Genomic DNA, 50,561 nt, shown 5'->3' with positions numbered 1-50,561 from the left:
TCACTTCCGAAGGCGAAATCATCGTCGTCGTCAAAGCGATGCGAAATCATCGGCGAGCTAGCAGCAGATTGACCATCAAGATCGCGCTCGGCGATGGCCTCGCTATCCACTGTCTGTGGGGCGGTGGTCTGTGCCTGCGCGACCAGCGGAGCCGGCGCAAAAAGATCCTGCGTAAACACCTGTTCGGGCACGCCGCGCATGGCGATGAGCCGCTGCCATTCGTCCGGCGTCATGCGTGCGATACCGAGATAATCCCCCAGCGCCTCGCCATAGACCTCGCAGTCAAGCAGGTGGTTTTCGTAACCGACGCGTGGGATCCACTTCTGGCGCGACCGGCCCTTGAACTTTTCGGTACCGAGATATTCGGACGTGATCTGCTTGAAGTAGACCTCGTCCATCCAATCGCCGAAGTGGCAGTATCCTGGCGGGTCGGCATCCTTGCCGGCGGCTCGACCTTCCTTCCGAAGGTTCGCGTAAAAGGCGCCTTTGATGGACCATGTGCCGACACCCCAAAGCATCACGCCGTTGCGTATGCGCTTGCCGTTGAAGTTGATATCCATCGGCTTTGGCTGCCCGATCGGCGGGCGAGACCATCCGTCGAGACCGTCGAGTGCGAACACACCGGCCTTGCCCCGGCACCAGGTATAGACGACGTGGCTGCGGTAACCCGTATCCACGCCGAAGGCATCAACCTTGCGGGTGCGGCCGAACGCGTCCGGCCACTCCTTGCTGCGCAACTCCTCAAGTTTGAGGAAGGCGCCGCCATGCGGATCGTCGGTCGCGCCCTCGATGTAACCGGCATCGACCCGCCAGCTCCGGCGATCCGGCCCCCATGCCTTGAATAGGTACCAGATCCCGTTCATCTGCACGTCGGCGGTACCGACAAACACGATGCCTTGCGCTGGGATATGCCCGCGCTTCAGGCCGGTTTCCCGCCGCTCCATCAGCCTGACATGATCGGGCGCGTCGCCCTTCATGTCGAAAGGCAGGCCGAGCGTCAGGTTGAAGAACGTCTTGAGCTTCTGCGGATCGCCGTTGCAGGCGACGAAGCGTTCCGCGATCTTCTCCCACGGAACGAATGGGGATGTCAGCGCATCGAAATGGTAGGACGGATATGCGCCCGGCCGGCTGGCCTCAGCGATCCACTTGCCTTTCCGATAGAGCGAAACCTTCTCATGGCTCTGGACGATCGAGCCGCAGCACGGTGTTGCGTAATACGGGTCGTGCGGAAACGCGTCGTTGAACTTGAAGTAGCGGCGATCGAACTCGAATTTGAAATGCTCGCCGCAGCCGGGGCACGGCATGTTCCAGTAACGCTGGTCGCCGGCCATGAACTTGTCGTCGATCTTCGACGAGCCCTTGACCGTGGGCGTGGAGACATAGGCTCGGAACCAGTCGCCTGACGCCAGGAAGGATTCCTGACGCGCTTCGATCATGCCGAACGGGTCGCCCTGCCCGTTAAGATCGTCGGGGTATTCGTCGATCTCGTCGCAATACGCTTTCTTGATCGTCGACGACCGAAGGTCTGCCGCCGAGTTGGCGATCGCCAGTTTCAGCGAGCCGCCCGGAAAGCGCTTCGCCAGCGCGGTCGAGCCTTCGCCCGAACGGCTAGTCTGATCGCGCACCAGCTTCCTCAGCGACTTCGACTGCTGCACCATGACGGTCAGCTTCTCGCGGTTGAATTCCGCAAGGGCGTTCGTCGTCGGCTGCACGATCATCATGCGGCAGGGGTCCTGCGCGATCGTGTAGGCAGCGGAGCATAGCAGCAACGTTGTGAAGCCGGTCTGCGCCGACTTCCTTACCGCGATCTCGTTATGCCCGCTCTCGACCATGGTCATGAGCAGCGGCTCGCGGATATGCGGCGTCAGACTGTCATCCCAGGTGTCGCCGCTGCGCGGTCCATCCGGCACAACCACGTTCTGGCGGGCATACTCGACAGCATCCAGCTTTTCCGGCGGCATGATGGCCGCCGCAAGAGTGGCGGCGAACAAGGCAACCGCCGAGCGCTTTAGCGCGATGTGCATCAATCGTCACCGTCGAAATGTATGTTGATGTCGATGCCCTGCGCTTCCGCCTTCGAAGCCTCACCGGACACCGCAAGCAGATGCTCGGCAACGACCTTGCGCTGTTCCGCGATCTTGGTGCGCATCAGCCTGCGAAGGTGCGGCTCGCCTTTCCGCGAAGCCTCCATGATCTCGTCGATCCACTGCATCGGCATGCCGAGGTCGCGAACGACCTGGTCGCAAACCTTGATCAATGCACCCTCGATACCGTGCTCGCCCTTGATCGGTATGAGCTGCCCGCTGCGTTCGGCGTAGTCCAGCGCCTTCAGCCGGGTCTCGTATTTGGCCTTTTCGGTCTGGGCGTCGCGCAACGCACCGCCGTTACTTGAGGCCTCGTCGACGGACTTCCTCGTGGCGGCGCCGATCTCGCGGGCTGCGTCACCGACCTGTCCGACGAGACGGTCGTAAGTGGCAAGCTCGACCATCCGCAGCCGGCCATTCTTGCGGGTCGACAACCGGCCTTCGCTTTCGAGCTTCGCCACCTTCTCGCTTGCGGTCTGCCTGCTGATCCCCTTCAGCTTCGCCAGGTCGGAGACGCTGACCCAATGACCTTCCGGCAACGCTTCCATCTGCTGGACAAGATCGCTCATGTCAGGTTGTCAGCCCCTTTGTCAGGGTTGTCAGGTCAGCTTTTTGGCCGCCGTCACTAGCGAAACTTCGGGGTCGCCCCGGCCCGCTTGGCGGGGGTGGCCGGGAAGGACCCAAAGGGGGGTGGGGGTGGCAGGGTCACCGAGGGAGGAGGCGACCGACCTCATGAAGAAAGCGAGGAGCGAGGTGCTCGGCCATCAGCTCGGCCATCACTTCGAGGTAGACGTCCGGGTTGTTGGTGACCGCATGTGCAGGGTTGGCGCCGAACAACTCACGGATCGGCAACCTCTTGTCACCGACCCTTCGCATGACGCCTCGGTGGCCGCTCTTGAAGCCAGCCAGAAAAGCTTGCTCGTAAGATCCGCGACCACGCACGGAAACGCCCTTGCGCGTTTGCCTTGCGCCAAGCCGATAGAGCGGTATCCATCCAGAATTGAGAACAACCTCGATCGAGTTGCCACCAGCGTTGTAATAGGCCCGCGTCAACTTGTTGACCATGTTGCGCGGCAAGGCCGTATGCTCAGAACTGCGATTTACAATTCGGGTTCTCGCCATCGCCCGCATGCGCGTCATTGCGCGCGCCATGGCCTTGACCTTGATCTGTTCGGGCAGTCGACGAATGGCGCGGGAGAGCGCCAATACTTCCGATGCGTCCAGTCTCAGCTCAGCCGTCATACTCTTAGAACACAAAAGGCGACCTTTCGGCCGCCTGTCATCTTCTCATAGCTGTAGCACTTGCCCTGAATCGATGTCTCGTCGGGAGACTGTCAAGGCTGGGGCTGACCGGCGTACCGACCTCGGGATTGCTCCCCGCTGTTTAGGCGTTTTCAGAGGCTCACTTCAGGATCATCAGCTAGTCCAGTGACCGAATGACTCTCACAACTTCCGAAGCAATGCAAGAGGCACCGTCACCGGCACTTCGCCGCCCATGAAGCGGATAGCCACGACGACGTCGCCCCGTCCTTTCCTGTTCGGCGTGACCACGATGGCTTGCTGATTGTTGAACGGGCCAGCCGTTATCCATACCGGCTCGCCAGCCCTTACGACCAAGTCAACAGGACGCTCCCAATCGTACGTTCCTCCAAGCGCCATCGCGTTGAATCGAGATACTTCCTTGTCGCTGATGCGCATCGGCCGCTCGCACCCACCGAGCACGTCAATGGCATGCTCGATGCCCTGCAGACCCGCGAGATATTCTGCCTGCGGTAACATTTGAACCAGCACGTATCCATGGATAACGGGCATCATTGTGCCCTCAACAACACGATGACGACGGCGGAGATCCGGCCCTTTTCGCATGGGAACAAGCGACCGAACGCCCATTGCATCCAACGCATTTTCCACCGACTTTTCACGACCCGTCCAGACTCGAAGCGCGAACCACGGCGTTTTGCCGCCGTTGATTCGGCAATTCATGGTCACCAACGCGCCCTCGTCGAGCAGTCCGTCTGTGATTCGGCGCATGCGATCTTCGAACCGCTCGCCTCTGTAGACAGCAATCGGAGCACCTTCGGACACGTTACGCTGCATGATCATCGCCCTTGCTCCTTGCTGCGAGATAATCGGAAATCTGTTCACGGTATCGGTCGACCGCTTCGGCTACAGCGCGGTCGAGATCCTCGCCGGCGTCGATCGCCGGGAAGTAGATCCAGTCAGGCAATCGCCCGTCGAAGAATGGCCATCCACGACGCTTGTGCTCGCGCCTCCATGCCTCCATGCGGTCGGAATCGCGGTGCACCTGCTCGAAGCCGTGCGCCGCCTCGTCGAGCACGCGCGGGCATAGCCAGCCCTGCCGGTCCCTCGCCCGTTCGTGCATCAGGTTCACTGTCGGCCACCCGCTGCGCATCCGCTTTTCGGCCATGACATCGGACAACGTGGTTTTGCCGTCGTTGATCTGGCGCTGCTCGAAGCCGGTCGGGCCGGCGACAACGCCGGTCGGCGGCAAGAGCAAATCTGCGATACGGGTGGAGTTCCAGAGCTTGCCGTAAGGCGGCGCAGGCACGTTCGCGGGCTTCGACGCCTCTTCCGCCGAAGGCACGGCCAACCAAAGCTTTTCGCCGAAGTAGGTCGACGGCGCCGGCACGTGGGATTTCTTCTGCGCCTTGAGGAGATCCAGCCAACGCGGGAAACGGTCAGCGGCTTCGCGCCGTTCGTCGGCGGTGAGCGAATACCAGGCGCGGCGGGCAGGCTCTTTCGGCATGCCAGCAAAGCCCGGCCAATCCTTGGCAAGAGCCCAGAAGGCCTTGTCGATTGCAGCTGAGCTTTCGGACTGGCTTTCCTGCCCTTCCGCCTCGCGCACGCCCTCTCTCAGATTCTTACAATCAGTATTTTCTGAATCTAAGTTATTACTATGTGCCGGTTTTACCGGCGCCGGCAAAACCGGCGACGGCAATGCCGGCGCCGGCATTTCAGTCTGCGGTAGAAATGCAACACTTCCGCCGGATGCCATGTTTTCCGGCATGTCGCGCGGCTCATCGAAGATGACCAGCATCGACGATCCGAACTTGCCGTCGTCCCGCTGCTGCTCGCGCTCGGCGTAGCCAAACTCGACCAGTTCGGCGATCATCTTGCGCGCCTTGTCACGCCCGCAGCTCCCCTTTTTGATGATGTCGCCAATGACGACAGTCCAGTTGTCCGGCTTGGAGAGCAGGTAGCCGAGCAGCCACCGAGCCTCCATCGAAAGCCTCGCGTCTTCAAAGACATGGTTCGGAATTGCCGCGTATCGCGCATTGCGCACGCCACGGCGGATGGTTGCCTCCTGGCTCACTCTGCCGCCTCCTGCATTGCATGGCCGCCCCACTGTGCCGCCATCGCACGTGCGAGGCCGGGATAGGTGGCTGATCTGAATTTCCAACGGTCGGGACCGGGTGGCGCCCGATGAACGTGCGACCATCGCTTATGCTCATCTGAGCCCGTGGCCGGCGGCGACAGGCGATCTGTCGCCGCAAGCTTCGGAAGTCCGCGAAGATAGAGCGACGTAGCCTTGAAGGCGGGATCGCCGAACCACCACGGCTGCACGGTCTGTGCCGGCGCCTGATAGTCGCGGATCCGTTCTTTCGCATACTTGTGCATCACCGGGTTTTCGACCGCGACACGCTCAATGGGCGCATTCCAGCAGTCAGAGAACAACGCGGCGCCGGCGTCGAGGTCCGCCCACATTTCCGCAAGCGTCCGCCCCTTCGGGGGCGCCTTGAGCCAGCGAACGCCGGAATTGCAGAGACGCGTGCACGGCGGGTGCATCACGGCGAGCAAATCCCAGCCGTCACCAAGCAGGTCTCGAATGTCGCACATGATGTGGCGATTGCTGCCGTCGTCTGCCGGCAATAGGTCACAGGACCACACATCGTGGCCCATGGCGGCAAAGGCGCGGCGGACAACGCCGGAAGTTTCGCAACCAACGAGAACCTTCACGGCTGGCCCTCCTGCCCGTCTGCCGGCAAACCGCAAACGATGCGGTGCATGCGTCCGCGCGCGACGATTACGGCCATGTGCTGGAATCCGGCGTCATCGATCGACCGCGGACTGCGAAGCTGCGCCATCTCCGCGTCGAGATAGGCCAGGCCCTCGCGGAAACCGGAGTGCATCAGGCGATTGCGGATCGTCGATTCACAGGTCATGAGCATGGAAAGCGGGCATTCGAGCAAGGCGCTCGCACGCTCCGCGTCATCGGTCGCATTCGCGAGCCGGGCGATTTCAGGGCGAAGCTCATTCATCGTCGCACCCCGGCCCGACCGCGCCAGCGTCACCCTTCGCCACGAAGTCCTTCCAGTGCTTCCAGCCTTTCGGGCAATGGAAGCCCCACTCGCGAATGCGCGGGCCGGTGATGAACAACGTCTTGCAGTACCAGTGGTCTCGGATCTCCAGCCGATGGGCGCTGGAGGCTTTGCGCAGGACAACATCGCCTTGGCGCAGCTGCCGCCTGATATCGCCGGGCAGAACCTCCAGCATGGAGCCGTCGAGCACAATCGACAGCGACCACCACGGATGATCGTGCAGCGCCCGATCGTCATCGGAACGCTTGATGTGATGGTGATAGACGTTGAAAAAGCGGTTGCGCGGGATGAGGAACCACCGAAGCATGTAGGGCCGCTCGGCGCCGCCGATGATGAAATCCGGCTCGCGCCTCAGGCGCGTCTCAAGCGCGCGGTTGATGAGCTTCGCGAGGATGATCGATTTCATCGGCCGATCTCCTTTTCCACCCGCTTCGCAAGCGCCGCCAGGTCGCGCGCCTTGGCGTCGAGATCGTCGAACCGGCGCCGCAACGCCGCCCCCTCCTCTACGAGCCGCTTCCGCAACTCGACCAACCCCTGATACTCGCGGTCGAATGCCGCCTTGGCTTTCAGAAAGTCGTCGAGCAGCGGGTTGGAGCCTTCCGCGCCGAAGAACTGGTCGCGGATCTCGCGCACCCATGCGAGCGGCACGTTGAGATCGTCGGCCACACGCTTGTCGGTCCAGCCCGCGCAATAGGCCTCGCCGGCATAGTGGTCCGAGATCTTGGCAAACACGATCTGTCGGTCGGCGCGGCTCATCTCCGGCGGCGGTTCTGCCTTGAGCGGCACCACGTTCACCGCCGGCCCTTTCTGGGGCGTCGTCATCGTCTCGGTCTCCTCTGGGGTTGGCGCCGCACGCTTCAGGCATTCCGGGCAACGGTCCTTCCGGCCCGTCGTGCCGACCTGCCAGCCAAAGCTGCGGAAATGTTGCGGTATGGATTCAGGCGTCCGGCGCTTCACGCCACGCTTGAGCGGGTAGAAACAAACGGCGCCACAGGTGCAGCGGATGCGATAGCCGTGCGCAGCGTTGCCGCTGTCGGTGGCTCCGATCCGCTCGATGGGGAATGTGCGCGCGCTCATGACGACCTCGCACGCATGTACAGGTCATAATCGCCGCGCATCTTCCGGAACCGCGCCGCACACGACGCGTCGTCGTCGAGCTGCTTTTTCGACTGGATGTTAAGCAGGAACTTAAGGCGGGTATCGGCTTCAGCCGTCGAGCGAACCTGCCCGCCCGCACCGCGCTCCTCTAGAAACCGCTGAAACGTCGCCTTGCCGCAGAGGATCGCCGCGACCTGGCTCAGCGGCCGGTTCGCCCGCGTTTGGCCCTCCAGCCGCCCGCGAAGATCGATCACCGCCTGCGCCGCGCGATCCTGCAAGGTCAGGAACAGCCTTAGAAGATCCAAGCTACTCGACAGCAGCTCAAGCTCAGGCGTCAGCGCGTCGTGATGCATAGCGCAGAGCCCGACAGATTCGCCTGTCGAGCGCTTCGCGATGATCCGCGTCACGGCGCCGTTGACGTCCAGCTCCCAATCGTCGCCCGTCAGACGGTCGGCGATATCGCGGAACCTTGCCAGTTGCGCCTTTTCGCGCGCTCTTTCCGGAGAATCAGCCATCGCTAGCTATCCTCCCCGAACGAAAAGCCCGGCTGCTCTGCCTTCAGAGCTGGAGCAGGCGCAACGAACATATCCGGCTGCGCATAGGCCTTACGAATGCGATCGCAAGCGATGCTGAAGTACCCCTCATCGATCTCGATGCCGATGAACGATCTACCGGTTTTGACGCATGCAACTCCGGTCGTACCGGAGCCCATAAATGGGTCAAACACGGACTGCCCGACCGATGTCGCCTCGGCGAGAACCCATTCCATTACTTGGATCGGCTTTTGAGTGGGGTGCACGCGCGGAATTCCCTTTTCGGAATCCCTCATCATCCCGTTCCAATAATGGCTGATGAGCCGCGCCACTCCCTTCATGTTCGTCCAAGCGATCTCGCAATCGGCGAAGTCGTTCCTGGTGAAGCCGCGCCGCTTGTCCCAGATCAGCCATTTGGAAGAGGCCGGGAGCTTGTCGGCAAAGTGGTTCGCACCGAAAAGAACGGACACCGGAGCGAAGTCGATGAACGGCCGAGGGTCAAAGGGCTTATCGTCGCCGTGGATGGCAACGCCGTTAAATTTTGACACGTAGCGCCCCCCCCCGATACCGTCACCACCAGAGCCGTGAGCGAACGCGATGCCGTATGGAGGGTCACTTACGACCGCATCGACTTTGCCGACGAGCGGCATTACTTCCATGCAATCGCCGAGATACAGCGTGCAGTCGCCGATCACCTCTTTCCGTTGCCAGGGCGCGCTCATATCGCCTCGCCTTCCGACTCGCCGGCCGGCTGATAGTCCGCCCAATCGACTCGCCTGATGACGGTCTCTGCTCCATAGGTGCCGTCTTCCTGCAGCTCCCAGACACACCACATGGTGTTCATCTGGCTCGATGCCTTGTTTCCCTCCCAGCCATCGCGGTGCATCATCGGCACGCGGCGCTTCATCACGTAGATCCGAGCCGGCGGGCATTCCTCCATGAAGAAATTCCGGTCACTATCCTCGAACCCGGCCAGCACATTGAGATTGAGCAGAAGGGCCATCTTCGCCGGCCGGTGAACGCGCAGCGCGTGCGCGATGCAGGCGTTCATCTGGTCGCCATAGGGTGGGTTCGAGACGATATCGAAGGCCGGCCCCGTGGTTTCGAGGAAGTCGACGACCTCCTGCACCTCACCGTCTTTTGTCGCCGTGCCATAGTCGACGAGATCGGAAAGCACGACCTCATAGCCCGCCGCCTCCAGAATGCGGCAGATCGCGCCGCGTCCGCAGAACGGTTCGTTTACGGTCGGCGTGAAGTCTTCCAGCGCAAGTATGGCGCGCGTTGCCTGCTCTGCAGTCTCGTAAAGATTGTTGCCGCGATCTTCCTTGGTCGCCGTTTTCGTGCCGATCGCGGCTTTCAGGTTCGACCGCGTCGGCGCGAGACCGGCGGCAACACGCGCAGCGATGGCACGCTCGGCGATACCCGGCATCTTTTCTTCCGCCGCCGCCAGCTTGCGCGCGTCGTGAATCTCCTGCCGGGTTAGGCCCGCTTCCGCCTGTTTGAAAATGTCGTCAGTTGCGACATTTTTCGGACGCCCCTTTTTCGCCGCCTGGCCGGCCTCTTGCGCGGCGTCGTAAGCCTTGGCGAGCTGGATTTTGCAGCGCGTCTCCATCAGCAGAGCGTCGCCCTGCAGCTGCCGGAACTTCGGCACCAGCTCGCGCGTCGCGGCATACTTCGCGGCGAACCGCGCTTCGGCCTGCGAGAGATCATAGGCGCCGTCGGCAATCACGCGTGCGCGCTGGATATCGCCTTCGTCGAAGAGCCGCGCCGCCGTCTCCAGCATTGTGACGATCTCCGGCACCTTCGCCGGCTTCGGCGTTTCGACCAGGCCGAACTCGACAGCAAGCGTTGCCGCCGGCGGGGCGGTTTGGGCTGGCGCAGCCTCCAGCAAGCCGAGATCGCGTGCCAACGTCATGCCGGCATCGGTCGGAAAGCACAGCATCATGTCCGTGTCATGCCGCCGCACGAGTCCGTGCTGATGCAGCCGCTGGATACGGCGCTTGCCGCCGCCATCGGGCGCGCGGTATTCGCCCGCGGCAACCGCGCGAAGGATGTCTTTCTGTTCGGGTGAGAGCATCGCGGTCATATCCATCAGTCTGCCCTCATCAACCGGTCGAGGTAGTATTCGCCCGCCGCCGCGATGGCGAAGCGATGCGGGTAGATGGAATGCCGGCGCGCATAACCGATCTGCGCCAGAGCGCAGCCGGCCAGCTTTTCGCGCAGACCGGACGCCAGCAGATACTGGCCGTCCACTTCGGAAAGCCGACGCAGAAAAGCCCGCTCGGCGGGCTTGAGAGGGGTAATGGTCAAGGGAGCGCCCATCGTCAGCCCTCCGCCGTCGCGGCCGCGACCAGTTCGAGAGCCCGGATCGCTTCGAGCGCCTCACGGTGGATCGTCCGCTTTTCGAGCGCGTCGTACTTGCCATCCGCGCCGGCATCGATGATCGCCTTGGAGACATCCATTGTCTGCGAAAGGACGCGGTGCGCATCGAGTTCGGTAAGAGGCTTGACCCCTTCCCGTCCTGCCGAGGGCACGAGATCGAAGCCCAGCATGTGCGCCGCTTCCGAAAGGATGATCGGCGACCCGGCGCGCATGTCCGCCTCGACGGCGATGTCGATCGGGATCATCGACTGGCCATGCTCATAGGAACCATCAGGCCGACGCTCGCCGAGCGTGGCATACTTGACGAGGCTGGAGACCGCGACGCGCGTCAGCATCGCGAACGAAGTGACACCACCGCCGAGACGGTAGCAGGCATCCGTCACGCCCTTCAGGGCAAGGATCTGTTGTTCGGAAATCAGGCGCACGAAATCACCCCACCAAAAGCAAGGAAAGAAAAACGGGAAAGGATTCAGTGAAGCGCGGTCGGCCCGCGCGTAGGCTCAGCCCATCAGATCAGGGAGGCCCACATGGATAGGCGGACGCAAAAACAGAGGCAGGGACGCGCAGGCCAGTGGCGCGCCCCTGCCAGGTGGCAAGGCCCATGGAGAGGAGGGAGGGCACTTGCGGGGAAACCTTCATTCCGCCGCCTCCGTCGCGATCCCGAACAGATCGGGCAGCAGATCACGCCGCGAAATGCCAGTGACACGCTCAATCTCGATCGCGCGCTTGGGATTCAACAGGCCGCGCTCCCAGCGCAATACGGTCGACTTATCGACGGGCGGCGTGAAGAGCTTTCCAAACTCCTCAAGCGTCATGCGATCTCGATCATCTCTGAATCTGGCGATGGCGGATGTGTTCTTCATGTCGCCAGTAGTTGCATAAGTTGCAACATTTGGCAAGCCAAGCGGTTGCACGATGCAGTAACGAAGTGCGGAACCCAAAAGAGTATGGTTGTTCAATGAGCAACATCAAGACGATTCACTCAGGCAAGACGCCGACAAGAATTCATTTCATCGTCGAGTGGGCCGACAAGCGCGGCCTCAGCCAGGCTGATATCGTTCGCGAGATTGGCGCCGACAAAGGACTGGTCTCGCGCTGGTTCGCCGGAAAGCTGCCTAAGGCTGACTATCTAGAGAAGCTCGCTGCACTATTCGGCACCGACGTACACGGATTATTCCGCGACCCTGAGGACGACTGGCTCGCCAAATTCTTCAGGGACAAGACCGAAGAGCAAAAAGAGAGAGCAATCGACATGCTCCGCATTCTTTTCAAGGACAACGATCGCACGGGCACAGCCGGCTGATCAAGGACGCGCGCCGCAGGTGAGACCGCGCGGCGCGCTTGACGGCTACTGCGTCGTTTCGAAGTACGCCAGGCCGGCACGAAGCATCGGGCCAACCAGCGGGTAATCTCCGTCTGCTTCCGCATCCACCGCAAGCCGAAGCGCGTCGAGCGCACCAACCTTGCTTACGGCGGGCAACTCCCAACACTCAAGGATGCACATCGGCGCGCGGTAGGAACGAGCCGCATAGGCATCCGCTCCAACATCGTCATCAGGTGCGTTTGCGCGAAAGTCCTCAAGCGCCACGCGAAACGCCGCGATTGCCGCAACGATCGGATCACCATCAAAGATCTTGCTGGCCGCGCCCCCACCCATCGCAACTTCACCACCACCACTAGGCCCTGCCTCATCCATAATGTTCCCTCTACGCAAAACATGAACTAGGAGGGACCGGACAGCCCACGGCTACTCCGCAGAATCGCCCGACCCCGATTGCAAGCGTTTCATTCTCTCCCTAATTGACCGTATCACCTCCGCATTCCGTGACGTGAAATTCTCCCTCGCCATCCGAGCGAGGAACTCGGCTACGTCAATCGGCAACCGCACGGACATTCTCACCTCAGCCATCGCACCCTCCAAAGCCGCGCCCTGCGCGCTGACATAGGTGTGGCATGCGTGTGGCATACCGGTCAAATGTGTTTTGTGTCATCTGTGCGCCATGGCTAGAGATGACCTCCACTTCCGTTTGCGCATTCCCGAGGGCCTAAAGGCCAAGATCGAGGATGCCGCTACCGAGAATCACCGGTCCATGACAGCCGAGATCATTTCCCGACTTGAAACCACGTTCGAAGACCCGGAGCGACTGCCATCCAAGCAGACGGAACTCCGCTCCCTGATCAGCACCGTGGTGCAAGAAGTACTCGATACACTGGGAACCGATCTCAAAGCCAAGCGCTAGCCGCACCTTTCGATTCGAACAGCCATCGCACTGTGAGCATGTCTTGCAACAAGAGTGTTGCAAGTTATGCAATTTTGCGCGTTGACGGAAGTTGCATGTTGTGCAACCTTACTCACGCCCTCCATGAGCGGCGGCGCGGAGAGAAGGTTTAGCGTCGCCGCGCCGTTCAGGAGGAATTGAACACCCACCCGAACATGAGGAAGCGGCCAATGCGCCCGAACATCGGCACCACCAAAGACGAAATCATCCATTCCATGTCCGACGCGATGCGCCGGATCGGCGAAGGCTGCACCGAGCGCGACCTGTTGCTGTTAGGCTTCACGCGCCAGCAGATCGAGCGCTATGGCGACGCCGCGCGCGAGATGGCTTTCGAGCGTTCGAATGTCAGCCTCCGCACCCGCGTTCTCGCCCGCCGCGCGGCCTAACCTCATGAAGCCGCAACCACGCCTCTCGGGAACGCGCCCGCACATGGTCCTTCCTGACGAATACCTCGATCAGCGTCGCCGCGAGATCGAGCACGCCGACCAGGCCAGCGACTTCCTTCGCGGCGTGGTCTGCGGCATCGCCTGCACCCTCCTCACTGTCGCCCTCTTCGCCCTCTGGCGCATCGTGGCCTGACCCCGAAAGGAACCCTCATGAAGAAGATCCGCGATTTCAGCCAGATCATCGGTCTGCTGGAAAACGGCCAGCTTAACCCTGCCCTGTCGGGCGAGGTCAGCGAAACCCTGAACAAGCTCTATGACATGTCGGAAGGCAGCCAGGGCGCGACGTTCAAGGGCTCCACCACCCTGAAACTCAGCTTCACCGTGAAGGACGGCATGGCGACGATCGCCGCCGACTTCTCCTCCGTCACACCGAAGCGCCCGCGCAAGAACTCCGTTTTCTGGGTCGTCGAGGACGGCGCCCTTTCGACCGAGCACCCGCGCCAGCACGACATGTTCACGCCGCGCGCGGTCTCCTCCGAAGAGCCCAACCGGCAGAGCCAGTAAGCCTCTCCAACCTCGAACGCCACGAAAGGAAACACCGTGGAACAACTGGATAAAGGCGCGGTCGAAGCCGTCGCCAAACTCGCCAAGCAGTCGGAGATGAAGGTGATCTCGATCACCCTGCCGGAGAAGATCAACGGGCTGCCCGCCGCTATCCCGGCGGTCGTGCATCCCGACAGCGGCCGCGTGATCGGCGTTCACGATATGCTGGCACCGTGGCGCACCCGCCCGGAGCGCAAGGTAGGCACCGCCCGCGTCGAGACGCTCGAATCCTTCATCGAGCTTATCGAGCGCCACAAGCAGGAAAACAGCGTCATCTTCGCTCAGACAGACTGGCAGAAACCTGCGCTGACGGCGGTGATCGACTACCACGACGCCAACGGGCCGGATAACGGCAAGCACCGCATCCACTATCAGTTCCCGCTGTCCGAGGAATGGAAGGCTTGGCTTGGCATCGACGGCAAAGGCATGAACCAGGCGGTGTTCGCCGAGTTCATCGAAGATCATATCGCGGACCTGTCTTCGCCGCACCACGACGAGAGCACCGATTTCGAGCGCATGTTCGGCGCCAAGGTTGGTTTCCCCAACGACATCGTGATGCTGTCGCGCGGGCTGCAGATCAACGCAGAGACCCGCGTCAAGCAGGCCGTGAAGCTCCAGACCGGCGAAAGCCAGATCATGTTCGAGGAAGACCACAAGAACGCCAGCGGCGAGCCGCTGACCGTTCCGGGCGTCTTCGTGCTGCAGATCTCGCCGTTCTTCATGGGCGAACCCACCCGCATTCCGGTGCGCTTGCGCTACCGCCTGCGCGACGGCGCGTTGACGTGGATTTGCCAGCTCTACCGCCCGGACCGCTACATCACCGACCAGGTGCGCTCTGACCTGAGCAAGGCTGCCGACGAAACCGGCCTGCCGAAGTTCGAGGGCGCGCCCGAGATGTCTGCCGGCTGATAGTCCGACAGCAAAAAGGGCGGCCATAGCCGCCCTCACCCACTTCTCACAATTGAACCTGACCGATTGAGGATAGAGCCATGTCCGCAAGCAGCAAAGCCGTGCCCGAACGCACGAGCACATTCCCCGCAAACCTGACGCCGACAGACGTTGACCGCATCCGCCGCATGGTGCTGGCTGGCAACTCGACCGCCGAGATCGCTGCAGCCTTCGACACGACAGAGCGGCGCGCAACCGTGTTCCTGGAAGTCCGCCGGCCGCGCTGGCTGCGCAACCGCAACGAGGGCCGCATCGAGTTTCTTGCCGCCAAGACGGTCATTTATCGCTGGCGCTCGCGTAAGGACGGCGGCGCCGACGTTCGTCCGTTTTCCGTCGCGGCCATCTCTATGCACCGGGCGGCGCTGGAGAAGCGGACATGACCACCAAACTCCAAATCGTGCAGGAGACGGTCTCCGACCACATGGATCAGATGCTGGCAAACTTCAAAGCCGGCGCGAAGATCACGGTTCTCATCCGGACGCCCGGCAAGAACGAAGCCGACTTCCTGATGACGAGCGACGACCTCGACGACGTCATTGATGCTGTCCGGCGCCGAAAGGCAGCTGCTGCAGCTACACCGACAGACGCCCCCAGCGTGCCCCAGGAAGTCCCCGGCAAACTCGAGTTTTTCGACGGCAAATTGATGCCGGTCATCGACGCCAGCCGCTACGGATGGCGGCGCTTCCACGAGCACTACGATCGTGACGGCTACTGCGACAATCCAGGCAGGGGCTACTGACATGGGCTGGAAAAACGTCAAAGAACGCTACCGGATCAGCCACATCGTGCAGGTTACCGAAGAAGGCATCTGCATCGGCTCACCCTACATCCACGCAATCATCGTCATCAGCATGACGGGCGAAATCGTCAAGCATGACGACCGGACCCTTAACGATGATCTCCATCGCTACCAGACGGAGATGAAGGCCGACCCGCAACAGCTGCGCCAAGCGGTACAATCGGAAGATACCTTCAAAACCTCCATCCCCGTCTTCACCTACCAGGGCGCAGAGATCGTCGAAAAGCTCTGCGAAGAGCCCGGCTGGCCCAACGTCACCCACGACGGCGCGATGATGTACGAGAACACGTTCTTCGCCGAACGGGAAAAAGCACTGGAGGCCGCCAGGCACAATTGCCAGGGCGCTATCATGCTTCGCAGTCTTGAGGTTTCGGACAAGCAGGAGGGGATCAACAAGTCGCTTGCCCGCCTCAAAGAGCTTCATGCCAACGCACGGAAGCTCGGCCTTTCCATTCCGGCCACTCCAGCGACGCGGACATTGCTGCCCTATCAGAAGCGCGTCCGCCACTGGTCGGACGCCTGCTTTGGCAATGACCCTGCCGATGTAGCCGAGCGTAATTTCCGCTTTCTGGAAGAAGCGCTTGAACTGGCACAGTCCTGCGGCGCTACGGCAGACGAAGCGCGAGCGCTCATCGACTATGTCTTCAGCCGCCCTGTCGGCGATGCTCGCCAGGAAGTCGGTGGCGTCGAGGTGACCTTGGCTGCGCTCTGCAATGCGCAGGGGATCGACCTCGACGAGGCCAGAGAGGCAGAGCTTACTCGCGTCTGGTCGAAGGTCGAGCAGATCCGCGCCAAGCACGAATCGAAGCCGAAGGGCGTCCGCTCGCCGCTTCCCGGAGGCGCACATGTCTGAGGCGAGCCCCACCCTTCCTCTATTCCGCGTCTTCTTTCATGGCGGGAAAACCATCGTGCTCACGGCCGGAAACTCGATGCTGGCCGAACAGAAAGCCCGCGTCGCCAACCCCGGCGGCTTCGTCAAAAAGATCAACCTTGTGAGGATGCCAGGAAATGAGTGCAGCCATGCTTGAAGCTATAGCCGTCCAGCTCGACTGGCAGGCACTCGTTACCGACCAGGGCGAACCGTTCGCCGCCTTCGTTCGCGGACACGTGAACCCCTTCACGCTTGCCGGCGACGCCGAGGAGGCGATTGTGAAAGCCTTCAACGATCTGTCGCCGGCATTCGCCGCCGACGCTCGCGAGATCATCGACGAAGCCGGCGGCGCTGTCCTCACTCAGTTCTGGCTGCGCCCGGTCGACGACGTCGAAGCCGGCGACCCGGAAGCCTTCTATCTCGTCGCGACCGCAGACCAGCGCCGCGCCTTCCCTGTGACCGGCGTGAGGTTCATGTGATGAGCGCGCCCCTGCACCCCTTCCGCATCCACTTCCACGATCCGGAACTGGCGCCGCTGGACATTGAGGCGGCCTGCGTTGCCGATGCCCGCAAGGTCGCAATTGAGCGTCGCAACGTCACCGAAGGCGCCATCCGCAAAGTCAAGATCATCAGGGAGAAGGCCAATGGTTGATGCCGCTATCCCCCAGTTCGCCCTCTCGATCCGTCAGCCGTGGGCATGGTGCATTCTGCACGCCGGCAAGGACATCGAGAATAGCTCCTGGCGCACGCGCTTTCGCGGGCCGATCGCGCTGCATGCCGCCAGCAGGCTCAGCCGTACTGAATACGAAGACTGCCTCGCCACCATTCATGCCATCGGCGAAACGCAGCCATTTCCAGCCTTTCCGGCCGGCTTTGCGTTGCCGACGTTGGAGGAGTTGCCGCTGGGCGGCATCGTTGGTGTGGTCGATATCGTCGACTGCGTCAGCCATTCTGAAAGCCCTTGGTTCTTCGGCACCTATGGCTTTCGGCTCGCCAACCCCCGCCCGGTAGAGTTCATCCCGGTCAACGGTGCGCTCAGCATGTTTGACTGGCGCAAGAACCTGAAAGGCGAGCGCCGATGATCGCCACAGCCATTGCCTACTTTTTCGCGCTCATGTTCTTCGCCGCCGGCATCCTCTCCATGTTCCAGATCGGCCGAGGCCAGATCGCGGCCAATGACAAGAACGCTCACATATGGGCAGCCGTCGCCTGCATCGTGATTTCATGGTGCGCCGCCTACGTTGGGGGCATCTGATGACCGATCAGACCCGCACCAACCGGCGCCGCCGAGAGAGATACCAGAAGGCTATCCACCGGGCCGGCTTCTTTCAGGCCCGCGTCAGGGCACACCTGCTCGCGCAATCGTTCGGCGCCGATCAGGCCCTGATCGACGCCCTGAATGCAATGGAACCCGTCGATCGTGACGCAAAATTGACGGTTGCGGTTTCCGGCATTGCCGAGCCCGTCCGACTTCAGCTTTCCAGAGCCAAGGGTTTTAATCTCCAGCGCCACAGCCTTGAGACCAACGGCCTGCCGGCCGCGATCGTCGCGCGCCCGTCCAAATACGGCAATCCCGTCACCGAACAGGACTTCACAGATCTGCAGTCGATATGGCGAGAGATGGGCCGCAAACCTATCGAGGGCACATGGCGGCAGCATGCCGTCCGCTGCTTTGACGCGTGGATCGGCGGCGAGATTGCTGAGATGGGCAAACCGCCAACAGCGGCGGAGATCCGGCGCGACCTGAAGGGCAGAAACCTCGCCTGCTGGTGCAAGCCCGGCGAACCATGCCACGCCGACGTCCTGCTCGAAATCGCCAACAGCCCTGCACGCGAGGAGGTGCAGCGGTGACCAGCCGCATCTCCCCCAAAGTGACCGAGGATGACCTGCGCGAGGCGATGGCCAATTGCGCGCTCATTATGGAGCAGGAAAGCTGGGGCGATAAGCTCTGGCCGATTTTCGAGCGGTTAGAGCGCGAGCTGGAGGCGATGCGCAGCAAGACTGACAGGCTGGCCGCTGCCCGCGCCTTCAGCCGAGGATCGAAGCATCAAACGGAAGCACGATCTTAAGCATCTGATCGCGGCGCCACGACAGCTCGCCGCCATCGCCGTAATCGGGCCGATCGGTATCGTGCCCCAGAATTCGCCGGCGGAATTCATCGTCGAAGCCAGCCTCCAGCATCCGCTTCTCATAGGCATGACGAACCGAGTAAACGCGGTGGTTTGGCGATGGCAAAAGTTCGTGGTCTCTCAGATAGTTCATAAGCGTCGCTGACAGATTGGTTTCCTTGTCGAAGTATCGCGGGAAACCGGATTTTGCACGCTTCATTGCCTCTAGAGAGACGCCAACCAGCGGCACATCCCGGACACTGTTTTCAGTCTTCACCTTCCGGTCGGCCCGGTAAATTATCTGCAGGTAAGGCACAGGCGCGTCGAGGTGGATTTGACCGGGCGTCAGATTGCAGATCTCCGATGGCCGGCAACCGGTCTCGATCATCGTCAGCAAGATCAGCCGGGCTTCACGGTTCAAGCTCTTGAGGCTTCCAGCCGCAAGGAAGCTTTTCTCCATGAAGGCCTGTGAAAAAGGCAGCACCTTCAACTTCAGGCTCTTAGGGTCGCTGAATGAAAGGTCGTCAAAGGGGTTCTTGATGTCGAGCGCGAGATAGCGAGTGTATTCGCGAAACAGCTTGCGGATATTGCCAAAGCTGCGATTGGCCGTGTTGCCCGAAAGCTTCTTTGGAGCCGTCGCAGCCTTTCCGCCCTTCTCTGATTCCAGCTGGGGCTTCGCGCCTTTCTTTCCGGCCGCAATCTTCTCTCGCCACCAGCGGTGATATTCGATCGCATCGACGCGGGTGAGATCCAGAAACGTCTTGTTGCCCATCGCTTCGATGAAGCGTTCGGCTGCGGCGAGTTTCACCTTCCGCCAGGACTTCAATTGCGCCGGGCTCATTCCGACCGTTTCCTCTAGGCCGATCTCGTCGACATAGAGCTTCATGACCTTGCGGACAGTGAGCTTTGGCTGCCCCTCGACACCAAGCACGGCCTCGCGGTCACGCGCTGGCGCCGCAGCTGCAACGGCGAGCCGCTGCACGACTTCAGCAATCGGTGCGCTGTCGGCGATATCGACAACACCTTTGTACTCGAAGCCCAACGCGACCGCCCTCGCCTTGGCGGCTTGGTATCGAGTATGCGTGTTGTCTTCCGGATGCTCGTGGCTGAGGCCCTGCCAGAACAGATCGTCGGCCCGCTCAAGAGCGTCGCGCCGCAGCTGCGCCACGTCCAGCGAAGAAGTTTTCAAGGAGGTTTGGATCAATCCCCGGCCGTCGATATGGGCGAAGTTCGCGGGCACGCGGCGGATGTAATGCCACTTCGAGCCTCGCGGCTTCAGATAGCGCATTGGGTCGCGTGCGATGACGACAGCTGACTTTTTACGATTGCCCACGGCGTTCCTTAGGGAGGCATTGTGGTGCAATCTGTAGTGCAGAAAAGGGGAAAACGTCAATTCCCCCCGAAGGGGAATGCCTATTTGTTTGGGAAAATCAAATAGATGACCCGAAGGTCAATGGTGCGGTCGAGAAGACTCGAACTTCCACGGGTTGCCCCACAGCGACCTCAACGCTGCGCGTCTACCAATTCCGCCACGACCGCATCGTGGTAGGCGCCGAATTGCTCCGGCGGGGCTGCATGTAGCAAAAGCCCCTGGGGTGCACAAGGGCATGACGACAGAAATTTGACGAGAAAAGAAACTATTTCAACAGCCTCCTCGCGAAACCCCGCAAACGCTGGACTCTTGTCGCGCGCCGTCCCATGTACAGGGCATCAAAATAGGAATGCAGACGGAAATGCAGCGCGAAAATCTGAGCCAGGACATGTTCGCCCCCCCGGAATCACCCCCGGTTCGCTGGCGGATTGCCCCTCACCTCGTCGATTATCCACAGGCAATCGAAACAATGGAGCGCGAAGCGACGGCCATAGCCGCCGGCACCGCGGACGAACTCGTCTGGCTGGTGGAACATCCGCCACTTTATACTGCAGGCACCAGCGCCGATGCGGCCGACCTCGTCATGCCCGACCGCTTCCCGGTGTTTGCGACGGGACGGGGCGGCGAATACACCTATCATGGGCCGGGCCAGCGGGTGGTTTACGTGATGCTCGACCTCAAGCGCCGTCGACAGGATGTACGCGCCTTCGTCGCCGCGCTCGAGAGCGTCATCATCTCCTCGCTCGATTCGATGAACGTGAGGGGTGAACGCCGCGAAGATCGCGTCGGCGTCTGGGTGCGCCGGCCGGAGAAGCCATCGCTTCCCGACGGGTCGATGGCAGAAGACAAGATCGCGGCGATCGGCATCCGCTTGCGCCGCTGGGTGAGTTTTCACGGCTTTTCGCTCAACGTCGATCCGGACCTCGACCATTTCGGCGGCATCGTGCCGTGCGGCATCCGCAGCTATGGCGTGACCAGCCTGGTCGACCTCGGCCTGCCGGTGATGATGCCGGATGTGGACATGCGTGTTCGCGAGGCGTTCGAGACGGTCTTCGGTCCGACCCGCAACGACGAATCCTGAAACTAGGCTTGCTGCAGGCCGGCCCCGTATCACGTTGCTTCGATGGATCGACCGCCGGCCTGGCGCTCGCGCCAGATCATGAACAACCCTGACACCACGATGATCGCGATGCCGAGCCATTTCGAGAGCGACGGGAAGTCGCCGAAGATGAGATAGCCAAGTGCGGTCGCTGTGACGATCTCGAAATAGGCAAACGGCGCCAGCAGGGAAACGGGTGCGGCCTGGAAGGCCTTGACCACCAGAAGGTGGCCATAGCCCGAAAGCGAGCCGAGGATGATGACGAGCACCCAGCCGAGCGACGTGTTCGGCAGGGACGGCTCGAAGTCGGCGACGCCCAAGCCGTCGCCTATCGCAATCACGCCCACCATGAACAGCGTTCCGCCGATACCGGCAATCGTCTGCATCGTCAGAGGACTGTCGGCCGTTCCGACCGCACGGTTCAAGAGAAGATAAAACGCAAAGACTGTGGCGCAGGCGACCGGTAGCAACGATGTTGCCCCGAACGCTGCGAAGCTCGGCTGGATGACGATCATCGCGCCGGCAAAACCGACGGCGATCGCCAACCACCGACGCCAGTCTACCCTCTCGCGCAGGATCAACGCCGACAGGCACGTCAGGATAAACGGCTCGACGAAATAGATCGCAAACACATCGGCGAGCGGCATGTACTTCACCGAAATGAAGAAGAACAGGGCTGCTGCCGCCAAGAGAATCCCGCGCAGCAGGTTGAGCCAGAGCCGTTTCGGTCGCAGCGCCCTCACGCCACCGATCGTCAGGAGCAAGGGCAGCGTCGCGACAAGCTGGAAAAAGAACCGATAGAAGGTCACCTGTGCCGGCGCCATGCCCTCGACCACAGCCATGTATTTGGCAATCACATCCATGCCCGGCAGGATGACCATGGCAAAGAGCATGATGGCGACGCCCTGCATCACGGTGTTCTGGGGAGTGGCTGCTGTCGATACCGGCGCGGTCATGGGCTTTTTCCGATTTGGTTGCGCCACCTTAGAACGTTAGCGGCGCTTTTCAACGCATGCGGGCGCGACACGAAAGAGCGCATTTCATAGCCCGGGCCGCTTTTGACCGTGTTTTTGCCGCTCCGGGGTGGTCCGCAACGGCCCGAATGCCTATAAGCTCACGTCATCTTCCGCCCCGGAGGAGAAGCTCTCCCACTTCTCCGATCAGAAACCGGGACCTTTGAACGTGACCGTGGCAAAGGAGATATCCATGCGCTTGTCCACCGAAACGATGATTGCCCGCCTGCGCGATCCCGGCGACGGAGATACGCTGGGCGGACGCATCTGGCGCGCACGTGACGCGGCCAATCTTTCGACCAAGGATCTCGCCGATCAGCTCGGCGTCCGGGTGGAAACAGTCGCCGCCTGGGAGCGCGACCGGGCGGAGCCACGCACCAACCGCCTGTTCATGCTCGCCGGCGTGCTTGGCGTCACGCCCGCCTGGCTGATCGCCGGCATGGGCCGCGCGCCTGATGACGAGACGAAGACCGCTTCTGGCGAAAGCCTTCGCGAGCAGCTTGCGCTCGTCAAGAAATTGCACGAACAGACCGGCAAGGCCATTGCCGCTCTTGAGATGGAACTCAATCGCGTCCAACAGACTATTCGTTAGTTCATTGCCGATTCCAACGGGCGACATTGGCCACTGCGCCGATGCCGCCCGAAGTCATTGTTAATCCAAGGAGAAAATAGATGGATGTACGCGCCGCCGTCGCCGTTCAGGCAGGCAAGCCGCTGGAAGTGATGACCGTTCAGCTCGAGGGTCCGCGGGCCGGAGAAGTGCTGATCGAAGTCAAGGCCACCGGCATCTGCCACACCGACGATTTCACGCTGTCGGGTGCTGATCCCGAAGGCCTGTTCCCGGCAATCCTCGGCCACGAGGGTGCCGGCATCGTCGTCGACGTCGGTCCGGGCGTCACCTCGGTGAAAAAGGGCGATCACGTCATTCCGCTCTACACGCCTGAGTGCCGCTCCTGCCCGTCGTGTCTGTCACGCAAGACCAACCTGTGCACCGCGATCCGCTCGACGCAAGGGCAAGGCCTGATGCCGGACGGCACCTCGCGCTTCTCGATCGGCAAGGACAAGATCCACCACTACATGGGTTGCTCGACGTTTGCCAACTACACGGTTCTGCCTGAAATCGCGGTTGCCAAGGTCAACCCCGACGCGCCGTTCGACAAGATCTGCTACATCGGCTGTGGTGTCACCACCGGCATCGGTGCCGTGATCAACACCGCAAAGGTCGAGATGGGCGCGACCGCGATCGTCTTCGGTCTCGGCGGTATCGGCCTCAATGTCATCCAGGGCCTGCGTCTCGCCGGTGCCGACATGATCATCGGTGTCGATCTCAACAACGACAAGAAGGCCTGGGGCGAGCGCTTCGGCATGACCCACTTCGTCAACCCGAAGGAAGTGGGCGACGACATCGTGCCCTACCTCGTCAACATGACGAAGCGCGGTGCCGACCAGATCGGCGGCGCCGACTACACGTTCGATTGCACCGGCAATACCAAGGTCATGCGCCAGGCGCTCGAAGCCTCGCATCGCGGCTGGGGCAAGTCGGTTGTCATCGGCGTTGCCGGCGCCGGCCAGGAGATCTCCACCCGTCCGTTCCAGCTCGTCACCGGACGCAGCTGGATGGGCACCGCCTTTGGCGGCGCACGCGGCCGCACCGACGTGCCGAAGATCGTCGACTGGTACATGGAAGGCAAGATCGAGATCGATCCAATGATCACCCACACCATGCCGCTAGAAGACATCAACAAGGGTTTCGAGCTGATGCATTCCGGCGAAAGCATCCGCAGCGTGGTTCTCTACTAAGCGCCAACTGAGCAATTCCAGACGGAAACCGTTTCGCACTTTTCCGGGAATTGCTTAGTAATCCGATTCAGGAAGGCGCCGGAATCAATTGTATTCCGGCGCTTTTTCAGTCCCGTTGAGAAGTTGATTCAAGATGATCTATGTCGATGCCGATGCCTGCCCGGTGAAGGCGGAAGTGCTGAAGGTGGCCGAGCGCCACGGCTTCGAAGTGACCTTCGTCGCCAATTCGGGGCTGCGTCCGTCGCGCGACCCGATGGTCCACAACGTCATCGTCTCGGCGAGTTTCGACGCTGCCGACGACTGGATCGCCGAACGCGCTCATGAAGGCGATATCGTCGTGACCGCCGACGTACCGCTTGCGGTCCGCTGCGTGGCTGCCGGCGCTTTCGTCACCGGCCCTTCCGGCCGCGTCTTCGACAAGAGCAATATCGGCATGGCATCCGCCATGCGCGACCTTGGCCAGCACCTGCGCGAGACCGGCGAAAGCAAGGGCTACAATGCCGCCTTCACGCAACGCGACCGTTCGACCTTCCTTGAGACACTTGACCGACTCGCACGCCAGACGAAAAAGTGAGGCGGGCGTCACCCCGCGATGGATCGCAAGGGCATTTTCGATGACTGCGACGACAAAGCTCAGGCATTGGCCGTTCTACACCGCATCGCTATGCGCCTTCGTCAGCCTGCCGGTTACATGGTTCTTCGCGCCAAGCTATATGCTCGAGGTCGCGGCGATTGCCTTCTTCTGTGTCTATCTCGTCCTGAGCGGCCGAAGGCTGCGAATGATGACCGGCAAACACCTCAAGACGCACGCGCGAAACACCGACGAACCGGAATCCGTCATCTTTCTCGTCACCTTCGGAGCGGCCGCTACGGCGCTGATCTCGCTGTTCTTCGCGCTCAACGGCGAAAGCAAGGGGCCGACGCTCGAGCTGGCGCTGGCCTTTGCCTCCGTCGTCTTGGGCTGGGCAACCATTCACGTGATGGCAGCGATGCACTACGCCCACGTTTACTGGGTGCCTGACGACAGCGGGCAGCCCCCCACCCCGCAGCGTGGCCTCGATTTCCCCGAAACGCCGGAACCGGGCGGCTATGATTTTCTATATTTTTCCTTCGTGATCGGCATGACCGCCCAGACGTCTGATGTCGCCATCACCACTACGGCGATGCGGCGCATCAATCTGATGCACGCCATCGTTTCCTTCTTCTTCAACACCGTGCTTGTTGCCGCCGCGGTCAACGCGGCCGTGCAACTCGCCGGTTGAACCCACGATATCCCAGGAGCATTTGATGAAAGTCCTTTCTCAGAACACCGCGTTCGGCGGCATGCAGGGCGTCTTCTCGCACGAGTCAGAGGCCTGCAAGGGCGAGATGACATTCGCCGTCTTCGTGCCCCCACAGGCGATCAAGGAGCCGCGGCCGGTGCTCTGGTATCTTTCGGGCCTCACCTGCACCCATGCCAACGTCATGGAAAAGGGCGAATACCGCCGCATGGCCGCCGAGCTGGGGCTGATTATCGTCTGCCCCGACACCAGCCCGCGCGGGACGGAGGTTCCGGACGAACTCACCAACTGGCAGATGGGCAAGGGTGCCGGCTTCTATCTCGATGCCACGCAGACGCCGTGGGCCGAGCACTATCAGATGTACAGCTATATTACTGAGGAGCTGCCGGCTTTCGTCAGCCAGCACTTCCGCGTCGACATGAGCCGGCAGGGCATTTTCGGCCATTCGATGGGCGGCCACGGCGCAATGACCATCGCGCTCAAGAACCCCGACCGTTTCCGCAGTTGCTCGGCCTTTGCGCCGATCGTCGAACCGTCGACGGCCGACTGGTCGATCGGCGCCTTCGAGAAATATCTTGGCGAGGACAAGGCCGCCTGGCGGCAATATGATGCCTGCGCGCTGGTCAAGGACGGTGCCCGTTTCCCCGAGTTCCTCATTGACCAGGGCAAGGCCGACAGCTTTCTCGACAACGGCCTGCGGCCGTGGCTCTTCGAAGAGGCCATCAAGGGAACCGGCATAGGCCTCACACTGCGCATGCACGAGCGCTACGACCACTCCTATTACTTCATCTCTACCTTCATGGACGATCACCTGAAATGGCACGCCGAGCGGCTGGCCTAAGACAGAGGGAATAGCGGGAGTATCCAATGTCCAACCTTCTGCTTGTCGGTGCCGGCGGCGCCATCGGATCGATGGTTCGCTATCTCGTTGGCCTCTGGACGCTTCACCGTTGGGGGCCGGGCTTTCCCTGGGGAACGCTCGGCGTCAACATCACAGGCTCCTTCGTCATCGGCCTCTTGGCCGAGTTGATCATGCGCAAGTTCGGCGCTTCGGCCGAGATGCGGCTGTTTCTGATCACCGGCGTGCTCGGCGGCTACACGACCTTTTCCGCCTTCTCGCTGGATACGATCACGCTGTTTGAACGTGGTGATGCCGCACTTGCCGTCACCTATATCGCGGCAAGCGTCGTGCTTTCGATCCTGGCGGTCTTTGCCGGGCTGGCCCTGATGCGCGCAATGGTCTAAAGGCTGCCTCTAAAGAACAGGAAGCAGGTTCGCTGAGATGGCAGGCATAGAACATAAGCAGGTGGACGGTGACGAGGCGGGTATGCGCCTCGATCGCTGGTTCAAGGTACATTTTCCCGGGCTGGGTTTCGGTCCGCTGCAGAAGCTGCTGCGCTCGGGCCAGATCCGTGTCGATGGCGGCCGCGTCAAATCCGATACGCGGCTGCAGCCGGGCCAGACGGTCCGCATCCCTCCGCTTAACGTCGACGCGAAGGAAGTGAAGACAGGCCCGATTGCCGGGCGTGATCTTCGCCACTCGCCAGACGGTGAGTTGTTGTCGCGCATGGTGCTGCATGAGGACGCGAAGGTTATCGTGCTCAACAAGCCGGCAGGGCTTGCGGTTCAGGGCGGCTCGGGCGTCAACCGGCATATCGACAAGATGCTGGAGGCCTGGACCAACCAGCGCGGAGAGAAGCCCCGTCTGGTTCACCGCCTCGACCGCGACACTTCAGGTGTGCTTGTCATCGCGCGCACCCGTGGCGCGGCGCAAAAACTGACGGCTGCCTTCCGAGAGCGCGACACCAAGAAGACCTACTGGGCGCTGGTCAAGGGCGTTCCGCGCAAGCGCGAAGACCGCATCTCCACCTGGCTGGTCAAGGAGCAGACGCCGGACGGCGACCGCATGCGCATCGCCAAACATGGCGAGGACGGCGCCGACCACGCCATTTCCTACTACCGCATTCGTGAGCAGGCCGCGCAGAACCTCGCCTGGCTCGAGATGGAGCCCTATACCGGCCGCACCCATCAGCTGCGCGTGCACGCCTTGCACATCGGTCATCCGATCCTTGGCGATCCCAAGTATTTCGACGCCGATATCAACTGGAGCCTGCCCGGCGGCATGCAGAACCGTCTGCATCTGCACGCGCGCCATATCGATATCCCGCATCCGGACGGTGGTCGCCTGCGTGTGACCGCGCCGCTGCCGCCGCACATGGTCCAAAGCTGGAACCTGCTGGGCTTCGAAGAGAACGAGCCTGGCGAGGACGACTGATGAAACTGGCGCTTTTCGATTGCGACGGCACGCTGGTCGACAGCGGCGGTCTCATCCATGAAGTGATGGCACGAACCTTCGAAGCCTTCGCGCTGGATCGCCCTGAATTGTCGGCGACCAAAGGCATCATCGGCCTGACGCTCGATATCGCCATTGCCCGCCTGCTCGGACGCGATCATGTCGACGACCAGGCGTTGGCAATGACAGCGCACTACAAGGCGATTTTTGCCGGCGTTCGTGCGGAAGCCGGCTTTCAGGAATTGCTGTTTCCGGGCATCGCAGCGATGATGCAGACGCTTTCCGGTCGCGACGAGCTGCTGATCGGAGCCGTCACTGGCAAATCGCGCCGCGGCCTGACGCATATCGCCGAGACCCACGGCTTTAACAGGATGTTCTTCGTGTCGCGTACCGCTGACGACTGCCCTTCAAAACCGCATCCTGCCATGGTGACGGAATGCTGCTCCGAAACGGGGATCGATCCGCGCGATACCGTCGTCATCGGCGACGCGATTTATGATATGCAGATGGCAAAGGCTGCCGGTGCCGCCGCCATCGGCGTTGCCTGGGGTTACGCTGGCGTGCCCGACCTCGTCGAAGCGGGCGCCGATTATATTGCCCGCACGCCGGCCGATATCATTGAGTGGATGGAACACTATCATGCCTGATATTCGCGATGAACTCATCGGTGCGCTGAGCCACGAGGACCCGGTCCGGCGCGCGCAGATCCAGATGCTGAAGCCGCTGCCCAAGCGCTTCTACAAGGACGTCAGCATTGGCGCCGCGGACGACGGCGGCCACAGCGTCCTGCTCGACGGTCGGCCGGTTCGCACGCCGGCCAAACATCCCCTTGCCGTCCCGACCCTCAAGCTTGCCGAAATGCTGGCGGCCGAATGGGACGCACAGGCCGAGGTCATCGATCCCGCCAAGATGCCGGTCACCCGTATCGCCAACACGGCGCTCGACGGCGTGGCGAAGGACCAGCGCTCGGTTTTCGAAGACATTCTGCGGTTTGCCGGGACGGATCTGCTCTGCTACCGCGCCGACAGCCCGGAAGGCCTTGTCGGACGGCAGAACGCGGTCTGGAACCCGGTGCTCGAATGGGCCGCCCAGTCGCTCGGCGCTCGCTTCATTCTGGCCGAGGGTGTCATCCACCAGGAACAGCCTGAAGAGGCGATCACCGCCTATGCCGAGGGCTTGCGTGCCTTCGCGACGCCGCTCGGCCTCACTTGTATCCACACAATCACGACTTTGACAGGCTCCGCCCTGCTCGCGGTTGCTTTCGCATCCGGCCGGCTGACGGCCGAGCAGGCATGGGCGGCTGCCCATGTCGACGAAGACTGGCAGATCGAGCATTGGGGCACGGACGAGGAAGCGTTCAAGCGCCGCGAGCTCCGCTGGCAGGAGATGCAGGCGGCAGCAGCCGTTCTCGACGCACTGCGATAGCAGTGCGTCGGAATACAGCAGTATCCAAGCTGTAGCGGCAGGCGCCTAACGTTGCGTTAGGCGGCAAGCTTCAGGCCGGCGATACCGGTCACGATCAGCGCGATGCAGCCGAGACGGACAAAGGTCGCCGGTTCGGCAAAAAGAACGATGCCGAGGATGACGGTGCCAACGGTGCCGATACCGGTCCAGACGGCGTAGGCCGTGCCGAGCGGCAGGGTTCTGACAGCAAGGCCAAGCAAGGCGATGCTGACAACCATCGATCCAGCGGTCAGGACCGTCGGCACCAACCGCGTAAAGCCTTCAGTGTATTTGAGACCGATTGCCCAGCCGATTTCGAGGATGCCGGCAAGAAAGAGGATTAACCAGGCCATTTCAAACTCCTAGAGAGTGGAGCGAGGCCGTCCCCGCGGATGTTCGGTATCCAATACCGTGCAGCCGTCTGCAACACGGTCTCTATCTCACGGTTCGCGGGCGACAGCAAGATATGCCGCGGCAAACCAGCCCTGCACGACCGGCAATGCTTGGCTATTTCCAAAGCTTAAGCGGTTTTCGGCCTAAAGATACTTGGGAACGGAGATGGAGCGCCCCGAGCATTCCGTCTTGGACCAGGTCCCAATTGTCTCTTAGCTTCGCTCCCGACGCAGCTTTGCCCACCATTCCAATCGTTTGCGGATCTCGCGCTCGAAGCCCCGCTCCGGCGGATCGTAGAAAGTTCTGCGCCCCATCTTTTCCGGGAAATAGTCCTGGCCCGAGAACGCATCCGGCTCGTCGTGGTCGTAGCGGTAGCCGTCGCCGTAACCCTCACCCTTCATCAGCTTGGTCGGCGCGTTGAGAATATGCTTCGGTGGCAGCAGAGAACCGTTTTCCTTGGCCGCCCGCATGGCGGCCTTATAGGCCATGTAAACGCCATTCGATTTCGGCGCTGTCGCGAGATAGACGCAGGCCTGGGCGAGCGCCAGCTCTCCTTCCGGCGAGCCGAGGTAATCGTAGGCGTCCTTGGCGGCATTGCAGATTGCCAGCGCCTGGGGATCTGCAAGGCCGATATCCTCCACCGCCATGCGAACGAGGCGCCTTCCGAGATAGAGCGGGTCCTCGCCGGCATCGAACATCCGGCAGAGATAATAGAGGGCGGCATCCGGGTCGGAGCCGCGCACCGATTTGTGCAGCGCCGAGATCAGATTGTAGTGGCCGTCCTGGCCCTTGTCGTAGACGGGCGCTCGCCGCTGCACGATCCGCTGCAGCGCTTCGACGTCGAAGATCTCGTCGCGTCGCGCCGCACGCCAGACTTCTTCGGCCAAAGTCAGCGATGCCCTGCCATCGCCATCGGCCATGCGAATGAGGCTTGCCCGGGCGTCCGCGTCGAGCGGCAGCGGCTTGCCTTCCGTTTCTTCCGCGCGCTTCAGCAATTCCTGCAGGCTCTCTTCACCATGCGGCTTGAACGTCAGAACGCGAGCGCGCGACAAGAGAGCGGCGTTGAGTTCGAAGGATGGGTTCTCCGTCGTTGCCCCAACCAGAATGACCGTGCCGTCTTCCATGACAGGCAGGAAGCTGTCCTGCTGCGCACGGTTGAAACGGTGGATTTCGTCGACGAACAACAAGGTCTGCCGGCCGGACATCCGCCGTGCCCGCGCCGATTCGAAAACCTTCTTAAGATCTGCGACACCGGAAAAGATCGCCGAGATCTGCTCGAAAGCCAGCCCCGCCTCGCCCGACAGCAAACGCGCAACCGTCGTCTTGCCGGTACCGGGCGGCCCCCAGAAGATCATCGAGCCGAGCGATCCCGACGCGATCATGCGCGTCAGCACGCCATCCTCGCCCGTCAGATGCTCCTGGCCGGTGACTTCGGACAGCGTGCGTGGACGCAGACGATCGGCAAGCGGCCTTGCCGAGGTCATTTCCGGCGGTTCCGAGGAGGAGAAGAGGTCACTCATCGGAAGAACTGACGAATGATCTGGCCGTCACGCTCAATTTCAACGCGCCAGAAGGAGGCACCCTCGCCCATGACGCTTTCCAGCGTCTTCGAGCTGTCGATCGCAGCCCCGTTGACGGACCGGATGATATCCTTCGGCGCCAGGCCGATGCGTGCGGCGGGCGAGCCGCGGTTGATTTCGGTCACGACGACACCCTGCAACGAGGTCGACAGGCGCAACTCCTCGGCCAGTCGAGGCGAGAGATTTGCGACAACTGCACCGGCAAACGGATTGCGGCCCTCAATAAGCCGTTCATCACGCGGCGACGTCTCCGGTGCCCGGTTGAGCTTCAGGCTGACATCGTGCGGCTTGCCGTTTTCCGAAACCGTGACGCGCGCCTCATGGCCGATGCCGACGGTGGTCAATCGATAGCCAAGAGCATCGGGATGTTCGACGGCGATACCATTGACGGCCGTGATCACCTGCCCCGGCTTGATCCCGGCCGAGGCCGCCGGCCCACCATTGACAACGGCGGTCACGAGCGCACCACGCGCACGATCGAGCCCGAGCGCTTCCGCGACTTCCGATGTCACAGGCTCAAAAGACGCGCCGATGAATGGACGCACGAACGAGCCATTGCCGCCCTCGGCGGATGCGACAAAAACCTTCACCAGATTGGCCGGAATGGCAAAGCCGACGCCGTTGGAGCCGCCACCCTTGGAGAAGATTGCGGTATTGATGCCGATCAACGCGCCGTTCATGTCGATCAGGCCGCCGCCGGAATTGCCGGGGTTGATGGCCGCGTCCGTCTGGATGAAGAAGCCGAAATCGCCCGACGACACCTGATTGCGGGCAAGCGCTGAAACGATGCCGCTGGTTACGGTCTGGCCGACGCCGAAGGGATTGCCGATCGCCAGCACGATGTCGCCGACCTCGACCGCGTCAGAATCGCCAATCGGAATGACGTCGAACGGCCCATCGGACTGGATCTTCAGCACCGCGAGATCGAGGCGATCATCCTTGAGCATGATCTTGCAGGGATATTCACGGCCATCGGCGAGCGCCACCTTGATGTCGTCGGCGCCTTCGATCACGTGATTGTTGGTGACGACGATGCCGTTCTTGCCGACGATCACCCCGGAACCGAGCGATGACTGCTTCTCGCTGCGGTTTGGCATGCGCTGCCCGAAGAACTCCTCGAAGAAGGGATCGCCCGAGAAGATCGATCGACGCTCTACCACGCGCTCGGCATAGACATTGACCACAGCGTTCGCTGTCTGCTTGACCAACGGCGCGAAGGAAAGCTGCATTTCCGTGCGCGATTGCGGCACGGTCTTCGCATCCTGAGCAATTGCCGGACAGGACAGAGAGACAGCAAGAACGAGCGTTGCAAGCGCTCTTGAACCAAAGATCATATGACGCATTCTCCTATTCGTCGCGGCTACGTTCAGATAGGATTTCGCAGGAAAAAAGGCAAACGTCGCCAAGACATACGCAAATCAGTTGGCATCACGCGCAACGCACGAAAACGTGGTTATCCGCCTCTTTCTCAGTGATCGAAACTCTGGTCAGTTTGAGCAGACAAGACCCACACCTTCAAAGCGGAAAAGATCATGCCGGCCTATCGTCCACCGAGAATCGCATCATCCGAAATCACACCGGAGGGCTGCTTTCTTTCACGACGCACTTTTCTGGCAACGACTGCTGGCGCCCTGCTAGTCGCGGGCGCGGGTACTGCCCATGCCGTCGCCCTTGCGGCGCCCAAGGGCAAATACACCGTGGACGAGGACCTGACACCGGAAGCCGACGTCACGGGCTACAACAATTTTTACGAATTCGGGACCGGCAAGGCCGATCCTGCCGCAAACGCGGATGCGTTCAAGCCGACGCCGTGGACCGTGAAGGTCGACGGTCTCGTCGCCAAGCCGAAAGAATTCGGGCTGGAGGAGCTTCTGGCGCTTCCACTCGAAGAACGTGTCTATCGGATGCGGTGCGTCGAAGCCTGGTCGATGGTTATTCCCTGGACCGGATTTCCGCTCGCAGCACTCCTCGACAAGGTCGAGCCGCTCGGCAGTGCCAAGTACGTCTCGTTCGAAACCGTGGTGCGCCCGGAGCAAATGCCCGGCCAATCCGGCTTCTTCCAACCGCTGCCCTGGCCCTACCGCGAAGGCCTGCGCCTCGACGAGGCCCGTCACCCGCTGACCATTCTCTCGGTCGGCGTCTACGGCAAGACCCTGCCCAACCAGAACGGCGCGCCGATCCGGCTCGTCACCCCCTGGAAATACGGCTTCAAGGGTATCAAGTCGATCGTGCGGATCTCGCTGACGGAAACACCGCCACCTTCGACCTGGAACCTCTCGGCGCCCACCGAGTATGGCTTTTACGCCAATGTGAACCCCGCCGTCGACCATCCGCGCTGGAGCCAGGCGACAGAAAACAGGATCGGCGGCGGCGGCTTCTTCGGCGCCAACCGGCGCGACACGCTGCCCTTCAATGGCTATGCAGACGAAGTCGCCGGCCTTTATGCCGGCATGGACCTGAAAGCGAATTTCTGACCATGGCCAAACTGCCAGCCCTGCCAAAACGCTTCCACACGGCGTCCGTCTGGGCACTGTACGGGCTCGGTCTCTGTCCGGCGCTCGTTGCCTTCTATCTCGGCGCGACCGGGCGGCTTCCGGGAAATCCGGTCAAGGAATTCGAGCATCTGCTGGGCATCTGGGCGCTGCGCTTTCTAGTCGCCACGCTGGCGATCACCCCGATCCGCGACCTGTTCGGGACCAACTGGCTGCGCTATCGACGTGCCCTCGGGCTGCTTGCATTCTACTACGTCGTCATGCACTTCCTGGCCTATTTCCTGCTCGACCAGGTCTTGAACATCCCCGCCATCATCGCCGACATTGCTCGGCGCCCGTTCATCACCATCGGGATGGCCGGTCTGGTGATGCTCATTCCGCTGGCGTTGACATCGAACACCTGGTCGATCCGACGCCTTGGCAGCCGCTGGAATCAGTTGCACAAGCTCGCCTATGTCATCGCTGCGGCGGGTGCATTGCATTTTGCCATGTCGGTGAAGGTAGTCGGTCTCGAGCAGATGACCTATCTCGCGCTCGTCGCCTTGCTTTTGGGATGGCGGCTGGTGCGCAAGCCCTATCTGAAGCGCAAACGGCAGGCCAACCCGCCGCACCGACACGCAAAGGATGCCGTAGCGTAGGCGGTGCCCTGCTGAACCTTGAACAAGATGCGTCATGCCGTATCGAAGACTGCCGCCATGACGGGGCGGCCGCTTCGCGCCAATTGCGGTCATCAATCGGCCATGCGACTGTCCATTCTTGTATTTAGTCGTTTAAGAGGGGCATTCGCGTGTCGAATATTTACCTGTTGCGGCATGGTGAAACCGTTTGGAATACACTCGGGAGGTTTCAGGGCCAAAAGGACTCGTCACTTACTCCGCGCGGTATCGATCAGGCAGATTTCGTCGCAAGAATTCTTTTTCACGAGATCGCTGATGCCGCTCAGTCGTCCGTGATGCAAGTCAGTCCCCTTGGCAGAACTCGCGAGACCGCGCGCAGGGTTCAACGTGTGCTTTCCGTCCCAAGCAGCGAAGATGCCCGGCTCATGGAGGTCACGCTTGGCTCATGGGACGGGATGACCACATTTGAGATCAACTCGGAGTTCCCCGGCTATCTCGACGGTTCCGATGCTTTCGATTGGTATTTCAAATCACCTGATGGTGAGAACTTCGACCATGCTTGCAACCGTGCGAAAGCATGGATTGCAGATATCGGACGTCCGACGATAGCGATATCGCACGGGTTGTTCGGGCGAATTATCCGAGGCGTCTACGCAGGCTTATCGAAACGAGAAATGCTGGAACTCCCGGTCCCGCAAGACGGCTTCTATCGTCTCCATGACGGTGTATTTTCCTTCGTCGACGGTTTATGTGTGCCAGCCTCGATATGAGGCCTATTGGCCTCTTGGGGCCAACAGAAGCCGTCGGGCATAGATGGCCCTGTCGGACAATTCCACTTGTAAGAGACCCTCGACCTGGCACTGCCTGTGGCCGTTGGCGTGCTGGTTACATTCGCAAGCGGATCGGCGGCGCAGTGTCTGTACGTCCCGATCAGCGAGGCTGATGGTCTGGCTGCAAGACGCGGCCTCACCGAATGATGGGACATAAAAAAGCGGCCGGGTGACGAACACCCGGCCGCTTTCAATTCAATCAGCCTGAAATAATCAGGCTGCTTCTGCGGCGTCAGCTTCAGCTGCGACGCGAGCGCGATCCTTCGCACCCTTTGCATCGGTGTCGCGGTCAACGAATTCGATGACGGCGAGAGCAGCGTTGTCGCCCTGGCGGAAGCCAGCCTTCATGATGCGCAGGTAGCCGCCGTTGCGGGTGGCGTAGCGCGAAGCGATCGTGTCGAACAGCTTGGCAACGACAACAGCGTCGCGGATCTGCGAGATCGCCTGACGACGAGCATGCAGGTCGCCGCGCTTGCCGAGGGTGACGAGCTTTTCAACGATCGGGCGGATTTCCTTAGCCTTCGGCAGGGTCGTAACGATCTGCTCGTGCTCGATCAGCGAAGCTGCCATGTTGGCAAACATCGCCTTGCGGTGGCTGGCGGTTCTATTCAGCTTGCGGCCGGCTTTACCGTGGCGCATTGCTATTCTCCTTCACTTGCAGGCATCTGCCCGCAGTCTAATGGTTAGTATTGGTCTTCGTAACGCTTTGCGAGATCTTCGATGTTCTCAGGCGGCCAGGACGGCACTTCCATGCCGAGGTGCAGGCCCATGGAAGCGAGAACTTCCTTGATTTCGTTCAGCGACTTGCGACCAAAATTCGGCGTGCGGAGCATTTCTGCTTCGGTCTTCTGAATGAGGTCGCCAATGTAGACGATGTTGTCGTTCTTCAGGCAGTTGGCCGAACGGACGGAAAGCTCCAGTTCGTCGACCTTCTTGAGAAGCGCCGGGTTGAAGGCGAGTTCGGTGACAGCCTCTTCCTCTGCTTCCTTCTGCGGCTCGTCGAAGTTGACGAAAACCGACAGCTGGTCCTGAAGGATACGGGCCGCAAACGCGATCGCATCTTCACCGGTGACGGAACCGTCCGTCTCGATGGACATCGTCAGCTTGTCATAATCAAGAACCTGGCCTTCGCGGGTGTTCTCCACCTTGTACGAGACCTTCTTGACCGGCGAGTACAGGCTGTCGACCGGGATGAGGCCGATCGGAGCATCTTCCGAACGGTTGCGGTCAGCCGGAACGTAGCCCTTGCCGTTGTTGACGGTGAACTCCATGCGGATTTCAGCGCCCTCGTCGAGGGTGCAGATCACATGGTTCGGGTTGAGGATTTCGATGTCGCCAACCGTCTGGATGTCACCGGCGGTTACAACGCCCGGACCCTGCTTGCGCACAACCATGCGCTTTGCGTCGTCGCCATCCATCTTGATGGCGATTTCCTTGATGTTGAGCACGATGTCCGTCACGTCTTCCCGGACGCCCGGGATAGAGGAGAACTCATGCAGGACGCCGTCGATCTGCACCGCGGTGACAGCAGCACCGCGAAGCGACGACAACAGCACGCGACGAAGCGCGTTGCCGAGCGTCAGACCAAAGCCGCGTTCAAGCGGTTCCGCGACCAACGTTGCCTTGGTGCGGCCCGAGGAGATGAACTCCACCTTGTTCGGCTTGATCAGTTCCTGCCAATTTTTCTGGATCATGTTTTGTGCCTTCCGTTCGTTGTCACCATCCAATCGTGACAACCGAGCCCCGAAGTCCGGGAGCGCGCCGAAGCGCCCTCACCGGCATTTTGAACGCAAATGATCAGACGCGGCGCTTCTTGCGCGGGCGGCAACCGTTGTGCGGGATCGGGGTCACATCGCGGATCGAGGTGATCATGAAGCCCGCTGCCTGCAGTGCGCGAAGAGCGGATTCACGACCGGAACCTGGGCCGCAAACTTCGACTTCAAGCGACTTCATGCCGTGTTCCTGAGCCTTCTTGGCGCAGTCTTCAGCGGCGATCTGAGCGGCAAACGGGGTCGACTTACGCGAGCCCTTGAAACCCTTCGCACCGGCAGACGACCAGGCAATTGCGTTGCCCTGTGCGTCGGTGATGGTGATCATGGTGTTGTTGAACGACGAATTGACGTGCGCTACGCCAGACGTGATGTTCTTGCGTTCGCGACGGCGAACGCGGGTGGCTTCCTTGGCCATAGGATCCCTTTCTTAGATCTCTGCACCGCCGTAATTCCAGCGGCTCCACCGGGAAAGGAATTTTCGTCCCCTGCCCTGCTTCTTTAGTTTCATCCAGGACCGGAGGAACCGGCCCTGCAGGTATTTCACGAAACCGGTCCGGCTCCGCGACGGTCGGGCATCGCCCTTCCCAAACTGCAAAAGGAGGCCGGCGCGTGCGCCAGCCTCCCAATCTCCCTATTCGGGAAATTACTTCTTCTTACCGGCGATCGCCTTTGCCGGACCCTTGCGGGTGCGGGCATTGGTGTGGGTACGCTGACCGCGCACCGGCAGGCTGCGGCGATGACGCAGGCCGCGGTAGCAGCCCAGGTCCATCAGACGCTTGATGTTCATCGACGTGTCACGACGCAGGTCACCTTCAACCTGGTAGTCGCGGTCGATCGTTTCACGGATCTGAAGAACTTCAGCATCCGTCAACTGATGCACGCGGCGATCAGCCGGAATACCGACCTTCTCGACGATTTCCTGTGCGAATTTCGGTCCGATCCCGTGAATGTAGGTCAGCGCGATAACAACGCGCTTTGCCGTCGGGATGTTGACGCCAGCGATACGTGCCACGTCTATTCTCCTTGCGTTCCAGTTGCCATCCGGCAATAGGTGCTTCGTTACGCGACCTCAAGAGCCGCACGTTGATTGAGGTTCGAGACACGTCAAAAACGACCGTACCCGGACTTCGTTTCGTTGAAGACCGCGCCGATCGCTCCCATGTCGCGAGTTGGCGCTGTCTTTGGCGGAATCAGCCGGAAAAGTCAACTCCCCGGCGGTTCCTTTTCGGCAAAGACCCAGGGTCTAAGCCAGAATCTTCTCGATCTGTGCTGTCACGGCGTCCACATCGGCCATGCCATCAATCGTCTTCAGCTCACCAGTGCCGGCATAGTGCTCCGACAAAGGTGCGGTCTTTTCGCGATATTCCGTAAGCCGACGCTTGAAGGCTTCCGGATTGTCGTCCGATCTAACCGAGCCGCCCGCAGCGATGGTTTCCGCTACGCGATTCTCCATGCGCTTTACAAGCGCCGTCTCGTCGACCTTGAGCTCGATCACGGCGTCGAGCTTCAAGCCCTTGCCTTTGAGCATCTGGCCGAGAGCGACCGCCTGCGGAACCGTGCGCGGATATCCATCGAGGATAAAGCCGTTGGCACAATCCGGCGCATCGATCCGGTCCGACACGATCTCATTGACGATCGCATCAGAAACGAGCTGGCCGGCGTCCATGACAGCCTTGGCCCGCTTGCCGACTTCGGTCGCCTGGGCGACGGCCGCCCGCAACATGTCACCTGTGGAAAGCTGCGGAATACCGTACCTCTCCGTCAGAAGCTTGGCTTGCGTCCCCTTGCCAGCTCCGGGCGGTCCCAAAAAAATCAGTCTCATCGTCCCCTCTTCCCTCCGCGCAGCTTCGACTTCTTGATCAGCCCCTCATACTGCTGAGCAATGAGGTGACCCTGGATCTGTGCTACCGTATCAAGGGTAACGCTGACAACAATCAAAAGCGACGTACCACCAAGGTAGAACGGCACGCCGGTCTGCGCGATGAGAATTTCAGGCAGAATGCAGACGAAGATCAGGTAGATCGCGCCAAGCACGGTGATGCGCGTCAGGACGTAATCGATGTATTCGGCGGTGCGCTCGCCCGGACGGATGCCTGGAATGAAGCCACCGTGCTTCTTCAGATTGTCGGCCGTGTCCTTCGGATTGAAGACGATGGCCGTGTAGAAGAAGGCGAAGAACGCGATCATGCCGCCGTAGAGCACCATGTAGAGCGGCTGGCCGTGGCCAAGCGCGCTAACGATCGACGTCGCCCAGCCAGGCAGCGTCGCGGTGTTGGCAAAGCCTGCAAGCGTTGCCGGCAGCAGCAGCAGCGACGACGCGAAGATCGCTGGGATAACGCCCGCGGTGTTGAGCTTCAGCGGCAGGTGCGAGGTGTCGCCCTGGAACATGCGGTTGCCGACCTGGCGCTTCGGATACTGGATCAGAAGCCGGCGCTGGGCGCGTTCGACGAAGACGATGAGCGCGATGACGGCAACAATCATGACGATGATCGCCAGAATCAGAGGGGTCGACAGCGCGCCGGTGCGGCCAAGTTCGAGCGTGCCGGCAAGAGCCGTCGGCAGATGGGCGACGATACCGGCAAAGATGATCAGCGAGATGCCGTTGCCGATACCACGCGACGTAATCTGCTCGCCGAGCCACATCAGGAACATCGTGCCGCCAAGCAGCGAGATAACCGTGGAAATGCGGAAGAACCAGCCCGGATCGTTGACGAGGCCGTTGCCGCTCTCGAGGCCGACGGCAATGCCATAGGCCTGCATGACGCCGAGAAGCACCGTGCCGTAACGGGTGTACTGGTTGATGATCTTACGACCCTGCTCGCCTTCCTTCTTCAGCTGTTCCAGCGCCGGAACGACGGAGGTCATCAGCTGAACGATGATCGAAGCAGAGATATAGGGCATGATGCCGAGCGCGAAGATCGCCATGCGCTCCACTGCACCGCCCGAAAACATGTTGAAGAGGCCGAGGATACCGCCGCTCTGGCCCTGGAAGGCCTGCGCGAACGCGTCCGGATTAAGGCCTGGCAGCGGGATATAGGTGCCAAGACGGTAGACCAAAAGCGCACCAAGCGTGAACCACAGTCGTTTCTTCAGATCTTCCGCCTTGGCGAAAGTCGAGAAATTCAGGTTCGAGGCGAGCTGTTCCGCTGCAGAAGCCATGCAATTCTCCGCGTACCAAATCTCGGAATCAGCGGGAGTACCCTGTCCGTTCCGGAAGGACTAACTTTTCGTCTTGAAAACCGGACGCGAGGCGATTGTGTCTGCAATCGGATGCCTCACCGTGGTTTCCGCTATGTCCGCCGAGGCGAGCGATTCGCCATCGCGGACGTGAGGCTCACATATGGGAGCAAAACCGCCCGGAGTGAAGCACCCCGGGCGGTTGATCAGTAATATTATTCGGCAGCAGCCGAAAGCAGCTTGATGGAGCCGCCAGCCTTTTCGATCTTTTCGATCGCCGACTTGGAAGCGCCTGCAACTTCGAGCGAGATCTTAGCCTTCAGTTCGCCATCGGCCAGCACGCGAACGCCGTCCTTTTCGCGACGGATCACGCCGGCAGCCTTGAGAGCTGCTGCATCGACGGACTTCGAAGCGTCAAGCTTCTTGGCGTCGATTGCCGTCTGGATGCGGCCGAGCGACACGACAACAAACTCCGAAGCGAAGATGTTGTTGAAGCCGCGCTTCGGCAGACGACGGTAGATTGGCATCTGGCCGCCTTCGAAGCCGTTGATGGCAACGCCCGAACGAGCCTTCTGACCCTTCACACCGCGACCGGCAGTCTTGCCGGAGCCGGAGCCGATGCCGCGGCCAAGACGCTTGCGGTTCTTGGTCGAGCCTTCGTTGTCCTTGATTTCATTCAGTTTCATGAGCTTATCCCCCTCACTTCTCGTCGACGACGCGAACGAGGTGCTGGACCGACCGGATCATGCCGCGAACAGCTGGTGTATCTTCCAGCGTGCGAACCCGGTGCATCTTGTTGAGGCCCAGGCCGATAAGCGTCTGACGCTGTACGGCCGGACGGCGAATGGGGCTACCGATCTGCTCGACGGTAACCGTCTTCGCAGCGTTTTCTTTCTTAGCCATCTGTCAGCTCCCTTATTCTTCGGAAGCAGCGCCGGAGGAAACACGACGAGCCTGGAGCGTGGCGTACTTCATGCCGCGCTGAGCTGCGATGTCCTTCGGGTGCATCTGGTTCTTGAGGGCGTCGAACGTTGCACGAACCATGTTGTACGGGTTCGACGAGCCGGTCGACTTAGCGACGACGTCATGAACGCCGAGCGTCTCGAAGACGGCGCGCATCGGACCACCAGCGATGATACCGGTACCGGCCTTGGCCGAACGCAGCAGCACCTTGCCGGCGCCGTGACGGCCGTGAACGTCGTGATGCAGGGTACGACCACCACGCAGCGGGACGAAGATCAGGTCGCGCTTGGCGGCTTCCGTTGCCTTGCGGATGGCTTCCGGCACTTCGCGCGCCTTGCCATGACCGAAGCCAACGCGGCCCTTCTGGTCGCCAACGACGACGAGAGCTGCGAAACCGAAACGACGACCGCCCTTCACCACCTTGGCGACGCGGTTAATTGCTACGAGCTTATCGACAAATTCGCTGTCGCGCTCTTCGCGGTTCTGGCGATCTTCGCGAGAACCCCTTCTTTCCTGTGCCATTGTCCTTTTCCTTTTTCTTTTCCGGGTGCAATCGGCAGATTGACAAAAGTCGCCCCCGTCACATGGATCGGAAGCGACCGGAAACTCATGAAGGTGCCAGGCGGACACAAAGCCCGCCTGGCAACCGATCAGAAGTTCAGACCACCTTCACGTGCAGCTTCGGCCAAAGCCTTGATGCGACCGTGATAGATGAAGGCGCCACGATCAAAGACAACGTCCTTGACGCCAGCCTTTACGGCGCGCTCAGCGATGAGCTTGCCGACGGCAGCTGCTGCTGCCGCGTCAGCGCCCGTCTTCAAAGACGAACGCAGATCGGTGTCGAGCGTGGAGGCAGACGCAAGCGTCTTGCCGGCCACGTCGTCGATAACCTGTACGTAGATGTTCTTCGACGAGCGATGAACCGACAGGCGCGGACGGCCATTCGCGACCGCCTTGATTTGACGGCGCACGCGGTTGGCGCGACGCACAAGAGTATCTTTCCTGCTAGCCATTTCGCGTGATCCTTACTTCTTCTTGCCTTCTTTGCGGACAATCCGCTCTTCGGCATACTTGACGCCCTTGCCCTTGTAGGGCTCGGGGCCGCGGTATTCGCGGATTTCCGCTGCAACCTGGCCGACCTGCTGCTTGTTGATGCCGGAGACGATGATTTCCGTCGGCTTCGGTACAGCGATCGTGATGCCTTCCGGCGTCTGGTAGACGACGTCGTGGCTGAAACCGAGTGCCAGCTGCAGGTTCTTGCCCTGCAGCGACGCGCGGTAACCAACGCCGTTGATTTCGAGCTTGCGCTCGTAACCGTCCTTGACGCCCTTCAGGATGTTTTCGATCATCGTGCGGGACATGCCCCACTTCGAACGAGCATCCTTGCTCTGGTTGAGCGGCTGTACAACAACCGCGTTTTCTTCGAGAGCGACCGAAACTTCGTCGTTTGCAACAAAGAACAGTTCGCCCTTAGGGCCCTTCGCCGTTACCTTCTGGCCATCCACGCTTGCCGTGACGCCTGCAGGAACTTGAACGGGCTTCTTACCGATACGAGACATTTTTATACCTGTCTGTTCGCTATGGAGATCATGTTACGTCTTAGAAGACGGAGCAAAGAATCTCGCCACCAACATTCTGTTCGCGTGCCTGATGATCGGCCATCACACCCTTCGGAGTCGAAAGGATGGTGATGCCGAGGCCGTTCGCGACCTGCGGAATGGACTTAACCGAGACATAAACTCGGCGGCCCGGCTTGGAAACGCGTCCGATCTCACGGATTACGGAAGCGCCTTCGTAGTACTTCAGTTCGATGTTCAGCTCGGCCTTGCCGTTGCCAAATACGACTTCAGAGTATCCACGGATGTAGCCTTCAGCCTGAAGGACATCCAGAACACGTGCGCGGAGCTTCGAAGCCGGCGTGGAAACGCTCGACTTGCGGCGTGCCGCGCCGTTACGGATACGGGTGAGCATATCGCCCAGCGGATCAGTCATTGCCATGTGCCCGTCTCCTTACCAGCTCGACTTGACAATACCCGGCACGCGGCCAGAGTTGCCCAGTTCGCGAAGCGCAATACGCGACATGCGAAGTTTACGATAGTAGGCGCGCGGACGGCCCGTAACTTCACAACGGTTGCGGATGCGGGTCTTGGATCCATCACGCGGCAGTTCAGCCAGCTTGATGGTTGCCTTGAACCGCTCTTCGATCGGCAGAGACTGGTTCATGATGATTGCCTTAAGAGCGGCGCGCTTAGAGGCTTGCCCGGCAACCAGTTTGCGGCGGCGCTTGTTCTTTTCAACTGCGCTCGTTTTCGCCATAACAGTTATCCTTCTTTACGCTTGTCGTTACGGATTACTGACGGAACGGGAAGTTGAACTCTGTGAGCAGAGCGCGTGCTTCGTCGTCGTTAGTAGCCGTCGTGCAAACGATGATGTCCATGCCCCACATCTGATCAACCTTGTCGTAGTTGATCTCAGGGAACACAATGTGCTCCTTGACGCCCATGGCGAAGTTGCCACGGCCATCGAAGGACTTCGGGTTGAGGCCACGGAAGTCGCGAACGCGCGGAAGAGCGATGTTCACGAGACGATCCAGGAACTCATACATCCGAACGCCGCGCAGGGTAACCTTGGCACCAATCGGCATGCCTTCGCGCAGCTTGAAGCCAGCGATCGAGTTGCGAGCGCGGGTGATTACCGGCTTCTGACCAGCAATCGCAGCGAGGTCGGCAGCTGCGACGGTCGGCTTCTTCGAGTCGCCAGTCGATTCGCCAACACCCATGTTGATGACGATCTTGTCGAGGCGCGGGATCTGCATTTCGTTGGCGTAGGAGAACTTCTCCTGCATAGCCGCACGAATACGCTCGACATATTCCTTCTTGAGCCGGGGCTCATAAGCGGACTTAGCCATCGATCACTACTCCCGAACGCTTGGCCACGCGGACCTTCTTGTCACCGTCGATCTTGAAGCCGACGCGGGTCGGCTTGCCGTCCTTCGGATCGGCAATCGCGATGTTCGAAAGATGGATCGAGGCTTCCTTGTTGATGATGCCGGCTTCCTGGCTCTGGGTCTGGCGCTGGTGACGCTTCACCATGTTTACGCCACGCACTACAGCCCGATCTTCCTTCGGCATTACCTGTACGACTTCGCCGGTACGACCCTTGTCCTTACCGGTGAGAACGACGACCTTGTCGCCTTTACGAATCTTTTGCATCTCTCAACGCTCCCTTAGAGTACTTCCGGAGCCAGCGAGATGATCTTCATGTGGTTCTTGGCGCGAAGTTCGCGCGGAACCGGTCCGAAGATACGGGTGCCGATCGGCTCTTTCTTGTTATCGATAAGAACGGCTGCGTTTGTGTCAAAACGAATGACGCTGCCATCCGCACGGCGGATGTCTTTCGCGGTGCGAACGACAACAGCCTTCATGACATCACCCTTCTTCACGCGGCCGCGCGGAATGGCTTCCTTGATCGAAACGACGATGATGTCGCCGATCGACGCGTACTTACGCTTGGAGCCGCCCAGCACCTTGATGCACATGACACGACGTGCGCCGGAATTATCCGCCACGTCGAGGTTTGTTTGCATCTGAATCATGTCAGGTCGCCTTCTTGTTGTTACCGGGCCGGTTGGGTCTAGACCCCCTCGCCCGGCTTATTGTGCCTATCTCAAAGCAAAAGAACGCCCGGACTCGAGCGTTCCTTCACTTCAATTGCGTGCTTCATACAGGTATTTGCCCAAGACGCAAGGGTCTCGCGGTCAAATCCCGCAGAAATCAAGCCTGGGCGGCAACCACCGTCCAGCGCTTATCCTTGGAGATCGGCGCGCATTCCTCGATGGAAACAACGTCACCAACCTTGTACTGGTTGTTTTCGTCGTGCGCCTTGTACTTCTTCGAACGGCGGACGGTCTTCTGGAGAATCGGGTGCGCAAAGCGGCGCTCGACCCTTACGACGACGGTCTTGTCGTTCTTGTCGCTGACAACAGTGCCCTGCAGAATGCGTTTCGGCATATTTTGTGGTCCTTAGGCCTTGGCTTCTGCCGCCTTCTGGCGGGCAATTGTTTTGACGCGTGCGATGTCCTTACGGACTTCGTCGATACGCGACGACTTTTCGAGCTGGCCGGTTGCCTTCTGGAAACGCAGATTGAACTGCTCTTTCTTCAGCTTGGCAAGCTCTTCGTTGAGTTGATCGGCGCTCAAAGCGCGAACATCTGCGGCTTTCATGAGATTCACTCCTTACTCTGCGATACGCTGCACGAAGCGCGTCTTGACAGAGAGCTTGGCAGCACCAAGACGAAGTGCCTCACGGGCGAGTTCTTCGCTGACACCATCGATCTCGAACATCATACGACCAGGCTTGACCTTGCATGCCCAGTATTCGACCGAGCCCTTACCCTTACCCATGCGGACTTCGGTAGGCTTGGCTGTGACCGGAACGTCAGGGAACACACGGATCCAGACGCGGCCGGCGCGCTTCATGTGACGCGTGATCGCGCGGCGGGCCGCTTCGATCTCGCGCGCATTGACGCGGTTTGGTTCTTGAGCCTTCAGGCCGAATTCACCAAAGGCAAGATCAGATCCGCCCTTGGCTACGCCCTTGATGCGGCCCTTGAATTGCTTGCGATACTTCGTACGCTTTGGCTGCAACATTTTTTTAATTCTCCGATATTGGCTGCCAGACGCGTGTTACGCGTTTTCGCGACGACGGTCTCTGCTGCTGCCGCCCTGATTGTCACTCTCGATGGCGCGACGCTCGGAGGCCATCGGATCGTGCTCAAGGATTTCGCCCTTGAAGATCCAGACCTTGATGCCGCAGATACCGAAAGCGGTTTCAGCTTCAGACGTGCCGTAGTCGATGTCCGCACGCAGCGTGTGCAGCGGAACGCGACCTTCGCGGTACCATTCGGTACGAGCGATTTCGGCACCACCGAGACGACCGGCGCAGGTGATCTTGATGCCTTCGGCGCCAAGACGCATTGCCGACTGAACAGCGCGCTTCATCGCACGGCGGAAAGCCACGCGGCGCTCGAGCTGCTGAGCGATCGACTGAGCAACGAGGGTTGCGTCAACTTCCGGCTTGCGCACTTCAACGATGTTGAGGTGGGTTTCGGAGTTGGTCATCTCGGAAAGCTTCTTGCGGAGCTTTTCGATGTCTGCACCCTTCTTGCCGATGATCAGACCCGGGCGAGCCGAGTGGATCGTCACGCGGCACTTCTTGTGCGGACGCTCGATCACGACCTTGGCGATGCCAGCGGCCTTCAGCTCTTCCATCAGGTAAGCGCGGATCTTCAGGTCTTCATGCAGAAGCTGACCGTATTCCGCGTTATCAGCGAACCAACGGCTATCCCAGGTCCGGTTGATGCCGAGACGGAAACCGATCGGATTAATCTTCTGGCCCATTATGCAGCCTCCCCTTTGGCTTCCACTTCACGAACGATGATCGTCAAGTGAGAGAACGGCTTCTCAACACGCGATGCACGGCCGCGACCACGAGCGTGGAAGCGCTTCATCACAATCGACTTGCCAACATACGCCTCGGCAACGATGAGCGAATCAACGTCGAGGTCGTGGTTGTTCTCAGCGTTTGCGATCGCGGATTCAAGCGTCTTCTTGACCGTCTCGGAGATCCGCTTGCGCGAGAACTCGAGTTCGGCCAGAGCGCGCTCGACCTTCTTGCCGCGGATCATCGCGGCAACCAGGTTGAGCTTCTGGGGGCTGACGCGGATCGTGCGCGCAATTGCCTGCGCTTCATTATCCTTCAGCCGGCGTTCGGCTTTTGCCTTGCCCATTGTTACTTCCTCTTTGCCTTCTTGTCCGCACCGTGACCGTAATAGGTCCGGGTCGGAGAGAATTCGCCAAACTTGTGGCCGACCATGTCTTCATTGACGCTGACCGGAACGTGCTTGCTGCCGTTGTAGACGCCGAAGGTGAGGCCGACAAACTGCGGAAGGATCGTGGAGCGACGGCTCCACATCTTGATCACTTCGTTACGACCGCCTTCGCGGACCTTCTCAGCCTTCTTGAGAAGATAGCCGTCAACGAACGGACCTTTCCATACTGAACGAGTCATTCGAGACTTCCTCTCTTACTTCTTCTTCTGGTGGCGCGAGCGCATGATGAACTTGTCGGTCGACTTGTTCGAGCGCGTCCGCTTACCCTTCGTGGGCTTGCCCCACGGGGTAACCGGGTGACGACCACCGGATGTGCGGCCTTCACCACCGCCGTGCGGATGGTCAACCGGGTTCATGACGACGCCGCGAACGTGCGGCTTCTTGCCGCGCCAACGCGAACGACCAGCCTTACCGTCATTGATGTTGCCGTGGTCGGGGTTCGACACGGCGCCGATCGATGCCAGGCACGAACCGTGCACCAGGCGCTGCTCGCCAGAGTTCAGGCGGAGGATCGCCATGCCCTGGTCACGACCAACGAGCTGAGCGTAGGTACCGGCCGAACGAGCGAGCTGACCACCCTTGCCCGGCTTCATTTCCACGTTGTGGATGATGGAGCCGACCGGGATGAACTGCAGCGGCATGGTGTTGCCGGGCTTCACGTCGACGGCTGCCTTGCCAGAAGCGATGACCTTGTCGCCGGCAGCGAGGCGCTGCGGAGCGAGGATATAGGCCTGTTCGCCATCGGCGTAGGTGATCAGCGCGATGAACGCGGTGCGGTTCGGGTCATATTCCAGACGCTCGACGGTGCCTTCGACGTCGAACTTGCGACGCTTGAAGTCGACCAGACGGTAGGTCCGCTTGTGACCGCCGCCCTGGAAGCGAACGGTAATACGGCCGAGGTTGTTGCGACCGCCCTTGGAGTGCAAACCTTCGGTCAGCGCCTTGACCGGCTTGCCCTTGTAGAGGCCGGACCGGTCAACGATGACCAGCTGGCGCTGGCTCGGGGTCGTCGGATTGAAACTTTTCAATGCCATTTTATTGTTCCCTTTTGGGTTTTTACCCTAATGGGCCTATCCGTTAGAGACCGGTGGAGACGTCGATGGACTGACCGTCGGCGAGCGTGATGATCGCCTTCTTCACGTCCTTCTGCTTCCCGGTAAAGCCGCGGAAGCGCTTGGTCTTGCCCTTGCGGACGAGCGTGTTCACGGCCGTAACCTTGACGCCGAACAGTGCTTCGACAGCAGCCTTGATTTCAGGCTTCGAAGCGCCCTTGGCGACGTTGAAGACGATCTGGTTCTGTTCGGAAACCAGCGTCGACTTTTCAGTGATCGAGGGGGACACGATCACGTCGTAGTGGCGAAGATCCGTCATTTGAACCGCTCCTCCAGAGCTTCCACGGCAGCCTTGGAAAGCACGAGCTTGCCACGGCGCAGAATGTCGTAAACGTTGATGCCCTGAACCGGCAGAACGTCCACATTCGGAATGTTCTGAGCGGCGAGCTTGAAGTTGTTCTCGATTTCGGCGCCACCGATGATCAGAGCATTGGTCAGGCCCAGCGAGGCGAAAACGCCTGCGAGGGTCTTGGTCTTTGCTTCTGCGGCAACGAGATCGTCGAGGACGATGATGTTTTCAGCCTTCAGCTTGGCAGACAGAGCGTGGCGAAGGCCGAGTGCACGAACCTTCTTCGGCAGGTCATGGGCGTGGCTGCGAACAACCGGGCCATGAGCCTTACCACCACCACGGAACTGCGGCGCGCGAGCGGAGTGGTGGCGGGCGCGGCCCGTACCCTTCTGCTTGTACATCTTTGCGCCGGTGCGCGAAACTTCTGCGCGGCCCTTCGACTTGTGCGTGCCCTGCTGCTTCTTGGCGAGCTGCCAGCGAACGACGCGGGCAATGATGTCTTCACGGGGTTCGAGACCGAAAATGGCGTCCGAAAGGGAAACCTTTCCCGCGTCCTTGCCCTCGAGGGTTTTGACGGTGAGATCCATAATTCGGCTCCCTTACTTGGATGCTTCGGCGCGCACGGCCGCGGGGCGCGGTGCGCCTTCCGGGGTGCCCGACTTGATGGCGTCACGAACGACGATCCAGGCACCCTTGGAGCCGGGGACTGCGCCCTTGACCAGGATCAGACCACGATCTTCGTCGGTCGATACGACTTCGAGGTTCTGCGTGGTGACGCGCGTCTGGCCCATATGACCAGCCATGCGCTTGCCCTTCCAGACGCGACCCGGATCCTGGTTGGAGCCGGTCGAACCATGCGAGCGGTGCGATACGGAAACGCCGTGCGTTGCACGAAGGCCGCCGAAGTTGTGGCGCTTGATGGCGCCGGCAAAGCCCTTACCGATCGTGGTACCGGTAACGTCGACGAGCTGGCCCGCAACGAAATGGTTTGCGGTCAGTTCGGAGCCGATGTCGATCAGATTGTCCGCGGAAACGCGGAATTCGACGAGCTTCGCCTTCGGTTCGACGTTGGCGGCAGCAAAGTGGCCGCGCATCGCCTTCGGCGTATTCTTGACCTTGGCAGTGCCGGCGCCCAACTGGACAGCGGTATAGCCGTTCTTGTCGTCCGTGCGCTGGGCTACCACCTGGCAGTTTTCCAGCCGCAATACTGTTACCGGGATATGCTCGCCGGCGTCGTTGTAGACGCGCGTCATTCCCACTTTCTGTGCAATCACACCTGAACGCATCGGTTCATTCCTCTTGAGAGTTAACGATGGGGCGAACCCCCTCGCATCTCTTGTTTAAGGTCTCCCTCTGCTCCTTGCGGAACGTCGGGTCGCCCGTTTCTGGAAGCCGTTGGACCGAAGTCCACGTACCTTCCTTGTTATTAAAGCTTAATTTCCACGTCGACGCCGGCAGCGAGGTCGAGCTTCATCAGCGCGTCAACGGTCTGCGGGGTCGGATCTACGATATCGAGAAGGCGCTTGTGGGTACGCATTTCGAACTGTTCGCGGCTCTTCTTGTCGACGTGCGGCGAACGGTTGACCGTAAATTTTTCAATGCGCGTCGGCAGCGGTACTGGACCGCGCACGCTGGCACCGGTGCGCTTGGCCGTCGAGACGATTTCGCGCGTCGAGGCATCGAGGATCCGGTGATCAAACGCCTTGAGGCGGATGCGGATGTTCTGGCCGTTCATACGACTTATCCTTGTTCATGTTAGTTGCGGTTTCCGTGGAGAAACGCGCATTGAACTTCGTTTGATGTTCGGCCAGTCCGCTAATTTTTCAAAGATCGGAGGGACAAGGTTTCCCCTGCCCCTTCCTATTTGAGCGGCCGTGGCCGGCCTGTACTTTCGCGTTCGCACAATGCCGACGCACCATGCAAATCACGCTTGCGCGCCATTTGCACTATTTCGGCGTCGTCGGCAAGCCGTGCGACCAACTAAATCTTGCTGGGCGGCTATGTCCGGGGCGCATACCGATGCGCCCCGCCCATTCCGCCCGTCGTCGATTACTCGACGATCGAAGCGACGATGCCGGCGCCGACGGTGCGGCCGCCTTCGCGGATAGCGAAGCGCAGCTTTTCTTCCATCGCGATCGGAACGATCAGCTCAACGGCAACGGTGACGTTGTCGCCAGGCATAACCATTTCCGTGCCTTCCGGAAGCGTCACGATACCGGTCACGTCCGTCGTACGGAAGTAGAACTGCGGACGGTAGTTCGTGAAGAACGGCGTATGACGGCCGCCTTCTTCCTTCGTCAGGATGTAGGCTTCAGCCATGAACTTCTTGTGCGGCTTGACCGAACCCGGCTTGCACAGGATCTGGCCACGCTCAACGCCGTCACGGTTAACACCACGAACCAGCGCGCCGATGTTGTCGCCGGCCTGGCCCTGGTCGAGCAGCTTGCGGAACATTTCAACGCCCGTAACCGTCGTCTTCGACGTGTCGCGGATGCCGACGATTTCAACTTCTTCGCCAACCTTGACGATGCCGCGCTCAACGCGACCGGTCACAACCGTACCACGGCCCGAGATCGAGAACACGTCTTCGATCGGCATCAGGAACGGAAGGTCGATCGGACGCTCAGGCGTCGGGATGTAGGCGTCGACAGCGGCCATCAGCTCGCGGATCGCGTCTTCACCGATCTTCTTGTCGGAATCTTCAAGAGCAGCAAG

The 50,561-nt window shown here is 60.7% G+C and carries 78 protein-coding genes, 1 tRNA gene and 1 pseudogene (1 of these 80 running past the window's edge); 30 read left to right on the top strand and 50 right to left on the bottom strand.

Annotated features, from left to right (window positions below; translation table 11 throughout):
- The 15 genes from AC07UR_RS30165 to AC07UR_RS30095 form a co-directional block, all read right to left on the bottom strand.
- Positions 1-2,024: the 5' portion of a phage terminase large subunit family protein gene (locus tag AC07UR_RS30165; protein ID WP_494700319.1), read on the bottom strand. 10 nt of this gene lie to the left of the window's left edge; 2,024 of the gene's 2,034 nt are visible here — the first part of the coding sequence; the start codon lies at positions 2,022-2,024; its stop codon lies off the left edge, out of view.
- Positions 2,024-2,653 (bottom strand): winged helix-turn-helix domain-containing protein, encoded by a 630-nt coding sequence (locus tag AC07UR_RS30160; protein WP_494700320.1) that lies wholly within the window; start codon positions 2,651-2,653, stop codon positions 2,024-2,026. Before AC07UR_RS30160 ends, AC07UR_RS30165 begins: the two co-directional genes overlap by 1 nt.
- Before the next feature lie 136 nt (positions 2,654-2,789).
- Positions 2,790-3,224 carry a hypothetical protein gene (locus AC07UR_RS30155; protein WP_494701963.1) on the bottom strand — a complete coding sequence of 145 codons (435 nt, stop codon included), beginning with the start codon at positions 3,222-3,224 and terminating at the stop codon, positions 2,790-2,792.
- A 303-nt stretch (positions 3,225-3,527) separates the two neighbouring features.
- On the bottom strand, positions 3,528-4,187 hold the full coding sequence (locus AC07UR_RS30150) for a transcription termination/antitermination NusG family protein (protein ID WP_494700322.1): 660 nt from the start codon (positions 4,185-4,187) through the stop codon (positions 3,528-3,530).
- Entirely contained in the window at positions 4,171-5,418 is a 1,248-nt protein-coding gene (locus AC07UR_RS30145; RefSeq protein WP_494700323.1) for a helix-turn-helix domain-containing protein, read from the bottom strand. The genes AC07UR_RS30150 and AC07UR_RS30145 overlap by 17 nt, the downstream gene beginning before the upstream one ends.
- Positions 5,415-6,062: a hypothetical protein gene (locus AC07UR_RS30140; protein WP_494700324.1), complete on the bottom strand. Its 648-nt coding sequence runs from the start codon at positions 6,060-6,062 to the stop codon at positions 5,415-5,417. Before AC07UR_RS30140 ends, AC07UR_RS30145 begins: the two co-directional genes overlap by 4 nt.
- Positions 6,059-6,364 carry a hypothetical protein gene (locus AC07UR_RS30135; protein WP_494700325.1) on the bottom strand — a complete coding sequence of 102 codons (306 nt, stop codon included), beginning with the start codon at positions 6,362-6,364 and terminating at the stop codon, positions 6,059-6,061. Before AC07UR_RS30135 ends, AC07UR_RS30140 begins: the two co-directional genes overlap by 4 nt.
- The gene (locus AC07UR_RS30130) at positions 6,357-6,830 is read right to left on the bottom strand and encodes a hypothetical protein (protein ID WP_494700326.1); all 474 of its coding nucleotides are present in this window, start codon (positions 6,828-6,830) and stop codon (positions 6,357-6,359) included. Before AC07UR_RS30130 ends, AC07UR_RS30135 begins: the two co-directional genes overlap by 8 nt.
- A complete protein-coding gene (locus AC07UR_RS30125; RefSeq protein ID WP_494700327.1) occupies positions 6,827-7,501 on the bottom strand; it encodes a hypothetical protein in 675 nt (224 codons plus the stop codon). Before AC07UR_RS30125 ends, AC07UR_RS30130 begins: the two co-directional genes overlap by 4 nt.
- Positions 7,498-8,037 (bottom strand): hypothetical protein, encoded by a 540-nt coding sequence (locus AC07UR_RS30120; RefSeq protein ID WP_494700328.1) that lies wholly within the window; start codon positions 8,035-8,037, stop codon positions 7,498-7,500. Before AC07UR_RS30120 ends, AC07UR_RS30125 begins: the two co-directional genes overlap by 4 nt.
- Positions 8,038-8,039: 2 nt before the next feature.
- Complete coding sequence (locus tag AC07UR_RS30115) at positions 8,040-8,777, bottom strand: DNA-methyltransferase (protein WP_494700329.1); 738 nt, start codon at positions 8,775-8,777, stop codon at positions 8,040-8,042.
- Positions 8,774-10,147 (bottom strand): SAM-dependent methyltransferase, encoded by a 1,374-nt coding sequence (locus AC07UR_RS30110; protein WP_494700330.1) that lies wholly within the window; start codon positions 10,145-10,147, stop codon positions 8,774-8,776. Before AC07UR_RS30110 ends, AC07UR_RS30115 begins: the two co-directional genes overlap by 4 nt.
- Positions 10,147-10,377: a hypothetical protein gene (locus AC07UR_RS30105; protein ID WP_494700331.1), complete on the bottom strand. Its 231-nt coding sequence runs from the start codon at positions 10,375-10,377 to the stop codon at positions 10,147-10,149. Before AC07UR_RS30105 ends, AC07UR_RS30110 begins: the two co-directional genes overlap by 1 nt.
- A gap of 2 nt (positions 10,378-10,379) precedes the next feature.
- Complete coding sequence (locus AC07UR_RS30100; RefSeq protein ID WP_084814447.1) at positions 10,380-10,862, bottom strand: phage regulatory CII family protein; 483 nt, start codon at positions 10,860-10,862, stop codon at positions 10,380-10,382.
- Between the two features lie 210 nt (positions 10,863-11,072).
- Positions 11,073-11,396, bottom strand: coding sequence for a helix-turn-helix domain-containing protein (locus AC07UR_RS30095; protein ID WP_494700332.1), 324 nt, complete (start codon positions 11,394-11,396; stop codon positions 11,073-11,075).
- On the opposite strand from AC07UR_RS30095, the gene AC07UR_RS30090 reads away from it, so the two are divergent.
- Positions 11,396-11,740 carry a helix-turn-helix domain-containing protein gene (locus AC07UR_RS30090; RefSeq protein WP_494700333.1) on the top strand — a complete coding sequence of 115 codons (345 nt, stop codon included), beginning with the start codon at positions 11,396-11,398 and terminating at the stop codon, positions 11,738-11,740. The genes AC07UR_RS30095 and AC07UR_RS30090 overlap by 1 nt on opposite strands.
- Positions 11,741-11,785: 45 nt before the next feature.
- On the opposite strand, the gene AC07UR_RS30085 is transcribed toward AC07UR_RS30090, so the two are convergent.
- Positions 11,786-12,133 carry a hypothetical protein gene (locus tag AC07UR_RS30085; protein ID WP_494700334.1) on the bottom strand — a complete coding sequence of 116 codons (348 nt, stop codon included), beginning with the start codon at positions 12,131-12,133 and terminating at the stop codon, positions 11,786-11,788.
- 304 nt (positions 12,134-12,437) lie between these two features.
- Between AC07UR_RS30085 and AC07UR_RS30080 the strand changes: the two are divergent.
- The 16 genes and pseudogenes from AC07UR_RS30080 to AC07UR_RS30005 all read left to right on the top strand — a co-directional run.
- Positions 12,438-12,524, top strand: a pseudogene (locus tag AC07UR_RS30080) (Arc family DNA-binding protein); the annotation flags it as partial.
- 3 nt (positions 12,525-12,527) lie between these two features.
- On the top strand, positions 12,528-12,677 hold the full coding sequence (locus tag AC07UR_RS30075; protein ID WP_494700351.1) for a hypothetical protein: 150 nt from the start codon (positions 12,528-12,530) through the stop codon (positions 12,675-12,677).
- Between the two features lie 209 nt (positions 12,678-12,886).
- Positions 12,887-13,102 carry a hypothetical protein gene (locus AC07UR_RS30070; RefSeq protein WP_494700335.1) on the top strand — a complete coding sequence of 72 codons (216 nt, stop codon included), beginning with the start codon at positions 12,887-12,889 and terminating at the stop codon, positions 13,100-13,102.
- 43 nt (positions 13,103-13,145) lie between these two features.
- Positions 13,146-13,295 carry a hypothetical protein gene (locus AC07UR_RS30065; RefSeq protein WP_494700336.1) on the top strand — a complete coding sequence of 50 codons (150 nt, stop codon included), beginning with the start codon at positions 13,146-13,148 and terminating at the stop codon, positions 13,293-13,295.
- A gap of 17 nt (positions 13,296-13,312) precedes the next feature.
- A complete protein-coding gene (locus AC07UR_RS30060; RefSeq protein WP_494700337.1) occupies positions 13,313-13,666 on the top strand; it encodes a YfdP family phage-associated protein in 354 nt (117 codons plus the stop codon).
- A gap of 36 nt (positions 13,667-13,702) precedes the next feature.
- Positions 13,703-14,614 (top strand): DUF2303 family protein, encoded by a 912-nt coding sequence (locus AC07UR_RS30055; RefSeq protein WP_494700338.1) that lies wholly within the window; start codon positions 13,703-13,705, stop codon positions 14,612-14,614.
- An 80-nt stretch (positions 14,615-14,694) separates the two neighbouring features.
- Complete coding sequence (locus AC07UR_RS30050) at positions 14,695-15,033, top strand: hypothetical protein (RefSeq protein ID WP_494700339.1); 339 nt, start codon at positions 14,695-14,697, stop codon at positions 15,031-15,033.
- Positions 15,030-15,392, top strand: coding sequence for a hypothetical protein (locus tag AC07UR_RS30045; protein ID WP_494700340.1), 363 nt, complete (start codon positions 15,030-15,032; stop codon positions 15,390-15,392). Before AC07UR_RS30050 ends, AC07UR_RS30045 begins: the two co-directional genes overlap by 4 nt.
- A gap of 1 nt (position 15,393) precedes the next feature.
- On the top strand, positions 15,394-16,305 hold the full coding sequence (locus tag AC07UR_RS30040) for a nucleoside triphosphate pyrophosphohydrolase family protein (protein WP_494700341.1): 912 nt from the start codon (positions 15,394-15,396) through the stop codon (positions 16,303-16,305).
- Complete coding sequence (locus AC07UR_RS30035) at positions 16,298-16,480, top strand: hypothetical protein (RefSeq protein ID WP_494700342.1); 183 nt, start codon at positions 16,298-16,300, stop codon at positions 16,478-16,480. The genes AC07UR_RS30040 and AC07UR_RS30035 overlap by 8 nt, the downstream gene beginning before the upstream one ends.
- A complete protein-coding gene (locus AC07UR_RS30030) occupies positions 16,473-16,802 on the top strand; it encodes a hypothetical protein (protein WP_494700343.1) in 330 nt (109 codons plus the stop codon). Before AC07UR_RS30035 ends, AC07UR_RS30030 begins: the two co-directional genes overlap by 8 nt.
- Entirely contained in the window at positions 16,802-16,975 is a 174-nt protein-coding gene (locus tag AC07UR_RS30025; protein WP_494700344.1) for a hypothetical protein, read from the top strand. Before AC07UR_RS30030 ends, AC07UR_RS30025 begins: the two co-directional genes overlap by 1 nt.
- On the top strand, positions 16,968-17,405 hold the full coding sequence (locus AC07UR_RS30020; RefSeq protein WP_494700345.1) for an ASCH domain-containing protein: 438 nt from the start codon (positions 16,968-16,970) through the stop codon (positions 17,403-17,405). The genes AC07UR_RS30025 and AC07UR_RS30020 overlap by 8 nt, the downstream gene beginning before the upstream one ends.
- Complete coding sequence (locus tag AC07UR_RS30015; protein ID WP_494700346.1) at positions 17,402-17,578, top strand: hypothetical protein; 177 nt, start codon at positions 17,402-17,404, stop codon at positions 17,576-17,578. Before AC07UR_RS30020 ends, AC07UR_RS30015 begins: the two co-directional genes overlap by 4 nt.
- Positions 17,578-18,174, top strand: coding sequence for a DUF4326 domain-containing protein (locus tag AC07UR_RS30010; protein WP_494700347.1), 597 nt, complete (start codon positions 17,578-17,580; stop codon positions 18,172-18,174). Before AC07UR_RS30015 ends, AC07UR_RS30010 begins: the two co-directional genes overlap by 1 nt.
- A complete protein-coding gene (locus tag AC07UR_RS30005) occupies positions 18,171-18,392 on the top strand; it encodes a hypothetical protein (RefSeq protein WP_494700348.1) in 222 nt (73 codons plus the stop codon). The genes AC07UR_RS30010 and AC07UR_RS30005 overlap by 4 nt, the downstream gene beginning before the upstream one ends.
- On the opposite strand, the gene AC07UR_RS30000 is transcribed toward AC07UR_RS30005, so the two are convergent.
- Positions 18,352-19,824, bottom strand: a complete 1,473-nt coding sequence (locus AC07UR_RS30000) for a DUF6538 domain-containing protein (RefSeq protein WP_494700349.1) — start codon at positions 19,822-19,824, stop codon at positions 18,352-18,354. The genes AC07UR_RS30005 and AC07UR_RS30000 overlap by 41 nt on opposite strands.
- A gap of 61 nt (positions 19,825-19,885) precedes the next feature.
- Positions 19,886-19,970 (bottom strand) — tRNA-Leu (locus AC07UR_RS29995).
- A 194-nt stretch (positions 19,971-20,164) separates the two neighbouring features.
- Here AC07UR_RS29995 and lipB point away from each other — a divergent pair.
- Positions 20,165-20,884 (top strand): lipoyl(octanoyl) transferase LipB, encoded by a 720-nt coding sequence (lipB, locus tag AC07UR_RS29990; protein WP_209792805.1) that lies wholly within the window; start codon positions 20,165-20,167, stop codon positions 20,882-20,884.
- Positions 20,885-20,913: 29 nt separating this feature from the next.
- Here the strand turns inward: lipB and AC07UR_RS29985 are convergent, their stop codons facing one another.
- Entirely contained in the window at positions 20,914-21,858 is a 945-nt protein-coding gene (locus tag AC07UR_RS29985) for a DMT family transporter (protein ID WP_234942058.1), read from the bottom strand.
- 250 nt (positions 21,859-22,108) lie between these two features.
- On the opposite strand from AC07UR_RS29985, the gene AC07UR_RS29980 reads away from it, so the two are divergent.
- From AC07UR_RS29980 to AC07UR_RS29940, 9 genes are all read left to right on the top strand, one after another.
- On the top strand, positions 22,109-22,507 hold the full coding sequence (locus tag AC07UR_RS29980) for a helix-turn-helix domain-containing protein (protein WP_209792804.1): 399 nt from the start codon (positions 22,109-22,111) through the stop codon (positions 22,505-22,507).
- Between the two features lie 80 nt (positions 22,508-22,587).
- Positions 22,588-23,715: an S-(hydroxymethyl)glutathione dehydrogenase/class III alcohol dehydrogenase gene (locus AC07UR_RS29975; protein WP_077498405.1), complete on the top strand. Its 1,128-nt coding sequence runs from the start codon at positions 22,588-22,590 to the stop codon at positions 23,713-23,715.
- Between the two features lie 133 nt (positions 23,716-23,848).
- Entirely contained in the window at positions 23,849-24,289 is a 441-nt protein-coding gene (locus AC07UR_RS29970) for a YaiI/YqxD family protein (RefSeq protein ID WP_077498406.1), read from the top strand.
- 40 nt (positions 24,290-24,329) lie between these two features.
- A complete protein-coding gene (locus AC07UR_RS29965; RefSeq protein ID WP_173419749.1) occupies positions 24,330-24,977 on the top strand; it encodes a DUF1345 domain-containing protein in 648 nt (215 codons plus the stop codon).
- 25 nt (positions 24,978-25,002) lie between these two features.
- The gene (gene fghA / locus AC07UR_RS29960; protein WP_173419748.1) at positions 25,003-25,836 is read left to right on the top strand and encodes an S-formylglutathione hydrolase; all 834 of its coding nucleotides are present in this window, start codon (positions 25,003-25,005) and stop codon (positions 25,834-25,836) included.
- Positions 25,837-25,862: 26 nt separating this feature from the next.
- Positions 25,863-26,240, top strand: a complete 378-nt coding sequence (crcB, locus tag AC07UR_RS29955) for a fluoride efflux transporter CrcB (RefSeq protein WP_209792803.1) — start codon at positions 25,863-25,865, stop codon at positions 26,238-26,240.
- A gap of 37 nt (positions 26,241-26,277) precedes the next feature.
- Positions 26,278-27,270, top strand: a complete 993-nt coding sequence (locus tag AC07UR_RS29950; protein WP_077498410.1) for an RluA family pseudouridine synthase — start codon at positions 26,278-26,280, stop codon at positions 27,268-27,270.
- The gene (locus tag AC07UR_RS29945; RefSeq protein WP_209792802.1) at positions 27,270-27,935 is read left to right on the top strand and encodes an HAD-IA family hydrolase; all 666 of its coding nucleotides are present in this window, start codon (positions 27,270-27,272) and stop codon (positions 27,933-27,935) included. Before AC07UR_RS29950 ends, AC07UR_RS29945 begins: the two co-directional genes overlap by 1 nt.
- A complete protein-coding gene (locus AC07UR_RS29940) occupies positions 27,928-28,713 on the top strand; it encodes an ATP12 family chaperone protein (protein ID WP_209792801.1) in 786 nt (261 codons plus the stop codon). The genes AC07UR_RS29945 and AC07UR_RS29940 overlap by 8 nt, the downstream gene beginning before the upstream one ends.
- A gap of 56 nt (positions 28,714-28,769) precedes the next feature.
- Here AC07UR_RS29940 and sugE read toward each other — a convergent pair whose 3' ends face one another.
- From sugE to AC07UR_RS29925, 3 genes are all read right to left on the bottom strand, one after another.
- Positions 28,770-29,084: a quaternary ammonium compound efflux SMR transporter SugE gene (gene sugE / locus AC07UR_RS29935; protein ID WP_173419744.1), complete on the bottom strand. Its 315-nt coding sequence runs from the start codon at positions 29,082-29,084 to the stop codon at positions 28,770-28,772.
- Between the two features lie 252 nt (positions 29,085-29,336).
- Positions 29,337-30,644, bottom strand: a complete 1,308-nt coding sequence (locus AC07UR_RS29930; protein ID WP_115420475.1) for a replication-associated recombination protein A — start codon at positions 30,642-30,644, stop codon at positions 29,337-29,339.
- The gene (locus tag AC07UR_RS29925) at positions 30,641-32,038 is read right to left on the bottom strand and encodes a DegQ family serine endoprotease (protein WP_173419742.1); all 1,398 of its coding nucleotides are present in this window, start codon (positions 32,036-32,038) and stop codon (positions 30,641-30,643) included. The genes AC07UR_RS29930 and AC07UR_RS29925 overlap by 4 nt, the downstream gene beginning before the upstream one ends.
- A 198-nt stretch (positions 32,039-32,236) precedes the next feature.
- On the opposite strand from AC07UR_RS29925, the gene msrP reads away from it, so the two are divergent.
- The 3 genes from msrP (at position 32,237) to AC07UR_RS29910 (ending at position 34,583) form a co-directional block, all read left to right on the top strand.
- Positions 32,237-33,178: a protein-methionine-sulfoxide reductase catalytic subunit MsrP gene (msrP, locus tag AC07UR_RS29920; protein WP_209792799.1), complete on the top strand. Its 942-nt coding sequence runs from the start codon at positions 32,237-32,239 to the stop codon at positions 33,176-33,178.
- A 2-nt stretch (positions 33,179-33,180) separates the two neighbouring features.
- Positions 33,181-33,834, top strand: coding sequence for a protein-methionine-sulfoxide reductase heme-binding subunit MsrQ (gene msrQ / locus AC07UR_RS29915; RefSeq protein WP_209792796.1), 654 nt, complete (start codon positions 33,181-33,183; stop codon positions 33,832-33,834).
- Positions 33,835-33,983: 149 nt separating this feature from the next.
- Positions 33,984-34,583 carry a histidine phosphatase family protein gene (locus AC07UR_RS29910; RefSeq protein WP_209792794.1) on the top strand — a complete coding sequence of 200 codons (600 nt, stop codon included), beginning with the start codon at positions 33,984-33,986 and terminating at the stop codon, positions 34,581-34,583.
- Between the two features lie 273 nt (positions 34,584-34,856).
- Here the strand turns inward: AC07UR_RS29910 and rplQ are convergent, their stop codons facing one another.
- The 28 genes from rplQ to AC07UR_RS29770 form a co-directional block, all read right to left on the bottom strand.
- Complete coding sequence (gene rplQ, locus AC07UR_RS29905) at positions 34,857-35,282, bottom strand: 50S ribosomal protein L17 (RefSeq protein WP_077498418.1); 426 nt, start codon at positions 35,280-35,282, stop codon at positions 34,857-34,859.
- A 44-nt stretch (positions 35,283-35,326) separates the two neighbouring features.
- Positions 35,327-36,337, bottom strand: a complete 1,011-nt coding sequence (locus AC07UR_RS29900) for a DNA-directed RNA polymerase subunit alpha (RefSeq protein WP_025426686.1) — start codon at positions 36,335-36,337, stop codon at positions 35,327-35,329.
- Between the two features lie 103 nt (positions 36,338-36,440).
- On the bottom strand, positions 36,441-36,830 hold the full coding sequence (gene rpsK / locus AC07UR_RS29895; RefSeq protein ID WP_003536496.1) for a 30S ribosomal protein S11: 390 nt from the start codon (positions 36,828-36,830) through the stop codon (positions 36,441-36,443).
- A 228-nt stretch (positions 36,831-37,058) separates the two neighbouring features.
- Positions 37,059-37,427, bottom strand: a complete 369-nt coding sequence (rpsM, locus tag AC07UR_RS29890; protein WP_025426685.1) for a 30S ribosomal protein S13 — start codon at positions 37,425-37,427, stop codon at positions 37,059-37,061.
- Positions 37,428-37,658: 231 nt separating this feature from the next.
- Entirely contained in the window at positions 37,659-38,237 is a 579-nt protein-coding gene (locus tag AC07UR_RS29885; RefSeq protein WP_173419738.1) for an adenylate kinase, read from the bottom strand.
- Positions 38,234-39,574, bottom strand: coding sequence for a preprotein translocase subunit SecY (gene secY, locus AC07UR_RS29880; protein WP_065785913.1), 1,341 nt, complete (start codon positions 39,572-39,574; stop codon positions 38,234-38,236). The genes AC07UR_RS29885 and secY overlap by 4 nt, the downstream gene beginning before the upstream one ends.
- Positions 39,575-39,807: 233 nt before the next feature.
- Positions 39,808-40,278 (bottom strand): 50S ribosomal protein L15, encoded by a 471-nt coding sequence (gene rplO / locus AC07UR_RS29875; RefSeq protein WP_115420480.1) that lies wholly within the window; start codon positions 40,276-40,278, stop codon positions 39,808-39,810.
- Between the two features lie 13 nt (positions 40,279-40,291).
- On the bottom strand, positions 40,292-40,495 hold the full coding sequence (gene rpmD, locus AC07UR_RS29870) for a 50S ribosomal protein L30 (RefSeq protein ID WP_025426681.1): 204 nt from the start codon (positions 40,493-40,495) through the stop codon (positions 40,292-40,294).
- Between the two features lie 12 nt (positions 40,496-40,507).
- Positions 40,508-41,077, bottom strand: a complete 570-nt coding sequence (gene rpsE / locus AC07UR_RS29865) for a 30S ribosomal protein S5 (protein WP_025426680.1) — start codon at positions 41,075-41,077, stop codon at positions 40,508-40,510.
- A gap of 128 nt (positions 41,078-41,205) precedes the next feature.
- Positions 41,206-41,568: a 50S ribosomal protein L18 gene (gene rplR / locus AC07UR_RS29860; RefSeq protein ID WP_025426679.1), complete on the bottom strand. Its 363-nt coding sequence runs from the start codon at positions 41,566-41,568 to the stop codon at positions 41,206-41,208.
- 12 nt (positions 41,569-41,580) lie between these two features.
- Positions 41,581-42,114: a 50S ribosomal protein L6 gene (rplF, locus tag AC07UR_RS29855; RefSeq protein ID WP_112811826.1), complete on the bottom strand. Its 534-nt coding sequence runs from the start codon at positions 42,112-42,114 to the stop codon at positions 41,581-41,583.
- Between the two features lie 40 nt (positions 42,115-42,154).
- A complete protein-coding gene (gene rpsH / locus AC07UR_RS29850; protein ID WP_025426677.1) occupies positions 42,155-42,553 on the bottom strand; it encodes a 30S ribosomal protein S8 in 399 nt (132 codons plus the stop codon).
- A gap of 12 nt (positions 42,554-42,565) precedes the next feature.
- Complete coding sequence (gene rpsN, locus AC07UR_RS29845) at positions 42,566-42,871, bottom strand: 30S ribosomal protein S14 (RefSeq protein ID WP_025426676.1); 306 nt, start codon at positions 42,869-42,871, stop codon at positions 42,566-42,568.
- Between the two features lie 34 nt (positions 42,872-42,905).
- The gene (gene rplE, locus AC07UR_RS29840) at positions 42,906-43,463 is read right to left on the bottom strand and encodes a 50S ribosomal protein L5 (RefSeq protein ID WP_025426675.1); all 558 of its coding nucleotides are present in this window, start codon (positions 43,461-43,463) and stop codon (positions 42,906-42,908) included.
- Complete coding sequence (gene rplX, locus AC07UR_RS29835; protein ID WP_025426674.1) at positions 43,456-43,767, bottom strand: 50S ribosomal protein L24; 312 nt, start codon at positions 43,765-43,767, stop codon at positions 43,456-43,458. The genes rplE and rplX overlap by 8 nt, the downstream gene beginning before the upstream one ends.
- Before the next feature lie 14 nt (positions 43,768-43,781).
- The gene (gene rplN / locus AC07UR_RS29830) at positions 43,782-44,150 is read right to left on the bottom strand and encodes a 50S ribosomal protein L14 (protein WP_003536525.1); all 369 of its coding nucleotides are present in this window, start codon (positions 44,148-44,150) and stop codon (positions 43,782-43,784) included.
- Positions 44,151-44,328: 178 nt separating this feature from the next.
- A complete protein-coding gene (rpsQ, locus tag AC07UR_RS29825; RefSeq protein ID WP_025426673.1) occupies positions 44,329-44,565 on the bottom strand; it encodes a 30S ribosomal protein S17 in 237 nt (78 codons plus the stop codon).
- A gap of 12 nt (positions 44,566-44,577) precedes the next feature.
- The gene (rpmC, locus tag AC07UR_RS29820) at positions 44,578-44,778 is read right to left on the bottom strand and encodes a 50S ribosomal protein L29 (RefSeq protein WP_025426672.1); all 201 of its coding nucleotides are present in this window, start codon (positions 44,776-44,778) and stop codon (positions 44,578-44,580) included.
- 12 nt (positions 44,779-44,790) lie between these two features.
- Positions 44,791-45,204: a 50S ribosomal protein L16 gene (gene rplP / locus AC07UR_RS29815; RefSeq protein ID WP_011975175.1), complete on the bottom strand. Its 414-nt coding sequence runs from the start codon at positions 45,202-45,204 to the stop codon at positions 44,791-44,793.
- A 36-nt stretch (positions 45,205-45,240) separates the two neighbouring features.
- Complete coding sequence (gene rpsC / locus AC07UR_RS29810) at positions 45,241-45,954, bottom strand: 30S ribosomal protein S3 (RefSeq protein ID WP_053247115.1); 714 nt, start codon at positions 45,952-45,954, stop codon at positions 45,241-45,243.
- The gene (rplV, locus tag AC07UR_RS29805; protein WP_112811827.1) at positions 45,954-46,343 is read right to left on the bottom strand and encodes a 50S ribosomal protein L22; all 390 of its coding nucleotides are present in this window, start codon (positions 46,341-46,343) and stop codon (positions 45,954-45,956) included. Before rplV ends, rpsC begins: the two co-directional genes overlap by 1 nt.
- A gap of 2 nt (positions 46,344-46,345) precedes the next feature.
- On the bottom strand, positions 46,346-46,624 hold the full coding sequence (gene rpsS / locus AC07UR_RS29800; RefSeq protein ID WP_112811828.1) for a 30S ribosomal protein S19: 279 nt from the start codon (positions 46,622-46,624) through the stop codon (positions 46,346-46,348).
- A 15-nt stretch (positions 46,625-46,639) separates the two neighbouring features.
- Positions 46,640-47,479, bottom strand: a complete 840-nt coding sequence (gene rplB / locus AC07UR_RS29795; protein WP_112811829.1) for a 50S ribosomal protein L2 — start codon at positions 47,477-47,479, stop codon at positions 46,640-46,642.
- A 43-nt stretch (positions 47,480-47,522) separates the two neighbouring features.
- Positions 47,523-47,816 (bottom strand): 50S ribosomal protein L23, encoded by a 294-nt coding sequence (locus AC07UR_RS29790; protein ID WP_025426666.1) that lies wholly within the window; start codon positions 47,814-47,816, stop codon positions 47,523-47,525.
- Positions 47,813-48,433, bottom strand: a complete 621-nt coding sequence (gene rplD / locus AC07UR_RS29785) for a 50S ribosomal protein L4 (protein WP_112811830.1) — start codon at positions 48,431-48,433, stop codon at positions 47,813-47,815. Before rplD ends, AC07UR_RS29790 begins: the two co-directional genes overlap by 4 nt.
- Before the next feature lie 12 nt (positions 48,434-48,445).
- Positions 48,446-49,132: a 50S ribosomal protein L3 gene (gene rplC / locus AC07UR_RS29780; protein WP_025426664.1), complete on the bottom strand. Its 687-nt coding sequence runs from the start codon at positions 49,130-49,132 to the stop codon at positions 48,446-48,448.
- A 140-nt stretch (positions 49,133-49,272) separates the two neighbouring features.
- A complete protein-coding gene (gene rpsJ / locus AC07UR_RS29775; protein WP_003507767.1) occupies positions 49,273-49,581 on the bottom strand; it encodes a 30S ribosomal protein S10 in 309 nt (102 codons plus the stop codon).
- A 314-nt stretch (positions 49,582-49,895) separates the two neighbouring features.
- Positions 49,896-50,561: EF-Tu C-terminal domain-related protein (locus AC07UR_RS29770; RefSeq protein ID WP_268833770.1), on the bottom strand; the 666-nt coding region annotated here is incomplete at its 5' end.

The sequence above is a fragment of the Ensifer sp. GW821-FHT05G01 genome (assembly GCF_059419585.1).
Note: the sequence above shows the minus strand (reverse complement) of the source record. Positions and strands in the feature narration are given on the sequence as shown.

What these genes read in the sequence shown, in the direction of transcription:
- AC07UR_RS30160 (WP_494700320.1), bottom strand. Translation starts at nt 2,653, where the DNA reads ATGAGCGATCTTGTCCAGCAGATGGAAGCGTTGCCGGAAGGTCATTGG.
- AC07UR_RS30155 (WP_494701963.1), bottom strand. Translation starts at nt 3,224, where the DNA reads ATGACGCGCATGCGGGCGATGGCGAGAACCCGAATTGTAAATCGCAGT.
- AC07UR_RS30150 (WP_494700322.1), bottom strand. Translation starts at nt 4,187, where the DNA reads ATGATCATGCAGCGTAACGTGTCCGAAGGTGCTCCGATTGCTGTCTAC.
- AC07UR_RS30135 (WP_494700325.1), bottom strand. Translation starts at nt 6,364, where the DNA reads ATGAATGAGCTTCGCCCTGAAATCGCCCGGCTCGCGAATGCGACCGAT.
- AC07UR_RS30130 (WP_494700326.1), bottom strand. Translation starts at nt 6,830, where the DNA reads ATGAAATCGATCATCCTCGCGAAGCTCATCAACCGCGCGCTTGAGACG.
- AC07UR_RS30125 (WP_494700327.1), bottom strand. Translation starts at nt 7,501, where the DNA reads ATGAGCGCGCGCACATTCCCCATCGAGCGGATCGGAGCCACCGACAGC.
- AC07UR_RS30120 (WP_494700328.1), bottom strand. Translation starts at nt 8,037, where the DNA reads ATGGCTGATTCTCCGGAAAGAGCGCGCGAAAAGGCGCAACTGGCAAGG.
- AC07UR_RS30115 (WP_494700329.1), bottom strand. Translation starts at nt 8,777, where the DNA reads ATGAGCGCGCCCTGGCAACGGAAAGAGGTGATCGGCGACTGCACGCTG.
- AC07UR_RS30110 (WP_494700330.1), bottom strand. Translation starts at nt 10,147, where the DNA reads ATGGATATGACCGCGATGCTCTCACCCGAACAGAAAGACATCCTTCGC.
- AC07UR_RS30105 (WP_494700331.1), bottom strand. Translation starts at nt 10,377, where the DNA reads ATGGGCGCTCCCTTGACCATTACCCCTCTCAAGCCCGCCGAGCGGGCT.
- AC07UR_RS30090 (WP_494700333.1), top strand. Translation starts at nt 11,396, where the DNA reads ATGAGCAACATCAAGACGATTCACTCAGGCAAGACGCCGACAAGAATT.
- AC07UR_RS30085 (WP_494700334.1), bottom strand. Translation starts at nt 12,133, where the DNA reads ATGGATGAGGCAGGGCCTAGTGGTGGTGGTGAAGTTGCGATGGGTGGG.
- AC07UR_RS30075 (WP_494700351.1), top strand. Translation starts at nt 12,528, where the DNA reads ATGACAGCCGAGATCATTTCCCGACTTGAAACCACGTTCGAAGACCCG.
- AC07UR_RS30070 (WP_494700335.1), top strand. Translation starts at nt 12,887, where the DNA reads ATGCGCCCGAACATCGGCACCACCAAAGACGAAATCATCCATTCCATG.
- AC07UR_RS30065 (WP_494700336.1), top strand. Translation starts at nt 13,146, where the DNA reads ATGGTCCTTCCTGACGAATACCTCGATCAGCGTCGCCGCGAGATCGAG.
- AC07UR_RS30060 (WP_494700337.1), top strand. Translation starts at nt 13,313, where the DNA reads ATGAAGAAGATCCGCGATTTCAGCCAGATCATCGGTCTGCTGGAAAAC.
- AC07UR_RS30050 (WP_494700339.1), top strand. Translation starts at nt 14,695, where the DNA reads ATGTCCGCAAGCAGCAAAGCCGTGCCCGAACGCACGAGCACATTCCCC.
- AC07UR_RS30045 (WP_494700340.1), top strand. Translation starts at nt 15,030, where the DNA reads ATGACCACCAAACTCCAAATCGTGCAGGAGACGGTCTCCGACCACATG.
- AC07UR_RS30040 (WP_494700341.1), top strand. Translation starts at nt 15,394, where the DNA reads ATGGGCTGGAAAAACGTCAAAGAACGCTACCGGATCAGCCACATCGTG.
- AC07UR_RS30035 (WP_494700342.1), top strand. Translation starts at nt 16,298, where the DNA reads ATGTCTGAGGCGAGCCCCACCCTTCCTCTATTCCGCGTCTTCTTTCAT.
- AC07UR_RS30030 (WP_494700343.1), top strand. Translation starts at nt 16,473, where the DNA reads ATGCTTGAAGCTATAGCCGTCCAGCTCGACTGGCAGGCACTCGTTACC.
- AC07UR_RS30025 (WP_494700344.1), top strand. Translation starts at nt 16,802, where the DNA reads ATGAGCGCGCCCCTGCACCCCTTCCGCATCCACTTCCACGATCCGGAA.
- AC07UR_RS30020 (WP_494700345.1), top strand. Translation starts at nt 16,968, where the DNA reads ATGGTTGATGCCGCTATCCCCCAGTTCGCCCTCTCGATCCGTCAGCCG.
- AC07UR_RS30015 (WP_494700346.1), top strand. Translation starts at nt 17,402, where the DNA reads ATGATCGCCACAGCCATTGCCTACTTTTTCGCGCTCATGTTCTTCGCC.
- AC07UR_RS30010 (WP_494700347.1), top strand. Translation starts at nt 17,578, where the DNA reads ATGACCGATCAGACCCGCACCAACCGGCGCCGCCGAGAGAGATACCAG.
- lipB (WP_209792805.1), top strand. Translation starts at nt 20,165, where the DNA reads ATGCAGCGCGAAAATCTGAGCCAGGACATGTTCGCCCCCCCGGAATCA.
- AC07UR_RS29985 (WP_234942058.1), bottom strand. Translation starts at nt 21,858, where the DNA reads ATGACCGCGCCGGTATCGACAGCAGCCACTCCCCAGAACACCGTGATG.
- AC07UR_RS29980 (WP_209792804.1), top strand. Translation starts at nt 22,109, where the DNA reads ATGCGCTTGTCCACCGAAACGATGATTGCCCGCCTGCGCGATCCCGGC.
- AC07UR_RS29975 (WP_077498405.1), top strand. Translation starts at nt 22,588, where the DNA reads ATGGATGTACGCGCCGCCGTCGCCGTTCAGGCAGGCAAGCCGCTGGAA.
- AC07UR_RS29970 (WP_077498406.1), top strand. Translation starts at nt 23,849, where the DNA reads ATGATCTATGTCGATGCCGATGCCTGCCCGGTGAAGGCGGAAGTGCTG.
- AC07UR_RS29965 (WP_173419749.1), top strand. Translation starts at nt 24,330, where the DNA reads ATGACTGCGACGACAAAGCTCAGGCATTGGCCGTTCTACACCGCATCG.
- fghA (WP_173419748.1), top strand. Translation starts at nt 25,003, where the DNA reads ATGAAAGTCCTTTCTCAGAACACCGCGTTCGGCGGCATGCAGGGCGTC.
- crcB (WP_209792803.1), top strand. Translation starts at nt 25,863, where the DNA reads ATGTCCAACCTTCTGCTTGTCGGTGCCGGCGGCGCCATCGGATCGATG.
- AC07UR_RS29950 (WP_077498410.1), top strand. Translation starts at nt 26,278, where the DNA reads ATGGCAGGCATAGAACATAAGCAGGTGGACGGTGACGAGGCGGGTATG.
- AC07UR_RS29945 (WP_209792802.1), top strand. Translation starts at nt 27,270, where the DNA reads ATGAAACTGGCGCTTTTCGATTGCGACGGCACGCTGGTCGACAGCGGC.
- AC07UR_RS29940 (WP_209792801.1), top strand. Translation starts at nt 27,928, where the DNA reads ATGCCTGATATTCGCGATGAACTCATCGGTGCGCTGAGCCACGAGGAC.
- sugE (WP_173419744.1), bottom strand. Translation starts at nt 29,084, where the DNA reads ATGGCCTGGTTAATCCTCTTTCTTGCCGGCATCCTCGAAATCGGCTGG.
- AC07UR_RS29930 (WP_115420475.1), bottom strand. Translation starts at nt 30,644, where the DNA reads ATGAGTGACCTCTTCTCCTCCTCGGAACCGCCGGAAATGACCTCGGCA.
- AC07UR_RS29925 (WP_173419742.1), bottom strand. Translation starts at nt 32,038, where the DNA reads ATGATCTTTGGTTCAAGAGCGCTTGCAACGCTCGTTCTTGCTGTCTCT.
- msrP (WP_209792799.1), top strand. Translation starts at nt 32,237, where the DNA reads ATGCCGGCCTATCGTCCACCGAGAATCGCATCATCCGAAATCACACCG.
- msrQ (WP_209792796.1), top strand. Translation starts at nt 33,181, where the DNA reads ATGGCCAAACTGCCAGCCCTGCCAAAACGCTTCCACACGGCGTCCGTC.
- rplQ (WP_077498418.1), bottom strand. Translation starts at nt 35,282, where the DNA reads ATGCGCCACGGTAAAGCCGGCCGCAAGCTGAATAGAACCGCCAGCCAC.
- AC07UR_RS29900 (WP_025426686.1), bottom strand. Translation starts at nt 36,337, where the DNA reads ATGATCCAGAAAAATTGGCAGGAACTGATCAAGCCGAACAAGGTGGAG.
- rpsK (WP_003536496.1), bottom strand. Translation starts at nt 36,830, where the DNA reads ATGGCCAAGGAAGCCACCCGCGTTCGCCGTCGCGAACGCAAGAACATC.
- AC07UR_RS29885 (WP_173419738.1), bottom strand. Translation starts at nt 38,237, where the DNA reads ATGAGACTGATTTTTTTGGGACCGCCCGGAGCTGGCAAGGGGACGCAA.
- secY (WP_065785913.1), bottom strand. Translation starts at nt 39,574, where the DNA reads ATGGCTTCTGCAGCGGAACAGCTCGCCTCGAACCTGAATTTCTCGACT.
- rplO (WP_115420480.1), bottom strand. Translation starts at nt 40,278, where the DNA reads ATGAAACTGAATGAAATCAAGGACAACGAAGGCTCGACCAAGAACCGC.
- rpmD (WP_025426681.1), bottom strand. Translation starts at nt 40,495, where the DNA reads ATGGCTAAGAAAGAAAACGCTGCGAAGACGGTTACCGTCGAGCAGATC.
- rpsE (WP_025426680.1), bottom strand. Translation starts at nt 41,077, where the DNA reads ATGGCACAGGAAAGAAGGGGTTCTCGCGAAGATCGCCAGAACCGCGAA.
- rplR (WP_025426679.1), bottom strand. Translation starts at nt 41,568, where the DNA reads ATGGCTAGCAGGAAAGATACTCTTGTGCGTCGCGCCAACCGCGTGCGC.
- rplF (WP_112811826.1), bottom strand. Translation starts at nt 42,114, where the DNA reads ATGTCTCGTATCGGTAAGAAGCCCGTTCAAGTTCCTGCAGGCGTCACG.
- rpsH (WP_025426677.1), bottom strand. Translation starts at nt 42,553, where the DNA reads ATGGCAATGACTGATCCGCTGGGCGATATGCTCACCCGTATCCGTAAC.
- rpsN (WP_025426676.1), bottom strand. Translation starts at nt 42,871, where the DNA reads ATGGCGAAAACGAGCGCAGTTGAAAAGAACAAGCGCCGCCGCAAACTG.
- rplE (WP_025426675.1), bottom strand. Translation starts at nt 43,463, where the DNA reads ATGGCTAAGTCCGCTTATGAGCCCCGGCTCAAGAAGGAATATGTCGAG.
- rplX (WP_025426674.1), bottom strand. Translation starts at nt 43,767, where the DNA reads ATGCAAAAGATTCGTAAAGGCGACAAGGTCGTCGTTCTCACCGGTAAG.
- rplN (WP_003536525.1), bottom strand. Translation starts at nt 44,150, where the DNA reads ATGATTCAGATGCAAACAAACCTCGACGTGGCGGATAATTCCGGCGCA.
- rpsQ (WP_025426673.1), bottom strand. Translation starts at nt 44,565, where the DNA reads ATGCCGAAACGCATTCTGCAGGGCACTGTTGTCAGCGACAAGAACGAC.
- rpmC (WP_025426672.1), bottom strand. Translation starts at nt 44,778, where the DNA reads ATGAAAGCCGCAGATGTTCGCGCTTTGAGCGCCGATCAACTCAACGAA.
- rplP (WP_011975175.1), bottom strand. Translation starts at nt 45,204, where the DNA reads ATGTTGCAGCCAAAGCGTACGAAGTATCGCAAGCAATTCAAGGGCCGC.
- rpsC (WP_053247115.1), bottom strand. Translation starts at nt 45,954, where the DNA reads ATGGGCCAGAAGATTAATCCGATCGGTTTCCGTCTCGGCATCAACCGG.
- rplV (WP_112811827.1), bottom strand. Translation starts at nt 46,343, where the DNA reads ATGGGCAAGGCAAAAGCCGAACGCCGGCTGAAGGATAATGAAGCGCAG.
- rpsS (WP_112811828.1), bottom strand. Translation starts at nt 46,624, where the DNA reads ATGACTCGTTCAGTATGGAAAGGTCCGTTCGTTGACGGCTATCTTCTC.
- rplB (WP_112811829.1), bottom strand. Translation starts at nt 47,479, where the DNA reads ATGGCATTGAAAAGTTTCAATCCGACGACCCCGAGCCAGCGCCAGCTG.
- AC07UR_RS29790 (WP_025426666.1), bottom strand. Translation starts at nt 47,816, where the DNA reads ATGACGGATCTTCGCCACTACGACGTGATCGTGTCCCCCTCGATCACT.
- rplD (WP_112811830.1), bottom strand. Translation starts at nt 48,433, where the DNA reads ATGGATCTCACCGTCAAAACCCTCGAGGGCAAGGACGCGGGAAAGGTT.
- rplC (WP_025426664.1), bottom strand. Translation starts at nt 49,132, where the DNA reads ATGCGTTCAGGTGTGATTGCACAGAAAGTGGGAATGACGCGCGTCTAC.
- rpsJ (WP_003507767.1), bottom strand. Translation starts at nt 49,581, where the DNA reads ATGAACGGCCAGAACATCCGCATCCGCCTCAAGGCGTTTGATCACCGG.